The organism is Alteraurantiacibacter aestuarii, assembly GCF_039523595.1.
GTDB classification, from domain to species: Bacteria; Pseudomonadota; Alphaproteobacteria; order Sphingomonadales; family Sphingomonadaceae; genus Alteraurantiacibacter; species Alteraurantiacibacter aestuarii.
In genome coordinates this window covers 1463796-1521466 of the sequence record NZ_BAAAFP010000002.1, presented here as the reverse complement: position 1 = coordinate 1521466, position 57671 = coordinate 1463796, and the positions used below count along the sequence as shown (strand labels likewise).

General features: G+C 62.1%; 52 protein-coding genes (2 of these 52 cut by a window edge). 40 read left to right on the top strand and 12 right to left on the bottom strand.

Features of this window, described 5'->3' with window-relative positions; all coding sequences use genetic code 11:
* The 12 genes from ABDZ98_RS10900 to ABDZ98_RS10845 form a co-directional block, all read left to right on the top strand.
* Nucleotides 1–608, top strand: partial view of an acyl-CoA ligase (AMP-forming), exosortase A system-associated gene (locus ABDZ98_RS10900; RefSeq protein ID WP_343807621.1) — the final stretch only. Its footprint begins 907 nt before the window's first position; 608 of the gene's 1515 nt are visible here — the last part of the coding sequence; the start codon falls outside the window, past its left edge; the stop codon is at nucleotides 606–608.
* A complete protein-coding gene (locus tag ABDZ98_RS10895) occupies nucleotides 605–1831 on the top strand; it encodes a pyridoxal-dependent decarboxylase, exosortase A system-associated (RefSeq protein ID WP_343807618.1) in 1227 nt (408 codons plus the stop codon). Before ABDZ98_RS10900 ends, ABDZ98_RS10895 begins: the two co-directional genes overlap by 4 nt.
* Before the next feature lie 190 nt (nucleotides 1832–2021).
* Nucleotides 2022–2663 (top strand): XrtA/PEP-CTERM system exopolysaccharide export protein, encoded by a 642-nt coding sequence (locus ABDZ98_RS10890; protein ID WP_343807616.1) that lies wholly within the window; start codon nucleotides 2022–2024, stop codon nucleotides 2661–2663.
* A 25-nt stretch (nucleotides 2664–2688) separates the two neighbouring features.
* Nucleotides 2689–4206: an XrtA system polysaccharide chain length determinant gene (locus ABDZ98_RS10885; protein ID WP_343807614.1), complete on the top strand. Its 1518-nt coding sequence runs from the start codon at nucleotides 2689–2691 to the stop codon at nucleotides 4204–4206.
* 11 nt (nucleotides 4207–4217) lie between these two features.
* Nucleotides 4218–5267: a P-loop NTPase family protein gene (locus ABDZ98_RS10880; RefSeq protein ID WP_343807612.1), complete on the top strand. Its 1050-nt coding sequence runs from the start codon at nucleotides 4218–4220 to the stop codon at nucleotides 5265–5267.
* 4 nt (nucleotides 5268–5271) lie between these two features.
* Nucleotides 5272–6936, top strand: coding sequence for a preprotein translocase subunit YajC (locus ABDZ98_RS10875; RefSeq protein ID WP_343807610.1), 1665 nt, complete (start codon nucleotides 5272–5274; stop codon nucleotides 6934–6936).
* Between the two features lie 23 nt (nucleotides 6937–6959).
* A complete protein-coding gene (locus tag ABDZ98_RS10870; RefSeq protein WP_343807607.1) occupies nucleotides 6960–8141 on the top strand; it encodes an XrtA/PEP-CTERM system-associated ATPase in 1182 nt (393 codons plus the stop codon).
* Nucleotides 8142–8154: 13 nt separating this feature from the next.
* Nucleotides 8155–9057: an XrtA system polysaccharide deacetylase gene (locus tag ABDZ98_RS10865; protein ID WP_343807604.1), complete on the top strand. Its 903-nt coding sequence runs from the start codon at nucleotides 8155–8157 to the stop codon at nucleotides 9055–9057.
* Nucleotides 9054–10112 (top strand): FemAB family XrtA/PEP-CTERM system-associated protein, encoded by a 1059-nt coding sequence (locus tag ABDZ98_RS10860; RefSeq protein ID WP_343807601.1) that lies wholly within the window; start codon nucleotides 9054–9056, stop codon nucleotides 10110–10112. Before ABDZ98_RS10865 ends, ABDZ98_RS10860 begins: the two co-directional genes overlap by 4 nt.
* Nucleotides 10109–11338 (top strand): TIGR03087 family PEP-CTERM/XrtA system glycosyltransferase, encoded by a 1230-nt coding sequence (locus ABDZ98_RS10855; RefSeq protein WP_343807598.1) that lies wholly within the window; start codon nucleotides 10109–10111, stop codon nucleotides 11336–11338. The genes ABDZ98_RS10860 and ABDZ98_RS10855 overlap by 4 nt, the downstream gene beginning before the upstream one ends.
* Nucleotides 11328–12884: an exosortase A gene (gene xrtA, locus ABDZ98_RS10850; protein WP_343807595.1), complete on the top strand. Its 1557-nt coding sequence runs from the start codon at nucleotides 11328–11330 to the stop codon at nucleotides 12882–12884. Before ABDZ98_RS10855 ends, xrtA begins: the two co-directional genes overlap by 11 nt.
* Before the next feature lie 10 nt (nucleotides 12885–12894).
* Nucleotides 12895–14793 carry an XrtA/PEP-CTERM system amidotransferase gene (locus ABDZ98_RS10845; protein WP_343807592.1) on the top strand — a complete coding sequence of 633 codons (1899 nt, stop codon included), beginning with the start codon at nucleotides 12895–12897 and terminating at the stop codon, nucleotides 14791–14793.
* A gap of 1 nt (nucleotide 14794) precedes the next feature.
* On the opposite strand, the gene zapE is transcribed toward ABDZ98_RS10845, so the two are convergent.
* The 3 genes from zapE to ABDZ98_RS10830 are packed head-to-tail and all read right to left on the bottom strand — an operon-like array spanning nucleotide 14795 to nucleotide 17662.
* Nucleotides 14795–15913, bottom strand: a complete 1119-nt coding sequence (gene zapE, locus ABDZ98_RS10840) for a cell division protein ZapE (RefSeq protein WP_343807589.1) — start codon at nucleotides 15911–15913, stop codon at nucleotides 14795–14797.
* Between the two features lie 5 nt (nucleotides 15914–15918).
* Nucleotides 15919–16839 (bottom strand): cupin-like domain-containing protein, encoded by a 921-nt coding sequence (locus tag ABDZ98_RS10835; RefSeq protein WP_343807586.1) that lies wholly within the window; start codon nucleotides 16837–16839, stop codon nucleotides 15919–15921.
* A gap of 40 nt (nucleotides 16840–16879) precedes the next feature.
* On the bottom strand, nucleotides 16880–17662 hold the full coding sequence (locus ABDZ98_RS10830) for a succinate dehydrogenase iron-sulfur subunit (RefSeq protein WP_343807583.1): 783 nt from the start codon (nucleotides 17660–17662) through the stop codon (nucleotides 16880–16882).
* Between the two features lie 262 nt (nucleotides 17663–17924).
* Here ABDZ98_RS10830 and ABDZ98_RS10825 point away from each other — a divergent pair, with 262 nt between their 5' ends.
* Nucleotides 17925–18635: an SDR family NAD(P)-dependent oxidoreductase gene (locus ABDZ98_RS10825; protein WP_343807580.1), complete on the top strand. Its 711-nt coding sequence runs from the start codon at nucleotides 17925–17927 to the stop codon at nucleotides 18633–18635.
* Nucleotides 18636–18705: 70 nt separating this feature from the next.
* Here the strand turns inward: ABDZ98_RS10825 and ABDZ98_RS10820 are convergent, their stop codons facing one another.
* A complete protein-coding gene (locus ABDZ98_RS10820) occupies nucleotides 18706–20139 on the bottom strand; it encodes an NAD-dependent succinate-semialdehyde dehydrogenase (RefSeq protein ID WP_343807577.1) in 1434 nt (477 codons plus the stop codon).
* A gap of 306 nt (nucleotides 20140–20445) precedes the next feature.
* Between ABDZ98_RS10820 and ABDZ98_RS10815 the strand changes: the two genes are divergently transcribed.
* The 3 genes from ABDZ98_RS10815 (at nucleotide 20446) to ABDZ98_RS10805 (ending at nucleotide 23754) form a co-directional block, all read left to right on the top strand.
* Nucleotides 20446–21558 (top strand): hypothetical protein, encoded by a 1113-nt coding sequence (locus ABDZ98_RS10815; protein ID WP_343807574.1) that lies wholly within the window; start codon nucleotides 20446–20448, stop codon nucleotides 21556–21558.
* 100 nt (nucleotides 21559–21658) lie between these two features.
* Nucleotides 21659–22414 (top strand): glycosyltransferase family 2 protein, encoded by a 756-nt coding sequence (locus tag ABDZ98_RS10810; RefSeq protein WP_343807571.1) that lies wholly within the window; start codon nucleotides 21659–21661, stop codon nucleotides 22412–22414.
* A 5-nt stretch (nucleotides 22415–22419) separates the two neighbouring features.
* Entirely contained in the window at nucleotides 22420–23754 is a 1335-nt protein-coding gene (locus ABDZ98_RS10805; protein ID WP_343807568.1) for a nucleotide sugar dehydrogenase, read from the top strand.
* 40 nt (nucleotides 23755–23794) lie between these two features.
* Here ABDZ98_RS10805 and ABDZ98_RS10800 read toward each other — a convergent pair whose 3' ends face one another.
* Nucleotides 23795–24643: a nucleotidyltransferase family protein gene (locus ABDZ98_RS10800; protein WP_343807565.1), complete on the bottom strand. Its 849-nt coding sequence runs from the start codon at nucleotides 24641–24643 to the stop codon at nucleotides 23795–23797.
* A gap of 24 nt (nucleotides 24644–24667) precedes the next feature.
* Entirely contained in the window at nucleotides 24668–26104 is a 1437-nt protein-coding gene (locus ABDZ98_RS10795; protein WP_343807562.1) for an MmgE/PrpD family protein, read from the bottom strand.
* 260 nt (nucleotides 26105–26364) lie between these two features.
* Here ABDZ98_RS10795 and ABDZ98_RS10790 point away from each other — a divergent pair, with 260 nt between their 5' ends.
* Complete coding sequence (locus ABDZ98_RS10790; RefSeq protein ID WP_343807559.1) at nucleotides 26365–27000, top strand: class I SAM-dependent methyltransferase; 636 nt, start codon at nucleotides 26365–26367, stop codon at nucleotides 26998–27000.
* Nucleotides 27001–27134: 134 nt separating this feature from the next.
* Here ABDZ98_RS10790 and ABDZ98_RS10785 read toward each other — a convergent pair whose 3' ends face one another.
* A complete protein-coding gene (locus ABDZ98_RS10785; RefSeq protein ID WP_343807556.1) occupies nucleotides 27135–30083 on the bottom strand; it encodes an Rne/Rng family ribonuclease in 2949 nt (982 codons plus the stop codon).
* 470 nt (nucleotides 30084–30553) lie between these two features.
* Between ABDZ98_RS10785 and ABDZ98_RS10780 the strand changes: the two genes are divergently transcribed.
* From ABDZ98_RS10780 to ABDZ98_RS10750, 7 genes are all read left to right on the top strand, one after another.
* On the top strand, nucleotides 30554–31429 hold the full coding sequence (locus tag ABDZ98_RS10780; protein ID WP_343807553.1) for an N-acetylmuramoyl-L-alanine amidase family protein: 876 nt from the start codon (nucleotides 30554–30556) through the stop codon (nucleotides 31427–31429).
* 70 nt (nucleotides 31430–31499) lie between these two features.
* A complete protein-coding gene (locus ABDZ98_RS10775; protein WP_343807550.1) occupies nucleotides 31500–34031 on the top strand; it encodes a penicillin-binding protein 1A in 2532 nt (843 codons plus the stop codon).
* Between the two features lie 87 nt (nucleotides 34032–34118).
* A complete protein-coding gene (locus tag ABDZ98_RS10770) occupies nucleotides 34119–34655 on the top strand; it encodes a peroxiredoxin (RefSeq protein ID WP_343807547.1) in 537 nt (178 codons plus the stop codon).
* A 108-nt stretch (nucleotides 34656–34763) separates the two neighbouring features.
* Nucleotides 34764–35891 carry a peptide chain release factor 2 gene (gene prfB, locus ABDZ98_RS10765; protein WP_343807544.1) on the top strand — a complete coding sequence of 376 codons (1128 nt, stop codon included), beginning with the start codon at nucleotides 34764–34766 and terminating at the stop codon, nucleotides 35889–35891.
* 53 nt (nucleotides 35892–35944) lie between these two features.
* Nucleotides 35945–36685: a methyltransferase domain-containing protein gene (locus ABDZ98_RS10760; RefSeq protein ID WP_343807540.1), complete on the top strand. Its 741-nt coding sequence runs from the start codon at nucleotides 35945–35947 to the stop codon at nucleotides 36683–36685.
* A gap of 28 nt (nucleotides 36686–36713) precedes the next feature.
* Nucleotides 36714–38120: an NAD(P)H-dependent flavin oxidoreductase gene (locus ABDZ98_RS10755; protein WP_343807537.1), complete on the top strand. Its 1407-nt coding sequence runs from the start codon at nucleotides 36714–36716 to the stop codon at nucleotides 38118–38120.
* A gap of 6 nt (nucleotides 38121–38126) precedes the next feature.
* On the top strand, nucleotides 38127–38816 hold the full coding sequence (locus ABDZ98_RS10750; RefSeq protein WP_343807534.1) for a lipase family alpha/beta hydrolase: 690 nt from the start codon (nucleotides 38127–38129) through the stop codon (nucleotides 38814–38816).
* 11 nt (nucleotides 38817–38827) lie between these two features.
* Here ABDZ98_RS10750 and ABDZ98_RS10745 read toward each other — a convergent pair whose 3' ends face one another.
* Together ABDZ98_RS10745 and ABDZ98_RS10740 are read right to left on the bottom strand one after the other, a co-directional pair.
* A complete protein-coding gene (locus tag ABDZ98_RS10745; protein WP_343807532.1) occupies nucleotides 38828–39502 on the bottom strand; it encodes a DUF805 domain-containing protein in 675 nt (224 codons plus the stop codon).
* Nucleotides 39499–40797, bottom strand: coding sequence for an ammonium transporter (locus tag ABDZ98_RS10740; protein ID WP_343807529.1), 1299 nt, complete (start codon nucleotides 40795–40797; stop codon nucleotides 39499–39501). The genes ABDZ98_RS10745 and ABDZ98_RS10740 overlap by 4 nt, the downstream gene beginning before the upstream one ends.
* A gap of 197 nt (nucleotides 40798–40994) precedes the next feature.
* On the opposite strand from ABDZ98_RS10740, the gene ABDZ98_RS10735 reads away from it, so the two are divergent.
* Nucleotides 40995–41420 carry an SH3 domain-containing protein gene (locus tag ABDZ98_RS10735; RefSeq protein WP_343807526.1) on the top strand — a complete coding sequence of 142 codons (426 nt, stop codon included), beginning with the start codon at nucleotides 40995–40997 and terminating at the stop codon, nucleotides 41418–41420.
* A 111-nt stretch (nucleotides 41421–41531) separates the two neighbouring features.
* Here ABDZ98_RS10735 and ABDZ98_RS10730 read toward each other — a convergent pair whose 3' ends face one another.
* From ABDZ98_RS10730 to ABDZ98_RS10720, 3 genes are all read right to left on the bottom strand, one after another.
* The gene (locus ABDZ98_RS10730; protein ID WP_343807523.1) at nucleotides 41532–41921 is read right to left on the bottom strand and encodes a hypothetical protein; all 390 of its coding nucleotides are present in this window, start codon (nucleotides 41919–41921) and stop codon (nucleotides 41532–41534) included.
* Between the two features lie 120 nt (nucleotides 41922–42041).
* Nucleotides 42042–42443 carry a hypothetical protein gene (locus ABDZ98_RS10725; RefSeq protein WP_343807521.1) on the bottom strand — a complete coding sequence of 134 codons (402 nt, stop codon included), beginning with the start codon at nucleotides 42441–42443 and terminating at the stop codon, nucleotides 42042–42044.
* 157 nt (nucleotides 42444–42600) lie between these two features.
* Entirely contained in the window at nucleotides 42601–43797 is a 1197-nt protein-coding gene (locus ABDZ98_RS10720; RefSeq protein WP_343807519.1) for a thiolase family protein, read from the bottom strand.
* A 448-nt stretch (nucleotides 43798–44245) separates the two neighbouring features.
* Between ABDZ98_RS10720 and ABDZ98_RS10715 the strand changes: the two genes are divergently transcribed.
* The 15 genes in view from ABDZ98_RS10715 to ABDZ98_RS10645 are tightly spaced (at most 26 nt apart) and all read left to right on the top strand, a layout consistent with a single transcriptional unit that may run on beyond the window.
* On the top strand, nucleotides 44246–44620 hold the full coding sequence (locus ABDZ98_RS10715) for an NADH-quinone oxidoreductase subunit A (RefSeq protein ID WP_343807517.1): 375 nt from the start codon (nucleotides 44246–44248) through the stop codon (nucleotides 44618–44620).
* The gene (locus ABDZ98_RS10710; RefSeq protein ID WP_425543039.1) at nucleotides 44617–45171 is read left to right on the top strand and encodes a NuoB/complex I 20 kDa subunit family protein; all 555 of its coding nucleotides are present in this window, start codon (nucleotides 44617–44619) and stop codon (nucleotides 45169–45171) included. The genes ABDZ98_RS10715 and ABDZ98_RS10710 overlap by 4 nt, the downstream gene beginning before the upstream one ends.
* A complete protein-coding gene (locus tag ABDZ98_RS10705; RefSeq protein WP_343807511.1) occupies nucleotides 45171–45920 on the top strand; it encodes an NADH-quinone oxidoreductase subunit C in 750 nt (249 codons plus the stop codon). Before ABDZ98_RS10710 ends, ABDZ98_RS10705 begins: the two co-directional genes overlap by 1 nt.
* Entirely contained in the window at nucleotides 45917–47128 is a 1212-nt protein-coding gene (locus ABDZ98_RS10700; protein ID WP_343807508.1) for an NADH-quinone oxidoreductase subunit D, read from the top strand. The genes ABDZ98_RS10705 and ABDZ98_RS10700 overlap by 4 nt, the downstream gene beginning before the upstream one ends.
* 14 nt (nucleotides 47129–47142) lie before the next feature.
* Nucleotides 47143–47469 (top strand): nuclear transport factor 2 family protein, encoded by a 327-nt coding sequence (locus ABDZ98_RS10695; protein WP_343808941.1) that lies wholly within the window; start codon nucleotides 47143–47145, stop codon nucleotides 47467–47469.
* Nucleotides 47469–48137 (top strand): complex I 24 kDa subunit family protein, encoded by a 669-nt coding sequence (locus ABDZ98_RS10690; RefSeq protein ID WP_343807505.1) that lies wholly within the window; start codon nucleotides 47469–47471, stop codon nucleotides 48135–48137. Before ABDZ98_RS10695 ends, ABDZ98_RS10690 begins: the two co-directional genes overlap by 1 nt.
* Entirely contained in the window at nucleotides 48137–49429 is a 1293-nt protein-coding gene (gene nuoF, locus ABDZ98_RS10685) for an NADH-quinone oxidoreductase subunit NuoF (protein ID WP_343807502.1), read from the top strand. Before ABDZ98_RS10690 ends, nuoF begins: the two co-directional genes overlap by 1 nt.
* Complete coding sequence (locus ABDZ98_RS10680; protein WP_343807499.1) at nucleotides 49426–50226, top strand: hypothetical protein; 801 nt, start codon at nucleotides 49426–49428, stop codon at nucleotides 50224–50226. Before nuoF ends, ABDZ98_RS10680 begins: the two co-directional genes overlap by 4 nt.
* The gene (nuoG, locus tag ABDZ98_RS10675) at nucleotides 50226–52265 is read left to right on the top strand and encodes an NADH-quinone oxidoreductase subunit NuoG (protein ID WP_343807497.1); all 2040 of its coding nucleotides are present in this window, start codon (nucleotides 50226–50228) and stop codon (nucleotides 52263–52265) included. Before ABDZ98_RS10680 ends, nuoG begins: the two co-directional genes overlap by 1 nt.
* A complete protein-coding gene (gene nuoH, locus ABDZ98_RS10670; RefSeq protein WP_343807494.1) occupies nucleotides 52262–53308 on the top strand; it encodes an NADH-quinone oxidoreductase subunit NuoH in 1047 nt (348 codons plus the stop codon). The genes nuoG and nuoH overlap by 4 nt, the downstream gene beginning before the upstream one ends.
* Nucleotides 53305–53793, top strand: coding sequence for an NADH-quinone oxidoreductase subunit NuoI (nuoI, locus tag ABDZ98_RS10665; protein WP_343807491.1), 489 nt, complete (start codon nucleotides 53305–53307; stop codon nucleotides 53791–53793). Before nuoH ends, nuoI begins: the two co-directional genes overlap by 4 nt.
* A 26-nt stretch (nucleotides 53794–53819) precedes the next feature.
* Nucleotides 53820–54440: an NADH-quinone oxidoreductase subunit J gene (locus ABDZ98_RS10660; RefSeq protein ID WP_343807488.1), complete on the top strand. Its 621-nt coding sequence runs from the start codon at nucleotides 53820–53822 to the stop codon at nucleotides 54438–54440.
* Nucleotides 54437–54742 carry an NADH-quinone oxidoreductase subunit NuoK gene (nuoK, locus tag ABDZ98_RS10655; protein WP_343807485.1) on the top strand — a complete coding sequence of 102 codons (306 nt, stop codon included), beginning with the start codon at nucleotides 54437–54439 and terminating at the stop codon, nucleotides 54740–54742. The genes ABDZ98_RS10660 and nuoK overlap by 4 nt, the downstream gene beginning before the upstream one ends.
* Nucleotides 54743–54745: 3 nt before the next feature.
* On the top strand, nucleotides 54746–56749 hold the full coding sequence (gene nuoL / locus ABDZ98_RS10650; RefSeq protein WP_343807483.1) for an NADH-quinone oxidoreductase subunit L: 2004 nt from the start codon (nucleotides 54746–54748) through the stop codon (nucleotides 56747–56749).
* On the top strand, nucleotides 56749–57671 hold the 5' portion of the coding sequence (locus ABDZ98_RS10645) for an NADH-quinone oxidoreductase subunit M (protein ID WP_343807480.1). The gene runs 610 nt beyond the window's last position; only the first 923 of its 1533 coding nucleotides appear in the window; its start codon is at nucleotides 56749–56751; its stop codon lies beyond the right edge, outside the window. The genes nuoL and ABDZ98_RS10645 overlap by 1 nt, the downstream gene beginning before the upstream one ends.

Sequence of the window (57671 nt, the reverse complement as noted above, 5' to 3'; positions counted from 1 at the left end):
CAGAGGCGTTCCGCTCGACCTTTCTCGATCCCGATCTGGTCGATACGCATCCCACATCGATGGGGACCGCCATTCCTTTCGCCGAGATTCTGGTGATCGACGATGCGGGCAATCTGTCGGGTCCGGGCGAGGAAGGCGAACTGGTCCATTGCGGACCGCTGGTGGCTGGCGGCTATTGGCAGGATGCGGCACGCACGGCAGAGCGCTTCCGGCCAGCGCCTGCCATGTCGCACTATGGCGGGTTGGCGGTATGGTCCGGGGACAGGGTCCGGCGCGATCAGGACGGATTGCTCTATTTTGTCGGTCGCCGTGATGCGATGATAAAAAGCGCGGGTAATCGCATCAGCCCGCAGGAAGTGGAGGAAGCCGCCGTGGCATCAGGATTTGCCGAAGAAGCCGTGGCGCTGGGCGTGGCTGATGAAAGGCTGGGTCAGGCGATCCACCTGATCGTGCGCGGATCGGGCGATGAGGAGGGCTTGCGCAGCGCATTGAAGAAGGAATTGCCCAATTTCATGCAGCCCGCTGTGATCCGTTGGGTCGATGCCATGCCGCTCAACGCCAATGGCAAGATCGACCGCGCTCTGCTGGCTGCGGAGGCCGCATCGTGAAGCCGGTTGGTCCAATCCCTGCGGATTTCACCGCGATCGGCGGCGAATTGGCGCTTGGCGGGCGCACGGTCAGCGCTCTTGTGGAAGAGGTCGAGGGCACGCCCTTGTTCGTCTATGTCAGTGACGTGATCCTGGCGCGGATGGGCGGGCTGCGAGCGGCCATGCCAGAGCGGCTTAAAATCCATTATGCCATGAAGGCAAATCCATTCCGCCCGGTCATCGCTTTCCTCAACGAACTGGCCGATGGATTTGATGTCGCGTCCGAAGGTGAGTTGCTCAGGGCCATCTCGGTAGGGGTTGATCCATCGAAGATCAGCTTTGCTGGGCCGGGCAAGCGCGATCAGGAACTGGTTCTGGCGCTGTTGCACGGCGTGACCATCAATCTGGAATCTGCCAACGAAGCGCGCCGCGCGCTGGCGCGTGCCGAGACCATGGGCGTCACTCCGCGCCTTGCCATCCGTGTGAATCCGGATTTCGAGATGCGCGGATCGGGCATGAAGATGGGCGGCGGAGCCAAGCCTTTCGGCGTTGACCAGGCGCAGGTTCCCGATCTGGCGCGCGAGGTGATCGCCGCAGGGGCAGAATGGCGCGGGCTGCATATCTACACCGGCAGCCAGGCGCTGGATGCCGATTCCGTGATCGAAACGCAGGCGAATGTGCTGGCACTGGCAGCCCGGATTTCGGATGAGATCGGCGTTCGGTTACCACACCTCAACATGGGCGGCGGTTTCGGCATTCCCTATTTCGACAAGGACCGCCCGCTCGATATCGGCAGGGTGGGCGAGGCGTTGAAGCAACGCTTCGCCGATCTTCCGCCCGCCTTGCAGGATACTGAATTTGCTATTGAACTTGGCCGATATCTGGTTGGCGAGGCCGGGGTCTACCTGACCACCATCGTGGACCGGAAAGTCAGCCACGGCGTCACCTACCTGATTACCGATGGCGGCATGCACCACCAGCTGGCGGCATCGGGCAATTTCGGAACTGTCGTGCGCCGCAACTATCCCGCTGCCATTGCTACGCGCTTCGGGGAAGAGGCCGAGGAAGAGGTCAATATCGTGGGCTGCCTGTGCACCCCGCTGGACCGGCTGTCTGACCAGGCGATGATGCCGCGCGCAGACGTGGGTGATATCGTGGTGATGTTCTGCGCCGGCGCTTACGGCGCCAGTGCCAGCCCGGCCAGTTTCCTGGGCCAGGGTCCGGCGTTCGAGATGCTGGTTTAATACCGCTGCCGGAACGCGTCCCTTTTCGGGACAGCGCCTGCAAAAACCGGCCAAAGCCGCCATTTACGGCGGAAGGCTAACGCAATGTTCACCCTTTTTCGCGAGAACGCTTGGTGGATCCACGGGCGTTGGGCCAGCGAGCTTGTGCATCGCTGCTTTTTCCATGCCTGAAACCGCAAGGACGCAACCGATGCGAACGAAGAGTGTCATCCGTATTCTGGCCGCCATGGTTATGGCATCGCTGGCGCTTGCCGGCTGTGCCACCACCAGCAGCCCGCAGCTGGCCCCGGCCACATTTGTGGCGATGCAGGAAGGTCCGGGCGAGGAATATGTGATCGGCCCGCTTGATGAGCTGACAATCCATGTCTGGCGCAATGACGAGCTTGGTGCCGAAGTGCAGGTGCGCCCCGATGGCCGCATCACCACGCCGCTGGTTTCCGATATGCCCGCCGTGGGCAAGACGCCCACCATGCTGGCAGAAGATATCCGCCTGCAGCTCTCGCAATATATCTCCGACCCGCTGGTGACGGTGATCGTCAACAAGTTTGCCGGCACATTCAGCCAGCAGGTGCGCGTTGTCGGCGCGACCGAGCAGCCCGCATCGCTGCCCTATCGCGCCAACATGACGCTGCTGGACGCGATGATCGCGGTTGGCGGCCTGAGCGAATATGCCAGCGGCAACCGTGCCAAGCTGATCCGTTTCGATCGCACAACCGGCAGCCAGCAGGAATATTCGCTGCGTCTGGCCGATCTGCTGCGGCGCGGGGACAGCGAAGCCAATGTGATGCTGATGCCGGGTGATGTGATCATCATCCCGGAAAGCATGTTCTGAGCGTGATGGGCAGGGGACCGCAAGCTTGAACCTGATACTCGAAGAAGTGCGCGCAGCGCTGTGGTCGGTCTGGAACCGGCGGTGGCTGGCGCTCGGCATCGCCTGGGCCATCTGCCTGCTGGGCTGGCTGGCCGTGGCCATGGTTCCCAATTCATACCAGTCCGAGGCGCGCATTTTCGTGCAGCTGGACGATGTGCTGGCAGAACAGATCGGTATTGGCGGCGCCAGCCGGGAACGCGACATCGAACGGGTTCGCCAGACGCTGATGGGTTCGGTTAATCTGGAAAAAATCGTTCGCTCCACCCGTATCGGGGACGAGGTGACCAATGCCGCGCAGATGGAAAGCGCCGTCGCGCGCCTGTCTGAAGACATTCAGGTGGTCAATGAAGGCCAGAACCTGTTCGAGATTTCCGCAGTCAGCGGTCGCAGTGATTATTCCGATTCCGAAAATGCCCAGCTGGCGCAGGTCGTCGTGCAGCGGATGATCGACATTTTCCGCGAGGAGAACCTTGGCGGATCGCGCGGTGAAATGCGTGAGACGATTGATTTCATCAACGCCCAGCTGGAATCGCGCCAGGCTGAGCTTGAGGAGGCCGAACAGCGCCGCCTCGAGTTCGAAGCGCTGCATCCCGAGCTTGTCGGCGGCGCCGCATCGGTTCTGGCCGAGCTCAATTCCTCGCGTTCCGAACTGCGCGGCGTGGAGGCCGATCTGGCCGCTTCTGAAAGCGCCCTGGCCGCAATCGATTCACAAATGGCGAGCACGCCCCGTTCGCTGCTGACGCCGGGGTCTGGTGGTCCGCAGGCAGCGCTGGCGCAGGCGCAGGCCAACATGGCCGCCATGCGCGCGCGCGGACTGACGGATTCGCATCCCGATGTTGTGGCCTTGAGCCGTGAGATCGCTTCGCTGCGTGAAGCGGCGCAGGCTGATGGCGGCGCCAGCGGAACGGCCAATCCGGCCTATACCTCGCTGGTATCGATCCGTTCGCAGCGCCTCGCCACGGTGCAGGGCCTGCAATCGCGCGCTGCGGGACTGCGCTCTGAAATTGCCGGGATCACCGCCAATCTGGCGCAGGAGCCGGGTGTTTCCGCCGAAGCCCAGCGCATCAGCCGCGATTATGAAGTGCTGCGCCAGCAATATGACGAGTTGCTGCAGGACCGCGAGCAATTGCGCCTGCGCGGTCAGGTAGAGAATGAGCGCAGCGCGGTGCAGTTTGAAATCGTCGATCCGCCCAGCACGCCGCGCACGCCTGCTGCACCCAACCGCCCGCTGCTGCTGCTTGGCGTGCTGATCGTGGGTCTTGGCGCCGGGGCCGGATCGGCATTCGCGCTGGGCAAGCTGGGTTCCACATTCGCGACGGTGAGCCAGATGGAGCGGGCATTCGACCTGCCGGTGATCGGTACGATTTCGCATGCCGTTACCGAGGCCGGCCGCGCAGTCAGCCGCCGCCGGTTGAAATATTTCACCGCCGCTGCGGGCGGTCTTGGGGTGTTGTTCATCGTCTTGCTGGGCGCCGAGTTCGTCCAGCGCGGCATGTTGGCGTGAAGGGAACGGACATGACTGAACATTCCAGAATCCCCGTTCCCGCCAAGGACGCCAGGCAGTCCAAGTCTCTGTTCGAGCGGGCAGAGGGCATGTTTGGTGAGAGCAATTTCAGCGCCGCGCCGGTTCCGCGCAAGCTGGCAGAGCCGGTCAATCGCCCGGTTGCCCGCACGGCTGCTGCGCCTGCGCCTGAAGCCGCTCCTGCAACTGCGCCTGTTGGACCGCCGTCAGATCTGGCGCCACAAGCGCCCCTGGCTGCAGCCCCGGTTGCGTCACCCGCGTCCGTCGCAACAGCGCCCGTTGCAGCTGCGCCGAACCAACTGCCGCGCATCGATTTTTCCGACGCTGTCCATCATGTCGACCGCGACCAGCTGGAATATCACGGCCTGCTCAATCCCGATGGACCGGTGACCACGCTGCTGGAGGAATTCCGCATTGTGAAGCGCAAGCTGCTGCAAACCGCGCGCGCATCGCAGGATCCATTGGCGCGCCGCATTCTGGTGTCCTCTCCGCTGCCCAATGAAGGCAAGACGTTCTGCGCCATCAATCTGGCGCTGGCGATGGCGGCAGAGCGCGACGGGGAAGTGGTGCTTGTCGATGCCGATGTGGCCAAGCCGTCGATCCTCTCCCTGCTGGGCCTGCCCAAGGGGCCGGGCCTGATGGATGCGCTCGCCAATCCCGCTATTGCAGTGGAGGATTGCGTGATCGCCACCGATATCCCCGGCCTGTTCGTGCTGCCTGCCGGCAACCAGACCAATGCCGACAGTGAGTATCTCGCCAGCGCGCGCACCCCGCAGGTGCTGGCACGGCTGACGCAGGGTGCGCCCGAACGTCTGGTGATTTTCGATTCTCCGCCCGCGCTCGCCGCGTCTCCCGCCGCCGATCTTGCCAACCACGTTGGCCAGGCGCTGGTGGTCGTGCGGGCCGACAAGACGGGGCAGAGTGCGCTGGAAGATGCGCTGACGCTGCTGTCCACCTGCCGCGATATCAAGTTGCTGCTCAATGATGCCAGCTTCAGCCCAAGCGGTCGCCGCTTTGGAGACTATTATGGATATGGAGGCTAGGGCGATGAACACAGCCACACTCTCCCGCACAATTGCCTGTGTCGCTGCTGCTGCCGCTATTGGCGCGCTGGGACAGGCCCATGCGCAGGATATTCCCGCGCAGGAAACATCCAGCAGCCAGCGCGCCCCGCGCACATCGGGCGTGCGGATCGATCCCTATATCGAGGCATCGCAGGTGCTGCTGGCGGAACTTTCGCCCGGCGATGACGTGCTGACCTACACCCAGCTCGCCGTGGGTGTGGACACGGGCATTTCGGGCCGCAATTCGAATGCCTCCGCATCTCTGCGCTATGAGCGGCGGATCGGCTATGGCAACACGTCGGATGGCGACACCATCAGCGGTATCGCCCGCGCTTCCATGGCGCTGGTTCCGCGCCATCTGACTATCGAAGCAGGCGGCCTTGCATCGCGCGCACGGGTGGAAGGCAATGGCGCAACATCGCTGGGCGGTTATGGCGGCAATGACGATGCCACCAGCCAGATCTACTCGCTGTATGCCGGACCGTCCGTCCAGACCAACGTGGATGATCTGCTGGTCACCGGCTCCTATCGCATTGGCTATACACGGGTGGAGGCACCCGATGCGCTGGCGCTGGCGCCGGGCGATCAGCCGGTCGACATTTTCGATGACAGTCTTTCGCAGAACGCCGGCGTGCGCGCCGGGTTCGAACCGGGGACCGTGCTGCCTGTTGGCGTGGGCGTGGGCGCGGGCTGGAACCAGCAGGATATCTCCAATCTGGACCAACGTGTGCAGGACCGTTTCGTGCGCGCCGACGTGACCGTGCCGGTCTCCCGCAATGTCGCGCTGGTGGGCGGCGTGGGGTATGAGGATGTGGAGGTTTCCAGCCGCGATGCCGTGCGCGATACTGCCGGTGATCCGGTGATCGGGCCCGATGGCCGCTTCATTACAGACAAGTCCGCGCCGCGCCAGATCGCCTATGAAACCGATGGCCTGATCTGGGATGTGGGTGTGATGTGGCGTCCAAGCCGCCGCACCTCGCTGGAGGCCTATGTCGGTCGCCGCTATGGCTCGTCCACCTATTACGGATCGTTCTCTTACGCGCCCAATTCCGGCACCAGCCTGAACATTGGCGTGTACAATAATCTCACCGGATTTGGCGGGGCGCTGGTCGATAGCCTGGCCGGTCTGCCGACCGAGTTCCAGGCCTTCCGCAATCCCATTACCGGCGATCTGGCTGGATGTGTGGACGCGCTGGAAGGTGGCAATTGCGCACTTGGCCGCCTTGGCTCCCTGCGCAGTTCGGTGTTCCGCAGCCGCGGTGTCACCGCCAGCCTTGCGCGCAGTGCCGGGCGCATGTCCTACGGTGTGGCGGGCGGCTATGACCGGCGTAGCTATATCGCCGCTGCCGGCACCGCCCTGTCTGCCGCCAATGGCGTGCTTGATGAAAACATCTGGCTGGCTGCTTATGCCGGTCGCCAGCTCGATCGCAATTCCAGCCTCAATGCCAACGCCTTCGTCAATTGGTTCGATAGCGGATTCGATAGCACTGGCAACGGCATGGGTTACAGCGCATCGCTCGCCTATAATCGCGACCTGCTCAGCGGCCTCAGTGCGACTGCTGCCGTGGGTCTCGATGGAGTGACCCGCGATGAACTGGAAGACCTGACCACTGCATCGGCCCTTGTCGGCCTTCGTTATTCCTTCTGAGCGGTTCCGGGGAGAACTGAACCATGTTTGATGAATTCTACGGCCTTACGGGTAAGCCCTTCCAGCTCACGCCCGATCCGGAGTTCTATTTCCGCAGTCTGACGCACCGCAAGGCGCTGTCCTATCTGGGATATGGGCTGGCACAGGGTGAGGGCTTCATTGTCATCACCGGTGAGATCGGGTCGGGCAAGTCCACCCTGGTCGCGCATATGATGGCCAGCATCGATCCCGCGCAGGTCACCGTGGCGCAGGTCGTCACCAGCAAGCTGGACGGCGAAGAGCTGGTCCACGTGGTGGCACGCGCCTTTGGCATGGATATCGAAGGTCATGACAAGGCCAGCGCGCTCGGCGCTATCGAGAGCTTCCTGCATGGCGAAGCGCGCGAGGGCCGTCGCTGCCTGCTGGTCGTGGACGAATCGCAAAACCTCAGCGTGCAGGCGCTGGAAGAACTGCGCATGCTTTCCAACTTCCAGCTGGGCAATCACCCGCTGTTGCAGACGCTGCTGCTGGGCCAGCCGGAATTTCGCGGCACATTGCAGAACCATCCGCAGCTGGAGCAGCTGCGCCAGCGCGTGATCGCCGCGCATCACCTTGAGGCGATGCAGGCTGACGAGATCGAGCCCTATCTGGTCCACCGCCTGCAGAAGGTGGGCTGGGACGGCCAGCCCAGTTTCAGCGCGGAGGTCTTTGGCCTGCTGCATGAGGCCAGCGGCGGCATTCCGCGCAAGGTCAACATGATCGTCAACCGCCTGCTGCTGCTGGGCGCTGTGGAGGAACGCTGGGATATCGATGCAGACATGCTGCACGAAGTGATCGCCGAGATGGAGCATGAGCGTGTTGCTCCCGAAGCGGCGAAAACTGCTGTGCCCCAGGCAGAAGCGCCAGAGGCATCTGCCGCACCCGAAGCATCTGCCACAGTGCCGAACGCGACCCCCGTGCATCCAATGCTCGATCCGCAGCTGGTTGAAGACCTGCTGGCAGACCGCGACGCACAGATTGCCGAATTGCAGCAGGCCGTGGTGGAACTCGCCAACCAGCAGGATGAAGCGACTTCGGCGGCTCTCAGCCCCGAAATCATCGCCTTGCAGGAACAGGTTGCCAGACTGGAAGCCAAGACCTTCGAACAGGAACGCACGATCCGCCAGACGCTGACCATGCTGATCGAGTGGATCGAAGGCGAAATGGACGAAAGCAAGGCTGCCTGAGGGACCATGCCCGGTGAACGCGATAACCCTGCAACCTGAGGCCACCGCGGCTGATCGTGTCGTCAACGGCCTGTCGGTCGATGTTGAGGACTGGTTCCAGGTCGGCGCGTTCGAGAATGTGATCGAGCGTGATGACTGGGCCAGCCTTGATGACCGCGTGGACCGCAATGTCCGCCAAATCCTCGACCTGTTCGCGGAAGCGGATGTCAGCGCGACCTTCTTCACCCTGGGCTGGGTGGCCAAGCGCCACGGCGCATTGCTGCAGGAAATCGCCGCGCGCGGGCATGAAGTGGCCAGCCACGGATGGGATCATCGCCGCGTTTTCACCATGGACCGCGAGGAATTCGGCGCGGACATAGCACGCGCCCGCAAGCAGATAGAGGATGCCGCCGGGGTCCGTGTTTCGGGCTACCGCGCGCCCAGTTTCTCCATCGACCAGCGCACGCCATGGGCCTTCATGGAACTGGCCGAGCAGGGATATGCCTATTCCTCCAGCGTCGCGCCGGTGGCGCATGATCATTATGGCTGGGCCGCCGCGCCGCGCTTCGCCTTCAATCCCTTGCCGGGTCAGGAGCTGGTGGAGATTCCCGTCACCACCGCGATGTTCGCCGGAAAGCGGCTTGCGGCAGGCGGCGGCGGGTTCTTCCGCGTGCTGCCCTATGGCTTCAGCCGCTGGGCCATTCGTCAGGTCAACCACACCGAAGATCGTCCGGCAGTGTTCTATTTCCATCCGTGGGAAATCGATCCGGGCCAGCCGCGCGTGGCCGGTGCGCCGATCAAATCGCGCCTGCGCCACTACACCAATCTGGAGAAGATGGCGCCAAAGCTGCGCCAGCTGGTCCATGAATTCGCCTGGGGCCGAATGGATGAGCTCGCCGAGCGGGAAAAGGCCCGGTTGGAGGCGACGCAGGCATGAACGCGCCCTTTGCCCCCTCGCGCGAACAGATCCGCCGCGCAGACCTGCGCCAGAGCGATGAAGTCGTGCGGATCGAAGCGTTCGTGGCAAACATGGGCGGCTCTGCCTTCCACCGCCCGGCGTGGCTGCGCGCGGTTCAGGCAGGCACCGGCAATATTGCGCGCGGCCTGATCGCGGAAAAGCACGGTGAGATCACAGGCTGGCTGCCCCTGAGCGAAGTCCATTCGCCAATATTCGGCCGCCTGCTGGCATCGAGCGGCTTTGCTGTCGAGGGCGGCGCGCTGGCAAGGGACGAGGCAACGGCGATCAATCTGTGCCGCGCGGCGCAGGAATACGCCCTGCGGCTCAGCTGCTCCACGGTGGAGCTGCGCGGCGGGATTGCGCCACTGGACTGGACCATCCGCACAGACAGCCACTGCGGCTTTGTCACCCCGCTTGCCGCTGATGATGAGGCGCAATTGCTGGCCATTCCGCGCAAGCAACGCGCCGAAGTGCGCAAGGGGCTGGCGGGCGCGATGCAGGTTCGCATTGGCCGGTCCGATCAGGACCGCGCGGATCATTATGCCATCTATGCCACCAGCGTGCGCAACCTGGGCACGCCGGTGTTCCCGCGCAGCCTGTTCGACAGCGTGCTGGACGCGCTGGACAGCGATATATTGACCGTGCTGCACGATGGCGTGCCGGTGGCGAGCGTGCTCTCGCTCTATCATAACGGCGCGGTTCTGCCTTATTGGGGCGGCGGCACGTGGGCGGCGCGGTCCCTGCGCGCCAATGATGTGATGTATTTCGAACTGATGAGGCACGCGCGCGGGCGGGGCTGCACCCATTTCGATTTCGGGCGCAGCAAGACCGGCAGCGGAGCCTATTCCTTCAAGAAGAACTGGGGCTTTGAGCCAGAGCCGCTGTCATACGCCAGCTGGACAGCGCCGGGCGTTGCCAGGCGCGATGCCGACCCCACCAGTGAGGCACTGGCGGCGCGGATAGCCGCGTGGCGCAAGCTGCCGCTTCCTGTCGCCAATCGCCTGGGTCCGCTGATCGCGCGGGGGCTGGGGTGAGCGGCGAAATCCTGTTTCTGGCCCACCGCTTGCCATTTCCGCCCGATCGCGGTGACCGCATCCGCTCGCACCATATCCTCAAGGCGCTGGCAAAGATCGCTCCGGTCCATGTCGGCTGTTTTGTCGATGGCGAGGCCGATCTGGCGCATGCGGGCAAGTTATCGCGGCTTGCTGCCAGCTATTGCATCGCCCGCCGGGCCAAGCCGCTGTGGCTATCGGGGGCAGAGGCGCTGCTGCGGCAGGAGCCTGTCAGCCTGACCGCCTTTGGCAGCGGGGAGCTGGCCGACTGGACCGAGAACCTGCTCTCCAGCGGGCGCATCTCCGCGATCTATGTATTCTCCGGGCAGATGGGCCAGTTCGTGCCGCATGACTGGGCAGGCAGGCTGGTGGCCGATCTGGTCGATGTCGATTCGGCCAAGTTCGAGGCCTATGCCCGGCAGGCGCGCTTTCCCAAAAACTGGATCAACGCGCGTGAGGGGCGGCTGCTTGCGCGCTTTGAAGCGCAGCTGGCAGCGCGCGCCGATCATACCTTGCTGGTCAGCGAGGCAGAGGCGCAATTGCTCCGCTCGCGCGCAGGCGATGCCGGTAACATCCGCGCACTGGGCAATGGCATCGATGCTGCATTTTTCGCTCCGCAAGCCGCATCATCGGCAGCGGCGATAAATGGCGAAGGCCCGCATTTCGTCTTCACCGGACAGATGGATTACCAGCCCAATATCGCCGCCGTGCAGCGCATGGCGCGCGCCATTATGCCGGGTATTCGCCGCGTTCACCCCGCCGCACAGTTCCACATCGTCGGCCGCGCGCCCACTGCCGCCGTGCGCGATCTGGACGGGCAGAACGGCGTGCGCGTGCATGGCGAAGTGCCCGATGTGCGGCCCTTTCTGGCTGCGGCAGACGTAGTGGTCGCTCCGCTCACCATCGCCCGCGGAGTGCAGAACAAGGTGCTGGAGGCGATGGCGATGGCGCGCCCGGTGCTGCTCAGCCCGCAAGCTGCCACCGGGATCGACGCGCAGGATCAGCGCGACTTCGTGATTGCTGCCGATGATGATGAATTTATCGCCAAGGCGCTTGACCTTGTGGCGGATCGCCAGCTGGCGGCACGGATCGGTCTGGCCGCGCGCGAATTCGTGATCGCGCATCAGGGCTGGTCGGCGATGCTGGCTGACCTTCCCGGGTTGATGGGTCTGGACGGCGGGGCGGGGGATCATCGCGATGTTGCCTGATCTTGCCTTGCGCACTCCTGCCGCGCTGAGCCTGCGCCTGCCGCGCGCATGGCACCGACCATTGCTGCATCTGGCGCTGGCGTTCGCGATAAACCTGCTGCTGTTCGCGCATGTGTGGGCGGATATGGTGCTCCAGTACTGGGATGCCTCTACCTACAACCACATATTGTTCGTGCCGCTGATCCTTGGCTGGCTGGTCAGGTTGCGTGCGCCGGAGCTGGCGAAACTGACACCCACCGGCTTCTGGCCTGCGCTGGTGCCGCTGGCGGGCGGTCTGTTTGTGTGGCTGCTGGGCGATATCTCCGGCCTGGCGCTGGCGACGCATTTGGGCGTGGTGGTGACTTTGCAGATGAGCGTGCTGGCGTTCCTGGGGCCGCGCGTTGCTGCCGCCCTGCTGTTTCCGCTCGCCTATATGCTTTTCCTTGTGCCCTTTGGCGATGAGCTGGTTCCCGCCTTGCAGATGATCACCGCCGATCTCACCATCGCGCTGACCCATGCCAGCGGCATTCCCGCCACGATAGACGGCGTGTTCATCGATACGCCTGCCGGATTGTTCGAGGTGGCAGAAGCTTGTTCGGGGGTGAAATTCCTGATCGCCATGATCGCGCTGGGCACTCTGGCGGCGCATGTCTGCTTCACCAGCTGGCGGCGGCGTATCCTGTTCATGACCGTGGCGATTGCCCTGCCGATCCTGGCCAATGGCGTGCGCGCCTGGGGCACGATCTTCATCGCGCAGTCGCAAGGCGTGGAATTCGCGCAGGGCTTCGATCACATCTTTTATGGCTGGGTGTTCTTCGCGCTGGTCATGGCGCTGTTGCTGGCGCTGAGCTGGCGCTTTTTCGATCGCGCGGCGGATGACCGCTTTATCGATGCGCAGGCGATTGAGGCATCCCCCATGCTCGGCGCATTGCAACGTCTCACCATCACCCCGCCGCGCGCATTGCTGCTGATCACGGTGATGAGCCTTGGCGCAATCGCTTGGTCCGCTCAGGCGCGGCAGGTTGCAGCGCCGTTGCCGCAGCAGATCGCTCTGCCCGAAGTCGCCGGTTGGACCCGCGCACCGCTGGAGCCGCAGCTGTGGTGGGAACCGCGCGCCGCAGGGGCCGATCACCGCCTGCTGGGATCGTACCGCAATGCTGCCGGTGCTCAGGTGGAAGTGTTTTTCGCGCTCTATGCATCGCAGGAAGAGGGCAGTGAGGCCGGTGCCTTTGGCGAAGGCGCCCTGATGCCGGACACTGGCTGGCGCTGGCAATCGCCGGGGCCGGACTTCGGCTCTGGCATGAGTGACCGCTTGCAGGCGGGCGGCGGAATCCAGCGACTGGCGCTGACGCATTATCGGCACCGTGATCTGCTGGGCGGAAGCGTGGCGTGGCTGAAACTGTCCAATATCCGCGACCGGCTTACCCTCAGCCCCGCGCCCACCGCCATGCTGATCCTGTCAGCCGGCGAAGGGCAGGGGGTTCCGGCGGAGCAGGCGATGCGCGATTTCCTGGCCGCCACGCAGCCTTTGGGCGAGTGGATGGACCAGATCGCGCAAAAGCCGTAACGAGCCCGATATGTGCGGGATTGCCGGTATTTTTCATTGCGGAACCATCAAGCCGGTCGACCCTGCGCGGGTGGAGCGGATGTGCGATGTGCTGGCGCACCGCGGGCCTGACGGATCGGGCGTGTGGACCGCTCCCGGTGTCGGTCTGGGCCATCGCCGCCTGTCGATCATCGATATCGCTGGATCGCCGCAGCCGATGGAATCGGCAGACGAGCGCGCGGTGATCAGCTTCAATGGCGAGATCTACAATTTCAGGGAGCTGCGAAAGGAGCTGGAGGGGCTGGGCGCCAGCTTCCGCACCGATGGCGACACCGAAGTTATCCTCGCTGCCTATGAGCGCTGGGGCACCGATTGCCTGTCCCGCCTGCATGGCATGTTCGCCTTTGCCATCTATGACCGGGCGGACCGCTCCCTGTTTCTCGCGCGTGACCGGTTCGGGGTGAAGCCGCTGTTCATGGCACGGCTTAGCGATGGCAGCATGGCCTTCGCCTCCGAACTGAAGGGCCTGCTGGCCCATCCGCTGCTGCGCCGCGATGTCGATCCTCATGCGGTGGAGGATTACATGGCCTGGGGCTATGTGCCCGATCACCGCAGCATGCTGCGCGGCGTGGAGAAACTGCCGGCCGGCCATTTCCGCCTGCTCAAACACGATGCAGAACCTGCCGCCCCGCAGCAATATTGGGACATTTCCTTTGCCGAGCGGCGCAAGGGCAAGCTCAAGGACCTTGAGGCGGAACTGCTGCACCATATGCGGGAGGCAGTGACGTCGCGGATGGTGGCCGATGTGCCGCTGGGCGCGTTCCTTTCAGGCGGGGTCGACAGCTCCAGCGTGGTGGCGCTGATGGCAGAGGCGAGCCGCGATCCGGTGCGCACCTGTTCCATCGGCTTTGACGTCGCTGCGGTGGACGAAAGTTCCTACGCCGCAAAAGTCGCCGCGATGTTCGGCACCGATCACGCCAGCCGCATCGTCAGCGCCGATCAGTTTGATGCGATAGACACTATCGCGGGCATGTTTGACGAACCCTTCGCCGATGCCTCTGCCCTGCCGACATGGCGCGTGTGCCAGCTGGCGCGTGAAAGCGTGACCGTGGCGCTATCGGGCGATGGCGCGGATGAGGCGATGGCGGGCTATCGGCGGCAGGTGTTCCACCATCATGAGGAGCGCTTGCGCGGGATATTGCCTGCATCCCTTCGCTCCAAGGTGATCGGTCCGCTGGGCCGGGCATGGCCCAAGGCCGACTGGGCACCGCGGCCCCTGCGCGCCAGATCGACCCTGCTCTCGCTCGCCGGATCGGGTGCCAGCGGCTATGCCAGCGCGGTTGGCGCGGTGCCGATGGATCAGCGCTTTGCCCTGTATGGAGATGCGCTGGGCAGCCAGCTGGATGGCTATGTGGCTGAACACGCCTTCATTGACATGATGGAGCGCGCCCCGGCGCGAACAGGGCTGGACCGCGCGCAATATGCCGATCTGAAGTTCTGGCTGCCCGGAGACATCCTGACCAAGGTTGACCGCACCAGCATGGCGGTGAGCCTTGAGGCGCGCGAGCCGCTGCTCGATCATCGTCTGGTGGAATTTGCCGCCACTCTGCCCGACAGTGTGCGGGTGAAGGGCGCGCAGGGCAAATATCTGCTCAAGAAGACGATGGAGCGATATCTTCCCGGCGATATACTTTACCGTCCCAAGCAGGGCTTTGTGACGCCGATTGCGCAGTGGCTGCGCGGTCCGCTCCAGACCCAGACACGCGCGATTGCCAGCAGCAGCGCGCTGGCGCGCACGGGCTGGTTCGACAAGGCCCAGCTGACCCGCATGGCAGAGGCGCACATCGCCGGAAAGTCCGACAATTCGCGGCTCTTGTGGCAATTGCTGATGCTGGACAAATCGCTGGCACGGCTCGGTATCGTCGCCTGAATCAGCCTGGTTCGCCGTGGCCCAGCGCCAGATACTCGTCGCTCTGCATTTCCTTCAGGCGGCTGACCGTGCGTTCAAATTCAAATGCCCCGTCGCCTGCCGGATAGAGGTTTTCAGGCTCTGCCGCAGCAGTGGCGAACAACTTCACCCGGTTTTCATACAAGGCGTCGATCAGCGTCACGAAGCGCGCCGCCTCATTGCGCATGTCTGGCCCCATGATCGGAATGCCGACGATGATGACGGTGTGATAGGCGCGGGCAATCGCCAGATAATCTGACGCGCCGCGCGCTTCCGCGCACAGCCGTTTGAAGCTGAACACCGCCACGCCTTTCAGGCTCTTGGGCACGAACAGCTTGCGGTTGCCGCCCAGGTCCAGTTCGCCGGTCGGCACGTTCGCTGCATCTTCGGGTTTGAAATCGGTCAGGCGGAAGAAGGCTTCCCGCACCTGCGCGGTGGCTTGCGGCCCGATGGGAGTATGCCAGGTGGCCATGTCTCCAATCCGGTCCAGCCGGTAATCGGTGGGGCCGTTCAGCTCGACAATTTCCAGTCTGCTGGAGATCAGATCGATGAACGGCAGGAAATGCTCCCGGTTCAGCCCGTCCTTGTACAGATCATGGGGAGGGCGGTTGCTGGTGGTCACGACCGTCACCCCCTGGTCCACGATCAGCGCGCGGAACAGGCGCGACATGATCATGGCATCGGCGGAATTGTTGACCACCATCTCGTCAAAGGCGAGGCAGCGGATCTCGGCCGCCAGTGCGGCGGCCACGGGCGGGATAGGGTCGCCGAGTTCCTTCTTGCGCTCCTCACGAATGCGCTGGTGCACTTCGATCATGAAGGCGTGAAAATGGACGCGGCGCTTTGCGGTGATTTCCAGCGTTTCATGGAACAGGTCCATCAGCATGGACTTCCCGCGCCCCACACCGCCCCACAGATAGGCGCCGCGCACCGGCTCAGACTTCTTGATCAGGCGCTTGAGGAAGCCGTTGTGATTGTTGCCATTCTTCTCAAGCTGGTCTTGCACGCCCGCCAGCACTTCGGCAGCAGCGCGTTGTTGCGGATCGCGGCGCAATTCGCCCGATGCGATAAGGGCCTGGTATCGTTCAAGCATGGCACTCACGAGAGCTACTCAGGCAGGCTTTCGACGGGCTCGCTATGCAAATGTTTCCTGATCTTGCCGAGCAATTGCGCCGCATCCTCAGTATCACCGAGGTCGTTAAACACCGATCGGATGTGGGACGCGAAATTGAAGCGGTTGAAGAAATTGTGGCTCAGGGTAATCGAATGATCGTGGCTGTGTGTATAATGCCACCAATCGGGCGGTATGATAAGCATTTCTCCCGGTTGTAGGATTGCTTCATGCCCTGTTCGGTCGCCTATTTCCGACATGGCGCTTAAATCCGGGCCGACGGGATCAAATTTTGCAGCTTCGCTATTTGTAAAATCCTCAGGAGGAAACAGGATGACTTTCTTGTTGCCCTGAAACTGCACAAGACAACCGATGGTGTGGCTGTGATCATAGTGCAAGGGGGTTATCGTGTGCTTCTTGCTGATATAGATTGAATGGAAATCGAAGCCGGAAATAGACTGAAGGAAATCATAGACATCGCGGGGCAACCGTGCCGCAATATTGGGCATGGTTGCCGGGAATGGTGAGACGTCGTCGAGCAGCTCGCGGTGCTTTTTCAGGGGATGCCAGCGAAAGCTCCACACGAGCCTTTCTTCATAATCAGGTGCCTGGGCCACGGGTGTTCCACCCAGTCCAATCCAGAAGCCCGGAAGGTCGGCAAGGGGAGCATCCAGATGATCTATGAATTCACCCAATTTTGTCGCCTTGCCGGATGAAGTCTGGTCAAAGTGCAAGGTCGCAATGCCAAATTCATCACCATATTGACTGGCAAAGAAATCGAGGTTCCATTTGCCCAATGCGGGCCAGTCGGCAATCGCATCGGGGAAGATGCAGGGATAGGCGGGGCCGGCTTCGAAATAGTCTTCGACCAGTTCCTTATTACCCGAAGACATCCGTTTGATGGGCACTGCCTTCATGGCAAGAACGTTCCTCCATTGCGCAGACCAGAAAGGCCGCTCAGATCTGGCGTTCCGCCATCATCTTCTTGGTTTCGGCAATGGCCTTTGCCGGGCTGAGGCCCTTGGGGCAGACATTGGCGCAGTTCATGATGGTGTGGCAGCGATAGAGGCGGAAGGGATCTTCCAGCTCGTCCAGTCGCTCACCGGTCATTTCGTCACGGCTGTCGGCCAGCCAGCGATAGGCCTGCAACAGGATCGCCGGACCCAGGAACTTGTCCGAATTCCACCAGTATGATGGGCAGGAGGTGGAGCAGCAGGCGCACAGGATGCACTCATACAGACCGTCCAGCTTTTCCCGCTGTTCGGGCGATTGCAGGCGTTCCTTGCCGCTTGGCGTGGTGGAAACCGTCTGAAGCCACGGCCGGATGGAGGCATATTGCGCGTAGAAATGGGTGAAGTCGGGGACCAGATCCTTGACCACTTCCATATGCGGCAGCGGGGTGATGCGAATTTCGCCCTTCAGATCCTCAATCGCGGTGGTGCAGGCGAGGCCGTTCTTGCCGTTGAGGTTCATCGCGCAGGAGCCGCAGATGCCTTCGCGGCAGGAGCGGCGGAAGGTCAGCGTGGGATCAATCTCGCTCTTGATCTTGATGATCGCGTCCAGAACCATCGGGCCGCATTCGTCCAGGTCGATCTCGAACGTGTCATATCGCGGATTTTCGCCGCTTTCCGGGTCCCAGCGATAGATCTTGAACTTCTTCACCCGGCCTGCGCCCGTCGCTGTGTAGGCGCGGGACTGGCCATTGATCTTGCTGTTCTTCGGGAGCGTGAATGTCGCCATGTTCAGATCCGCTTTCCTTGCTTCCCGACCTATCTAGACGCTTGGCGGTTCAGGGCAAGCCGGACCTTGGTCCGTAAACAGGAAAAAATGGCGGATTTGCCGGAATTTCGGCGGAGCGACAGACGCGGCGCACAGGCATGGCCATCATCGCCGGGCGGTTGCGGCGCAGCTTGGCTGCACGGCTCTTAGGCCATATGTTCACCAGCCCACAATTGCGTATAAAGGAGCAAGAAAACCAAAATCGGGTGAGTGCGGGGGTAAGGTGCAAAAGGCGGCCATTTTCGGGGCGAGTGGCGGAATCGGCGCAGCGTTGTGCCGTGCGCTGGCCGACAAGGGCGTGCAGGTGCTGGCCGGATCACGCGGCGGAGATACGCCGACGCATGTGAGCATCACGCCCTTCCGTTTCGACCTGGAGGATGAAAGCACCATCGCCGCCGCCGTGCAGGCTATGGCAGACGACCCGCCAGACCTGGTGGTCGTGGCCACAGGTGTGCTGACGCTGGCCGACGGCACCGGGCCGGAGCGCAGCCTCAAGGCCCTCGACCCCGCCACCATGCAGAAGGTGATGCTGCTCAACACCATCGGGCCAGCGCTGATCGCCAAGCATGTGCTGCCCCTTTTTCCGCGCGACCGGAAATGCGTGTTCGCTGCCCTGTCCGCCAAGGTCGGTTCAATCAGCGATAACAGGGTGGGGGGCTGGCATTCCTACCGGGCGAGCAAGGTCGCGCTCAACATGCTGATCCGCAATTTCGCCATAGAGATGGAGCGTACGCATCCGCAGGCGGTAATCGTCGGCCTGCATCCGGGCACGGTGGATACGCGGCTGTCGCAGCCGTTCCAGTCCAGCCTGCCCGCCGGTCAGCTGACCATGCGGCGCGATGCGGCGCGCAATCTGATGCGCATTCTCGAAGGACTGCAACCGCAGGACAGCGGCACGCTGGTGGGCTGGGATGGCGAGGTCATCGCCCCGTAACTGAACAGGCCGTAACGGGGCAGGGCGTAACGGGGCAGGCCGTAACAGGGCAGGGTGGCCCCGTTCCCGATCAGCCCGAAAGCCCGCCGATCAGCGCGTATTTCAGCTCGAAATACTCGTCCAGCCCGTGGCGAGAACCTTCACGGCCCAGGCCCGATTCCTTGATCCCGCCGAACGGAGCAACCTCTGTTCCCAGCAGGCCTTCGTTGATCGCCACCATGCCGAATTCCAGTGCCTCGCGCACGCGCCAGGCGCGGCCAAGATCGCGCGTGTAGAAATAGGAGGCGAGGCCGTAGCGCGTGTCATTGGCGATGCGGATTGCCTCCGCCTCGTCATCGAAAGCCATCACGCAGGCGACCGGGCCGAAGATTTCCTGAGAGGCGATGTCCATGTCCTGCGTCACCCCGGTCAGCACGGTGGGGGTGAAGAATTGCGCGCCGGCATTATGCCTGCTGCCGCCACAGGCCAGCGTGGCCCCCTGCTTGATGGCGCTGGCGGTCAGTTCATCCACCTTGCGCAGCGCCTTGTCGGTAATCAGCGGGCCGATTTCCATGCCCGGCTCCACCCCGTTGCCAACCTTGAGGTCGCGCACGCGGCGCACCAGTCCATCGACGAATTCATCGTGCACGGATTTCTGCACCAGCAGGCGGTTGGCGCCGATGCAGGTCTGCCCGGCGTTGCGAAACTTGGCGATCATCGCGCCGTCCAGCGCGGCATCCATGTCGGCATCGTCAAACACGATGAAGGGCGCATTGCCGCCCAGTTCCATGCTGGCGCCCTTGATCGTGCTGGCCGCCTGTTCCAGCAGCTTCTTGCCCACGGCGGTGGAGCCAGTGAAGCTTATCTTGCGAACCAGCGGATGGGTGCAGAAAACCTGCCCGATGGCGCGTGCATCTTCGCTGGGGACGATGCGGAACACGTCCTTGGGAATGCCCGCTTCCACCGCCAGCGCTTCGAGCGCGAGGGCGGACAGCGGCGTGCTTTCGGATGGCTTGATCACGATCGAGCAGCCCGCCGCCAGCGCCGGTGCGGCCTTGCGGGTGATCATCGCCAGCGGGAAGTTCCACGGGGTGATCGCGGCGCAGGTGCCGATCGGCTCCTTGGTCACCATGATCGCCTTGCCCTCGGCAAAACCGGGGATGGTTTCGCCATAGGCACGGCGCGCTTCTTCGGAGAACCATTCGGCGAAGCTGGCGGCGTAATTCACCTCTCCGCTCGCCTCTGCCAGCGGCTTGCCGCATTCCGCGGTGCACAGCGCGGCCAGTTCATGGTGATGCTGCTGGATCATATTGTACCAGTCGCGCAGACGGTCTGAGCGGACCTTGGCAGTGAGGGCGGCCCAACCCTTGCGGGCAGCCTCCGCACGCTGGATGATCGCGTCCACTTCATCGGAAGAATAAGTCTGTACACGGGCGATCATCTCTCCCGTAGCGGGGTTGAGCACTTCCATTCCGCCGCTGGGGACAAGCGCGGGCTGGATCATGGTCCAGATGGTGTTCGACATGGTTGTTTCCTGCATCAAGATATCGGCATGGCGGGAGATCGGTCAGCCCCATGTAGGGATGCAACCGGGTCAATGCCACGTGCGCGCGTCCTGTGCCCGAAAGGGGGCAGGCTTGCCAAGGTGTTTCGCCATCGGGCGAGAGTCAGGAGTTCGGCAGGAGTGCGGCAGGAGTGCGGGCGGGACGTCTCGCCAGACAAGGTGCCGGGCGCGCAGGCCAATGACTGGTTGACAATGCGCCCTGCGCCTACCTAGGAGGCGCCGATTCCACCGGTACGCGCACATGCGATCTCGTGTGACGGAGACGAGTTGAAGGCGCTCTACGCCCTGCCAGACCACGAGGTGGTCAACAGCCTGATCCCAGACATCGGGAAGACCTGCCTTTCTAATGACGAGGCGGTGGCGCGCATCCGTGCGACTCCCGGAATGGTGCCCGTTGCCATCGATCCCCAAAGCGAGAGCGGCGGCACTGGCCGTGTGCTGTGGGCCGACCTTGGCGATCACCCGTTCCGCGAATGGCAGTTCATGTACACAGTGCAGTCGCTGGCGCAGGGCGGGCTGATCGGTGAGGCATTCACCACCGATTTCTCCATTCTGCATGATGACCGGATACTGGCCGATCCCATCGCACCCAGCGGGCTGCTGTTTCACATCTCGCGCTGCGGATCGACGCTGACGGCCAAGGCGCTGGCCCGGTCCCCGCGCCACGTGGTGATCAACCAGGGCGGCCCGTTGCAGCGCGGCTTCTGGGCCACGATCACCCGCGACTTTACGCAGGAAGCGGAACCGAGTGCGGAGAATCTGCACGCGTTCCGCAATCTGGTGCTGGCCATGACCCGCCGCCGCCGCCCCGAACAGACGCATGCCTTCATCAAGTTCATATCGTGGAACACGCTGTATATGGACTTTGTCATGCAGGCCTTCCCGCAAGTGCCGGCGATGTTCCTCTATCGCAATCCGGTGGAGGTGATCGCCTCTGTCCTGCGCGAAACATCCGCAGTCTTGTGGGCCAAGGGCAGGCGTCAGGCCGGTTTCCTGACCGGGCTGGACTGGCAAAGCACGGCGGCGATGGACGATGTCAGCTATCTGTCACGCTGTTTCGCGCGCTATCTGGAACTGGCCGAACAGGCGCCGGGGGATGTGACCCACGTCAATTACACCAACATCAATCCTGATAACTTCCCCGCCATGATCCGCCAGGGCCTGCGGTTCGATGCCGGGGAGGAGGAATTTGCGCTGATGCTGGAGCAGTTCCGGTTCCATTCGAAGGACGATTCGGACAAGCAGCAATTCCGCGCCGACAGTGAGGAAAAGCGTGAGTCCATGGCGGATGCCGACAAGCAATTGATCCAGCGAGAATGCGCCGAACTGATAGACCGGCTCGACCGATCGCCCGCCAACCTTTTTGCGCGAAGCGAATAACAGGTGTAACGGCCCCATCGATGCCTATCTGAACCTTGCCTATTTCTGCTTGCCGCTGTGTCAGCGGTGACTACTGTAGCACCACCTAATGGAGACCCACTTGTCCAACCCCGCCCCCAACAAGCTGCTCAGCGTTGTCATTCCCAATTACAACTACGGCAAGTTCGTGGGCGAAGCGATCGCAAGCGTGGCGGCGCAGACCTATTCCCCGATCGAACTGATCGTGGTGGACGATGCTAGCACCGATAATTCGGTTGAGGAAATCACCAAGGCGCTGGATGCAGCCACCGGTCTTGCGGCCAGCCAGTGCATTGTGCTGGAGGAAAATGCCGGCAAGCTGGGCGCGCTCAACCGTGCGCTGCCGCATGTGAAGGGCCATTACTTCATCATCCTGGATTCCGACGATATCCTTACGCCCGGCTATGCCGAGCGGACGATTGCCGAACTGGAAAAGGCCCGCGCGGAAGATTCCTCCATCGGTTTCCTCTACACCGATTGCATGCTGATCTCCCCCACGGGTGAGGATCTGGATCGCGGCAAGTCGACGGGCTGGGACCCGGCGCTGCTGGATCGCTATTCCTTCGTGCCTGAGCCGGCAACTTGTCTGGCAGCGATGGTGCTGGAAGCTGGCCCTTATGATGAGGCGATCCGCAAGGGCACCAAGCATCACAAGTGGAAGCGCATCGTCGCCAATGGCTGGAATGGCCGCCACCTGCCAGAGCCGCTGTTCTGCTATCGCATGCATGACAACAACATCTCCGGCATCGGTCGGCGCGTGATCGACGAAGTTGAGCGCGGCGAGGGCGGGGAACGCATCCTGTCCGGTTACTGGCCCCTGCAAACAACACAGCGATAGGCACAATGTCCCATCCCCTGAGCAAGCCGGGCGAATTTGCAACGCATTCGCCGCAAGCCTTTCCCCTCCAGATGGAGGACGTGCGCATTGGCGTGGTGGGCCTTGGCTATGTCGGCCTGCCCGTTGCCGTGGCCTTCGCGCAGGAATTCCCCACTTTCGGCATCGATATCAAGGCGCAGCGGGTTGAAAACCTGCGTGCCGGCCATGACGAGACGCTGGAGGCGACAGCGGAAGAACTGGCGGCCGCAACCAACCTCAGCTTCACCGGCGTGTGGGACGATCTGCAGGCCTGCAACGTCTTCATCGTCACCGTGCCGACGCCGCTCGATGGGCATAATCACCCTGATCTGGGCCCGCTTGAAGGGGCCACGCGCGCTATCGGCAAGCTGCTGAAGCGCGGCGATATCGTGATTTACGAATCCACCGTCTATCCCGGCTGCACCGATGAATTCTGCGTACCCATTCTGGAGCATCTTTCGGGCCTGCAATACAACCGCGATTTCTTCTGCGGTTACAGCCCCGAGCGGATCAATCCGGGCGACAAGGAGCGCAAGCTCTCTGATATCCGCAAGATCACGTCCGGCTCCACCGTGGAAGCAGCGGACTTCGTCGATGCGCTATATGGCAAGATCATCACCGCCGGCACGCACCGCGCCAGCTCCATCCGCGTGGCGGAAGCGGCCAAGGTGATGGAAAACACCCAGCGCGACCTCAATATCGCGCTCGCCAACGAACTGGCGATGATCTGCAACAGCCTGGGCATCGATACGCTGGAAGTGCTGCAGGCAGCGGGCACCAAGTGGAACTTCATGCCCGTGCGCCCCGGCCTGGTGGGCGGACACTGCATTGGCGTCGATCCCTATTATCTCACCCACAAGGCGGAGGAGATCGGCCACCATCCCGAAGTGATCCTCGCCGGACGGCGCATCAATGACCGGGTGGGCAAGTATGTGGTCAACCAATTCGTGCGCCTGATGGGCCGCAAGGGCCTGCTGACGGGCGATCTGCGGGTGCTGGTGCTGGGCTTCGCCTTCAAGGAAAATTGCCCCGATCACCGCAACACCAAGGTCGAAAGCATCGTGCGCCACCTGCAGGAATTCGACATCGCCGTGGACGTTTACGATCCGTGGGTCGATGCCGATGAATGCACACGCGAATACGGCATTCGCCCGGTCAAGGTGCTGGAAACAGGCAAGTATGACGGCATGATTCTGGCCGTTGCCCATGATGAGATTGCGGCAATGGGCGCGGAAGGCATTCGCGCATTCGGCAAGCCGGGTGCGGCGCTGTATGACGTCAAGTCTGTCCTGCCCAAAGATGATGTCGATCAGCGGCTGTAAGGCCTGCTGACCGCACTCAGTCCCGGTATCAGTCTGATTTTCAGTCGATCAGTTGCGCGTTCTCGCGCCGCTTGATCAGCGTGGCTTCGGTAATGTCGAAGCTGTGCTTGTGGTCCACATCGATGGGGCCGAACGGATACTCCAGCATCACCGGCGCGATGGACACGCCCAGCTTGCGGCCGATGGCGTTCACCAGCCCGCGCATGTCCGACAGCTTCAGCTTGTAGATGATGAAGGGCCACAGGCCGAACGCCTTGAGGATGCGCATGTGGCGCTTGCCGAACTGCCCGCCGCCTTCGAATATCTTCACGGCGGTCAGCGCCTTTGCACGCCGCAGGCCATACAGGTTGCACGATGAAAAGCCGCCGTCCTTCATCTGGTGGAAGGCGAGGCCCGAATTGGGATAGTCGCGCAGCACCACGTCGTCGCTGGTGAAGGCAACCGCGGCATCCTCATCACCTTCCCAGAAGGCCTGCATGAAATCGCGGATCAATTCCGGCGTGTGCAGGGCGTTATCGCCGGTGGTGATGATCAGCGGCAGCGGATCGGGGATTTCCTCGGCTGCGGCCAGCACGCTGTCTGCCAGATTGCCGCGCGCAGCCACGGGGACCACGCGGCCTTCATCGGCCCATGCCTGCATCACCGGCGTGGCGCGCAGGATGGAGGCATCGTCCACCGATACGTGGACCGTGCCGAAACAGCCGCTGTCGATCAGTGCTTCCAGCACGCGCTCCAGCATGACCTGCCCGTCGAGCTCGACCAGGCATTTGTGTGATTTGTTCTGCAACCGCGCGACCGGATCATCCACGCCCCTCCGGCTTGCGGCCATGACCAGCACGGCTGCGTGCGGGTGGGACCCGTCTGCAGGAATGGATGAAGTGGAGTTCATGAAATATCTCGCAGTTGATCTGTGTCAGGCCGCACCGGCAGAGGTGAATTCGGCAGCAGTGAATTCGGCAGCAGTGAATTCGGCATTGTGCATCAGTTCGCCCATATCGGGCAGGCTTGGCAGCTTCTCAAGCGACTGACGCAGGCTGTCGATGTCTTCAGGGGGGATAACACCCGCACAGCAGGCTTCGAACTTGGCCCAATATTGCTCATCGGTGAAGGGCGCGCTTTTGCTGCCTTGCGGCATGGCGATGGTTTTCTCCAGCACCCGGCCATCGCGCATGGTCAGGCGCACCTGGGTGGGGAATTCGCCTTCCAGCTTGTCCACCGGATGGCGGTGGATGATCGGGAACAGCGATCGCACATCATCGCGCATGATCGCCTCCGGCGTGAAATCGGCCAGCGTGCAATCCCCGCGCGCCAGCACGCAGCCGACTGCATATTCGGCCGAGAACTTGGCCTCCAGCGGCTCACGCGGATCGGTGTACATCACATTGTTGAAGTGGACGCGCGGCATGTGCAGATCCACGCTGGTGACATCATCGGCGGAAAAGCCATGCTCTGCCCGCAGGTCCAGCACACCATCCATCGCGCGGTGAATGGCGCCGCAGGTGGGGAAGCGCTTCACGCGGAACTTGTGTTCGGTAATCAGCAGCGGCTCGCCCACGCTCTCCAGCTCGTAACGCAGGTTCTGCCCGTGTTCGATATGGGTGATGGTGTCGCGCAATTCTTCGTAATCGGGGCCGACCATCAGCCGGTTCATGCCGGTGCGGCCATCGAGCGTTTCAGTCCCTGCGGTAACACCAGCACGCGCCATGCTGGCTGCCATGATCCCGCCCTTGGCCGCAAGCCCTGCGTGCACCGGCTTCATCTCCGTGCCGAACTGCGACATGAACCCTGCCGACATGCTGGTGGCGATGGACAGCGCCCGCGCGCATTGCTGCGCATCCAGCTTCATCAGCCGCGCACAGGCGGCGGTGGCTCCCATCACGCCAACCGTGGCGGTGGCATGCCAGCCGCGATTGCGGTGCGTGGGATTGAGGCCCTGGCCGATGCGGCCCAATATCTGCAGGCCCACGATATAGGCATCGATACAGGCCGCGCCCGAAAGCTTCTCCTGCTGCGCCAGCGCCATCAGGGCAGGGCACAATACCGCGCTGGGATGCGCCTTGGGCGGATCGAAATTATCATCGAAATCGAGCACATGGGCAATCGTGCCATTGACCATTGCGGCCCAGGGCGCGGCCAGGCGGGTGCTCTGGCCAAATACGGTGCAGGGGCCAGCACCCCAGGGGGCGACGGTTTCGAAGATCTTGCGGCTGACAGGCTCCACCGCGCCGGGCACCATGACGGCAACCGTGTCGATGAATTCGCGGTGCGCCCATTCGCGCGCATCGCTGGGCCAGTTATCCGGGCTATCGGCAATCCAGCTGCCAAAAACCTCGAGCGGATTAGTCTTCACAAGCTTCCGTCTTCTGCGACCCTGAATGGAGTCCAGCGCGAATGGGTCCATGTCGCGTGGATCAATTCCCCTGCCAATACGGGCAAATTCCGTCCCGGATCGGGCGGTGGCCTTGGCTGGCCGAGTGCGCTCTAAACCTGCCGGTCGCACGGCGCAAGCTTGGGACGAAATGGGACGATTCAAGCGGGTGTTGCGTTTGCCATTTCCAAATCCGACTGCCGCGCTAAACTCCCGTCAAAGAACAAAGAAGGGGAAGCAGAATGGGGTTTCGCAATTGGTATGAGGAGACGATTCTGCCCAGGATCGTGACATCGGCGTGCGGGCAGGAAAACGTATCCGAACTGCGCAAGCAGGTGGTGCCGCTGGCACAGGGCAATGTGTTCGAAATCGGCTGTGGCGGCGGACTGAACCAGCCGTTTTATGACAAGACCAAAGTCACCGGATTTGCCGGAATTGATCCCAACCACGCCCTGCTGGAAGGCGCCCGTGGCCGTGCGGCAGCCAATGGCTGGGAGGCGGAAGTGAAATACGGCAAGGCGGAGAACATCCCCTTTGCCGACGGCAGCTTTGACACGGTGGTGTGCACATACACGCTGTGTTCGGTGGACGATCAGGCGCAGGCTCTGTCCGAAATGCGCCGGATCCTGAAGCCGGGTGGGCGGCTGCTGTTTCTGGAACATGGCCGCGCGCCCGATCCCGGCCTGCAGAAGTGGCAGAACCGGATTGAGCCGGTGTGGAAGCGGGTGATGGGCAATTGCCACCTGACGCGCGAAGTGGGCGGGGCGCTGCGCCGGGCTGGCTTTGAGGTTGAGCCGATCGGCCAGGAATATTTCGAAGGCATGCCCAAATTCGCCGGATGGATGGAATGGGGTTCCGCGCGCCGCGCCGGAGCCTGATCGATTGCCGCACAGGGCGGTTTATCCCTGATTACAAACAATAATGGCCGGTAAGCGGAGCGTTGCTGCTCCTGCTTACCGGCCATTTATTTGTTGTGCCTGTTACGGCAAGCCAATCAGCCTGCTGTCAGCGATCAGGCGCCGAAAGTCCTCTGCCACCATCCGCGGCGAGGCTCGCCATTCTCGTCGAGCTCGGATTCGTCGTTGGGCGCCGGGCTCTGCTTTTCTGCAACTGGTGCAGCCGCAGGTGCCGATGCCTTTGCCGGTGCGGACGCAGGCTTGGCAGCCTCCTCCGCCAGAGGCGCTTCGCTCACGGCTTCCTTTGCTGCAGGCGCATCGGCCTTCTTGCGGCGCGGTGCGCGCTTGGCCTTGGCAGGTGCTTCCTCAGCGGGAGCAGCCGCTTCAGCAGGCGCTTCCTCTGAAGTTTTCGCCGGTTCGGCCTTCTTGCGGCGCGGTGCGCGCTTGGCTTTGGGCTTGGCTTCAGCTTCAGGCTCGGCAGTGTCTGCCGCAGCGGTTTCTGCCGGAGTTTCTGCCGGAGCTTCCGCCACAGCTTCCTCTGCCGTTGCTTCTGCTTCTGGCTCCACCTTCTTGCGGCGAGACCGGCGCTTGGGCTTGATCTCTTCGGCTGCTGTGGTTTCTTCCGCGGCATCTGGAGCGGCTTCTGCTTCAGGCTGTGGCTCTACGGCCTGTGCAGCTTCCGCATCGTCGGACTCGCTGGTTTCGCCGGACTCGCCGGGCTCATTGTCCTGCTCACCGTCCTGGCCGCCCGCTTCGTTCCGGCGACGACCGCGTCCCCGGCCACCACGACGGCGACGCTTGCGGGGACGGTCTTCGCCATCTTCGCCGCTTTCCCGGTCGCCATCCCTGTCACTGGACGAACCACGCGATTCGCCGTCATCGTCGGAGGAATTGTCGTCGTCGTCGCGGTCGCTGTCCCGGTCATTGTCCCGGTCACCTTCGCCGTCATTGTCGCCATTTTCGTCCTGGCCACGGCTGCGATTGCGTCCGCGTCCACCACGGCGGCGGCGACGGCGTTTCTTGCGGCCATCGGCATCTTCGTCCGAATCCGAATCCGATTCAGAAGAATCATTCGATTCCTCCTCATCATCCTCATCCTCGTCGTCGATATCCAGATCGTCCTCTTCGAACACGAGCGGTGCGAACTTGGGCGCTTCGGTCGGGCGCGGGCCGGATGAGTTGACGCGCATCTTGGCGCCTTCGTCCTCGCCCTCGGGCACGACTTCGACATTCACGCCATAGCGCATCTCGATTTCGGCCAGGTCGCCGCGCTTGGCGTTGAGCAGATAGATCGCCGCCTCGGTGGAGGCGAACAGGGTGATCGTGGTGCCTTTGCCCTTGGCGGCCTCATCCTCGATCAGGCGCAGGGCGGAAAGCCCGGCGGAGGATGCGGTGCGCACAAGGCCGGTGCCATCGCAATGCGGGCAGGAGCGGGTGGTGGCTTCAAGCACGCCGGTGCGCAGGCGCTGGCGGCTCATTTCCATCAGGCCAAAGCCCGAAATGCGGCCCACCTGAATGCGCGCACGGTCGTTCTTGAGCGAATCCTTCATGCAGCGTTCGACTTTGCGGACATTGGAATTGTGTTCCATGTCGATGAAGTCGATCACCACCAGGCCGGCCATGTCACGCAGGCGCAACTGGCGGGCGATTTCGCGGGCGGCTTCCAGATTGGTTGCCGTGGCCGTCTGCTCGATCCCGTGTTCCTTGGTGGAACGGCCCGAGTTGATGTCGATCGAGACCAGCGCTTCGGTGGGGTTTATCACCAGATAGCCGCCCGATTTGAGCTGCACCACCGGATCGTACATGGCCGAAAGCTGGTCTTCCGCACCGTAACGCTGGAACAGCGGAACCGGATCGGAATAGGCCTTCACCCGCCGCGCATGGCTGGGCATCAGCAGCTTCATGAAGCTCTTGGCGAGCTTGTAGCCTTCCTCGCCTTCAACCACGACTTCTTCGATCTCGCGGTTGTAGATGTCACGGATGGCGCGCTTGATCAGGTCCGAATCCGAATGGATAAGCGCGGGCGCGCTGGACTTGAGCGTGTTCTCGCGAATCTCGTCCCACAGGCGGGCAAGGTAATCGAAATCGCGCTTGATCTCGGTCTTGTTGCGCTGGAGGCCGGCGGTGCGAACGATCAGGCCCATGCTCTTTGGCAGGCTGAGTTCGCCGACGATCTGCTTCAGTCGCTTGCGATCCGAACCGTTTGAAATCTTGCGCGAAATGCCGCCGCCGTGGCTGGAGTTGGGCATCAGCACGCAATAGCGGCCAGCTAGCGAAAGATAGCTGGTGAGGGCAGCGCCCTTGTTCCCGCGCTCTTCCTTTACGACCTGCACGAGCAGCACCTGACGGCGCTGGATAACGTCCTGGATCTTGTAGCGACGACGCAGGGCCTGACGCTTGGCGCGCAGTTCGTCCATTTCCTTGGCGCGGCTGTTGCCACCACCACGGCGACCCTGGCCCTGGCCCTGGCGGCGACCGCGCGGACGGCGGCCATTCTGCGAACGCCGGCCCCCATCGTTGGAGCCGCTTTCCTCGTCCTCGTCGGAATCGGCGTTGCCGTCTTCATCCTCAGTCGAGTCATCTTCGCCGGAGTCATCTTCGTCTTCGTCGCTTTCGACCTGGCCATCCTCGATGGTGGCCACATCATCCTTTTCGGATGTGTCGATCTCTTCGACGCCGGCGTCATCATCGTCCTCGTCGCGATCGCTGGCGTAATCGCCGGCATAATCGTCGTCGTCATCCTCGTCGTCGGCGCGCAGGGCGGCCTCTTCCTCGGCATGCGCCAGCTCTTCAGCCAGCAGGGCGTCACGGTCTTCAGCCGGGATCTGGTAATAGTCGGGATGAATTTCGCTGAAGGCGAGGAACCCGTGCCGGTTGCCGCCGAAATCGACGAATGCAGCCTGCAGGCTGGGTTCTACCCTGGTTACCTTGGCGAGATAGATATTGCCCTTGATCTGCTTGTGTTCGGCAGATTCGAAATCGAATTCCTCAATTCGGTTTCCCTTGAGCACCGCCACCCGTGTTTCTTCCGGGTGGCGCGCATCGATAAGCATGCGCGTTGCCATTGAATATTCTCCAGGCATGTGATCCTCGGCGGGTTTTCAACTCCGCCAGAGCATGCCGATATGTGTGATTTCCGTGAGGCGCGGGCTGTGTGCCTGGCGCATTCGGGAAGGGATATTTGGCGCGGCCGCCTGTTGTTTGGCGGGTGGCGCTGCGGAATGTGTCTGCCTCAAGGCGAAGGCGCAGGGTTAAGTTCTGCGCGAGAGCGTGGGTCGCCATCATGCAACCTTGCGGTTGCTGGCTGACCTTATAGCTCTTGCTTCTCATTGCGGCATCAACCTGTAATCATTGGCCGGAACCACGCAAATTGTGGCTACCGGTTCGGCCCGGACACACAAAGGTCCGGATCCAGATTTGGCTAGCATTTGGGGAAAGCCTCGGCAACCTTATTGCGCGTTTGGGTAAAAATCCCTTGGGTTAAGGCCTGTTTTTGAGAGAAGCACCGCAAGATGGCAGGGCAGAGCATATAGAAATGGTGTGGTACCGGGTGCAGATTGCGCTGGTTTTCCTGATGCCTGCGATCCTGCTGGCGGGGCTTTATGTGTTCGGCCGCGCAATCCCCGTCCCCTATCTGGGCCGCGATTACGTCATCCGCTTTGAACTGCCAGAGCCGGGAACCACCGTGGGCCTGCCCGAGATTCAGGGGCCGCAGGACGCCTCGCGCCCGCTGGTTGTGATCGATGCCGGCCACGGCGGCCACGATCCGGGTGCCAGCGGACTGGGCATTCTTGAAAAGACGCTGGTGCTGGGTCTTGCGCGCGATCTGCGCGATCAGTTGCTGACCGAAGGCGGCATCAGGGTGGCGCTGACGAGGGACGATGATCGCTTTCTGGCGCTGGCGGAGCGGGTGGAGATATCGCGCGCGCTGGGGGCCGACCTGTTTATCTCCATCCATGCCGATTCAGCCGGGGACCGTGAGCAGGTCAGCGGTGCCAGCATCTACACATTGTCCGAAGACGCCTCTTCCGAAGCCGCCGCACGCTTCGCCGCGCGTGAGAATGATGCCGATCAGGTCAATGGCGTGGTCCTGTCCGGCCGCAACGAGAATGTGAATGCGATCCTGGTGGAGCTTTCGCAGCGCCGCACTTCGGACGATTCCGCGCAATTTGCCGATCTGATCATCCGCGAAGGGGAAGGGCAACTGCCCTTTCACACGCAGCCCCGCCGCTCTGCCGCGCTGGGCGTGCTGCGCGCACCCGATGTGCCCTCCGTCCTGTTCGAGGCAGGCTTCATCACCAATCCGCAGGAAGCACAGCGGTTGACCTCGGTCGATGGCAAGCGCCAGTTCGCCCTGACGATGGCGCGCGCCATCCGCATTTTCTTCGCCCGCAGCAGCGTGGCTGTGTGACGGCCACCAGATCGGCCGGATTGGCCATTATTCATTCTGGCGCCAGCCTCGATCTGCATGCTAGAGGGCCATGACCATGTCTGATACCGATCAAACAGGCGCGCAGGCGCTGCGTTACAGCATTCGCCGCGAAGCAGGCGGAATTGCGCAATGGGCGCGTGAAAGCTGGCAGACCAAGCCGTGGTTCCGCCGCGCAAGGTGGGCGCTGGGCGCGCTGTTCGTGGTCTGGCTGCTGGCCTGGCTGCTGATCGCCCGCAATCTTCCCGATGCAGAGACGCTGCTGGATTACCAGCCGAACCTGCCCTCCGTGGTGCGCGGCGTGGATGGGGAAATCGTCCACCGTTATGAGCGTGAACGGCGGGTGGAGCTGCAATTCAAGGATCTGCCGACACAGCTGATCAACGCCTATACCTCGGCGGAAGACAAGACTTTCTGGAGCCACAACGGCATCGATGCGACCGGCTTTGTCGGCGCGGTGATCGATTATGTCAGCAAGATCGGGTCGGGCGAGCGGGCCGTGGGCGGCTCCACCATTACCCAGCAGGTGGCCAAGAACATCCTGATAGGAGACGAATATTCGGTCAGCCGAAAATTGCAGGAAATGGTGCTGGCCACCCGCATCGAAGGCGTGCTCTCCAAAGAGGAGATCATCACCCTCTATCTCAACGAAATTCCCCTCGGTCGCCGCAGCTTTGGCGTGCAGGCGGCCAGTCTGGCCTATTTTGACAAGGATGTGGACGATCTGGAACTGCAGGAAATGGCCTATCTCGCCATCCTGCCCAAGGCGCCCGAGACCTACAGCCGGGAACGCAATTACGATGAAGCGCGCACGCGCCGCAACATCGTGCTCGATCAGATGGAAGACAATGGCCACATTACCGTGGCCGAGCGCGATGCCGCCAAGGCCAAGCCGCTGGGGATCGTGCAGGGCCGGCGTGAAAGCCGCTCTGCCGATGCCGGCTATTTCCTCGAGGAAGTGCGCCGCGAACTGATCGCCCTGTATGGGGAAGACAGCGAGGACGGGCCGAACAGCGTCTATGCCGGCGGCCTGTGGATTCGCACCTCGCTCGATACCGAATTGCAGACGGCGGCGCAGAATGCCCTGCGCGCCGGGCTGATGCGGTTCCAGAACGGGCAGGGATGGAGCGGCCCGATCGCCACCATCAATCCCGATAATGGCGATCTGACCGCGCAGCTGGCCAGCTCCTACATCTCGATCAATTACCAGAACTGGCGCGTGGGCGTGGTCACGCAGCGCAGCGGCGCGGCCGCCACCGTGGGCTTCACCAATGGCGATGAGGCCCCGCTGAGCGGATTGCCCGATGCGCTCAAGGTTGGCGATGTGATCACAGTTGCCGCGCAGGGCAATGGCTACCGCGTCACCTCCGTGCCGACCATATCGGGCGGTTTTCTGGCTGAAGACCCCGGTTCCGGCAGGGTGCTGGCGATGCAGGGCGGGTTCGATTCGCGCCTGGGCGATTTCAACCGCGCCACGCAGGCCGAACGGCAGGCCGGATCGACCATCAAGCCATTCGTCTATGCCGCGGCGCTGGACAATGGAATGACCCCGGCGACGATGGTGCCGGACAGCCAGTATTGCTATTATCAGGGCGCCAATCTGGGCGAGAAGTGCTTCACCAACTTTGGCGGTAGCCGCGGTGGTGGCGAACATCCGATGCGCTTCGGGCTGGAGCAGTCGCGCAATCTGATGACCGTGCATATCGCGATGGATACGGGCATGGATAACGTGGTCGACCTGATCCAGCGCGTGGGCATCAGCGAAGGGCGTTACGAGCCCTATCCGGCCAATGCGCTGGGTGCGGGCACCACCAGCGTGGGCCGCATGGCCAATGCCTATTCCACACTGGTCAATCAGGGACGGCAAAGCCCGCAAAGCGTGGTCGATTTTGTGCAGGATCGCACCGGCAAGGTGATCTGGCGCAGCGATGAGCGCGAATGTACCGGCTGCAATATGGAAGAATGGGATGGCTCGCCCATGCCGCGCCTGCGCCCACGGGGCCGCCAGGTGATGGATGCGCGCACTGCCTTTCAGATCACCAACATGCTGACCGGCACCGTCCAGCGCGGCACTGCCACAAGGCTGCGTGATCTGGATATTCCGCTGTTCGGCAAGACCGGCACCAGCTCCGGCCCCAACGATGCATGGTTTGCAGGCGGATCGCCGGAAATCGTGGTGGCGCTGTATGTCGGCTATGACCAGCCGCGCAGCATGGGTGGCTGGGTTCAGGGCGGCAACACCGCTGTCCCCATCTTCAAGCAGTTCGTTCAGGAAACGCCCGGTCACTGGAGCGGTCGCCCGTTCCTGGCGCCCGAAGGCGTGCGCATGGTGCGGATTGACCGGCGCAGCGGACGGCGGGTGTTCGATGCATGGCCTAGCGACGATCCCCAGTCGGCAGTGATCTGGGAAGCGTTCAAGCCCGATACCGAACCACGCCGCAGCCAGCGGCAGGACGAGATTGACCAGATGCGCGAGATGATTCTGGCACAATTGCGCCGCCGGGAAAGTGGCGGCGGTCCGGCAGCGCCGCGCAACACCAACAGCCCGGAAAATTTCGTGGAAGAACAGGGCGGCTTCTACTGATCGGATAGTGGTGATCGGATCAGGGCGAATGCAGGATCGATGCTTCGTGCTGGACTTGCGCTTTGACCCGGTTCACAATCTGTCCCCATGAACAGGCTGATCCTCCCGATTGCTTCCGCCCTTGCGCTGGCCCTGGCCGGCCTTGCCGTTCCCGCAATGGCGGCATTGCCCGATGGTGCGCGCGCACCGGCCATCCGCACCACCGGGGCTCTGGCCGGGCAGACTTTCTCCTTCGATCTGGCGCGGGCGCTGGAAGACGGGCCGGTCGTGCTCTATTTTTTCCCGCGCGCCTTCACGCAGGGCTGCACGCTGGAAGCCAACGCCTTTGCCGAGGCGATGGATGATTTCCGCGCCGCCGGGGCGCAGGTGATCGGCCTTTCGGCAGACGACATCCCCACCTTGCAGCGCTTCTCGCGTGAGGAATGCCGCGATGCCTTCCCCGTGGGACGCGCCAGTCCGGCGATCATTTCCGCTTATGACGTGGCCTTCGGCAATGGCACGGCTTCCAATCGCACATCCTATGTCATCGCGCAGGACGGGCGGATCGTGATGGTCCATTCGGACCTCGACTGGCGCGAACATGTCAGCCGCACGCTGGCCGCCGTTCGCGCGCTCGACAACTGACCACCCTGCAGCGCAGGACCTGAATGCCGGCGACAGCCGGTGCATCCCACTTTCGCATTTTTACAGCTTGCGCTAGGCGGCGCAGCTGACTGATTTGGAGAACAGACAATGCGTGCCGAAGGGCAGGCCAATATTGACCGGATCGAAGCGGCTCTTGCGCTGGTGCGCAGGTCGCTGGACTGGGATCGTGCGCTACGCCGCCTCGATGAACTCAACGCACGCGTTGAGGACCCGACCCTGTGGGACGATCCCAAGAAGGCCGAGGAAGTCATGCGCGAACGCCGCCGCCTGGAAAGCGCGATCGGCACGGTGAACGAGATCTCGTCGGAAATGTCCGACGCGGTCGAATTTATCGAGCTGGGCGAGATGGAAGGCGACGATGCCGTTATCAGCGATGGTCTGGCAACGCTTGCCGTGCTGGCCGAGCGGGCAGACCGGGACAAGGTTCAGGCGCTGCTTTCGGGCGAGGCCGATGGCAATGACACCTTCCTGGAAGTCCACGCCGGCGCTGGCGGCACGGAAAGCCAGGACTGGGCCGAAATGCTGTTTCGCATGTATGCGCGCTGGGCCGAAAAGCGCGGCTTCAAGGTGGAAACGGTCGAATATCAGGCGGGCGAACAGGCCGGTATCAAATCCGCCACCCTGCTGATCAAGGGCGAGAACGCCTATGGCTATGCCAAGACCGAGAGCGGCGTACACCGTCTGGTCCGCATCAGCCCCTATGATTCCGCCGCGCGGCGCCACACCTCGTTCAGCTCGGTTTGGGTCTATCCGGTGATCGACGACAACATCGATATCGAGATCAACGAAGGCGATCTGCGGATCGACACCTACCGCGCATCGGGATCGGGCGGGCAGCACGTCAACACCACCGACAGCGCCGTGCGCATCACCCACCTGCCCACCGGGATCGTGGTCGCCAGCCAGAACGACCGCAGCCAGCACAAGAACCGCGCCACCGCGATGGGCATGCTCAAGGCCCGCCTGTATGAGCGCGAGATGGCCGAGCGCGAAGCCGTGGCAGCGGGCGAATATCAGGAAAAGTCGGAGATCGGGTGGGGTCGCCAAATCCGCTCTTACGTGTTGCAGCCCTACCAGATGGTCAAGGACCTGCGCACCGGCACCACATCCACATCACCCGATGATGTGCTCGATGGTGACCTGGATGAATTTATCGCCGCCGCGCTGGCCCAGCGGGTTACGGGCGAGGCAGTGGACGTGGAGGATGTGGAATAGGTTCGCAGGACTTTGCGGCTTTGCCGTTAATGCCTAACTATACCAACGGATCCATGAAACGACTCCTCGCCTTTGTCCTTTGCGCCAGCACGCTTGGCCTTGCTGCCTGTGAACAGGTGCAGGACGATCGCCCTGCGACATCGCGGGATTTCCCGCGGGCCTATCGCCCTGTTTCGGACACTGGCAGCAATGCATTTTCGACCGAGCAGATCCGCGATGACCGGCGTGAAGCGGTCACCGTGATGGACAAGGCCAATATCAGCCGCGGCATGACCGTGGCCGATATCGGCGCGGGCGAGGGTTATTACACCGTGCGCCTGTCTGCTCGCGTGGGCGAAAGCGGGCGCGTGCTGGCGCAGGATATCGATGAGGACGCGCTGCGCCGTCTGGGCAACCGGGTGGAGCGTGAGAGGCTGGACAATGTCTCCATCAAGCTGGGCGCAGAAGACGATCCGCGGCTGCCCGCCAACAGCTTCGACCGCATCTTCATGGTTCACATGTACCATGAGATTGCCGAGCCTTATGCCTTCCTGTGGCGCATGCGCCCGGCCTTGCGCGAAGGCGGACAGGTGATAGTGGTGGACGTGGACAGGCCGTCCTCCCAGCACGGGATTGAGCCGCAGCTGCTTTTCTGTGAATTTGAGAAGGTGGGCTTTCGCCTCGTCGATTTTGACCTTAAGCCGGAAATCGCCGGCTATTATGCGCAATTCGAAGCTGTGGGCGAACGGCCAGAGCCACATGAAATAGAGCCGTGCGCACAGCCCGGCAGTGAAGGAAACGCCCTTTCCGGATAGGTTTTCGGAAAGGCGATTGAGGTATTTGATGGAATTCAAGGGACTGAAGCCGATTATGTACGGTGGCCGCGAAGTGTGGCCGCTGATCGAAGGCGGCAAGGGCGTTTCAGCCACCAACCACGCCAGCTCCGGCGCATGGGCGGCTGCGGGCGGCATCGGCACGGTCAGCGCGGTCAACGCCGATAGCTATGACGAGAATGGCAATGTCATTCCGCAGACCTATGAGGCGGCAACGCGCAAGGAGCGCCACCGCCAGCTGATCCAGTACGGCATCGATGGCGCGGTCACGCAGATCAGGAAAGCGCATGAGATTTCCGGCGGCAAGGGCGCGATCAACGTCAATGTGCTGTGGGAAATGGGCGGCGCTCAGGAAATCCTCGAAGGCCTGCTGGAACAGACCAAGGGCATGGTCACCGGCGTCACCTGCGGCGCGGGCATGCCTTACAAGCTCTCCGAAATCGCCGAGCGGCACAATGTCTACTACCTGCCGATCATCAGCTCCGGCCGCGCCTTTCGCGCGCTGTGGAAGCGCGCCTATCACAAGGTGCCGCACCTGCTGGGCGGGGTGGTGTATGAAGATCCCTGGCTGGCGGGCGGGCACAATGGCCTGTCCAACGCCGAAGATCCGCTCAAGCCGGAAGATCCATACCCCCGGGTCAAGGCCGTGCGCGATGTGATGCGCGATGCCGGTATACCCGATGAGGTGCCGATCATCATGGCCGGCGGCGTGTGGTTCCTGCGCGAATGGAACAACTGGATCGACAATCCTGAACTGGGCAGCATCGCCTTCCAGTTCGGCACCCGGCCCCTGCTCACCCATGAAAGCCCGATCCCGCAGCAGTGGAAGGATGCCCTGCGTGAGATCGAACCGGGCGATGTGCTGCTGCACAAGTTCAGCCCCACCGGCTTCTATTCTTCCGCCGTGCGCAACAAGTTCCTGCGCAGCCTGGAAGCGCGCAGCGAACGGCAGATCCCCTACAGCCGCGTGCAGGCCGGTGAGCACACCGTGCAGCTGGACGTGGGCGTGAAGGGCAAGAACTTCTGGGTCACGCCAAAGGACCGCGATCGCGCCCGCCAGTGGGCCGCACAGGGCCATGACCAGGCGCTGAAAACCCCCGATGACACGGTGGTTTTCGTCGATACGCAGGAGCGCGCGATGATCCGCGAGGATCAGGCCGCCTGCATGGGCTGCCTGTCGCATTGCGCCTTCTCGTCATGGAAGGACCATGATGATTTCACCACCGGCCGCCTGGCCGATCCGCGCAGTTTCTGCATCCAGAAGGCGTTGCAGAATATCGCCCATGGTGAACCGATCGAGGACAATCTGATGTTCGCCGGGCACGCCGCCTATCGCTTCAAGCAGGACCCGTTCTATTCCAATAATTTCACCCCCACGGTGAAGGAACTGGTCGATCGCATCCTGACCGGCGACTGATAGAGCTTGGCCGCAGGCTCACCCCCGCCGCTGTTCAATGCCCTGCGCGAAGGGCTGGCCATGCAGGGGCTGGCTGCCAGCGCGCTGCGCCCGCCGATCAGGGTCAGGAATGCCGGTCATGGGGAGCCGGTGATCGTCATTCCCGGCATGATGTCGGGGGATAATTCCACCTCCTTCCTGCGCCGTTCGCTGCAGGCGTCGGGCTTTGATGCGCGGCCCTCGGGCCTGATCTTCAACACCGGAGCCACGCCGCAGCGGCTGAACGATCTGCAACGCCGGATCGAGGCGCTGCATGCCGAGCGCGGCCAGCCTGTGGCGCTGGTGGGGTGGAGCCTTGGCGGGCTGTTCGCGCGTGTCCTGGGCCAGCGCTGTGCCGGGGACATCTCCTGCATCATCACACTGGGCAGTCCGTTCTCCGGCGATCCACATGCCAACCATGCGTGGCGGCTGTATGAACTGCTCAACGGCCACAAGGTCACCCAATCGCCGTTTCCCGAAGACTTCCGCATCAAGCCGCCGGTCAGGACCATTGCCATCTGGTCCCCCAATGACGGCGTGGTCGCGCCCGAAAGCGCGCGCGGCCTGCCCGATCAGTCTGACGAACAGGTGCAGGTCGATGCCACCCACATGGAAATGGCCACCGCCCCGCAATGCGTGACGCGCATCATCCAGTTGCTGGGGGAGGGGGCAGGGTAAGGGGCTGGGCTTTACTCACGCGGATCGGGGCCAAACTGGTTTTCGCCATCGTCAGGTGATCCTAACAGCAGTACGAGGTAAAGCAGGACAATTGCAGTCATTATCGCCGATAACTGCCAGAAATCACCGAATAGAGAATAGTTATCGAATGGCCCGTTCAACCAATCGGCCAGACTTTCCCAGATTGATAACAGGCATAGGCCCAGAACTGGCAACGCCAACCAGCCGCTTTCGCCGCGATCATGTAATCGCCTTGCAGCCAGGGCCGGCATGGGGATCAGGATCGCGCAGATCGCCAGAAGATTAGACGGAAACTCATCATCAATCAGCCCAAAGATGAGCAATGGGATGAGGACAAGAGCCAGAATGGCTTGCGGATAGAAAAGGACTACCAGCAGTTCGGTGCGGCGCGAACGACCTCTGGGTAAAAAAGCGAGACGGTAGGAACGGGCAAGCAGTATGAGGTCTTTTACTGGACCTGGACGATACCGGGATGGTGCCGCCACTTCAGATTGAATAAGGTTCTCACTCTGCATTGCTTGTTCGTAGCATGATTCCGGCATTTCTACATACCGGCCATTGATGCCGCCCGTAGTTGTCCGATTTTGACTTCGATTGACTGGGCAGATTACCAGTGCTGTTTCCGAGAAAATGGCACCTTCGCAGCCGGAACATTTCCTGCTCAATCCATCTCCCACGCGCGTTCGCCGTGGCTGGAAATGTCGAGGCCCTGGACCTCGTCATCCTCCGAAACGCGCATTGGCACGAACAGGTTCAGGCCAAGCGCAATCAGCACCGTGGCAATGGCCGAGAAGATCGCCACGCCGACAACTGCCATTGTCTGCACGCTGATCATGGATACCATGGTCATGCCCTCGGCATAGCCGACGCCGCCAAGGCTGGTGCCCATGAACAGGCCGAGCAGGATGGAGCCGAGCATGCCGCCCACGCCGTGCACCGCGAACACGTCCAGTGAATCGTCGATATGCAGCTTCATCTTCACCAGCTGGATGGCGAAATAGCACACGATCGCTCCCGATGCGCCGATCAGGATTGATGCGCCGGGCGATACGAAACCGGCAGCAGGCGTGATCGTGGCAAGGCCGGCAATGGCGCCGGTGGCAAAGCCCACGGTGGTCGGTTTACCGAAGCTGATCCGCTCTATCAAAATCCACACCAGCGCTGCGACGCAGGCAGCGACATGGGTGTTGATGATGGCGTTGGAAGCATCCGCAGTGGCGGTGAGGGCAGAGCCGCCGTTGAAGCCGAACCAGCCGACCCACAGCAGCACTGCGCCCAGCATGGTGATGCCCGGCGCATGCGGCAGCAGCGCGCTGGAGGGGAAGCCCTGCCGCTTGCCCAGCAGCAGCGCGATGACCAGTGCAGAAACACCGGCGGTTGTGTGAACCACCAGCCCGCCGGCAAAATCCAGCACGCCCATTTCAGACAGCCAGCCGCCGCCCCAGATCCAGTGGGCCACCGGTGCATAGACCACCAGGCCCCAGATCGCGCAGAACAGCACCACCCATGAAAAGCGCGCCCTGTCCACCCATGCGCCCACCATCAGCGCGGGCGTGATCGCGGCAAAGGTCATCTGGAACAGTGCAAAGGTGCTTTCCGGGATGGTCAGCCCGTCGGCCACGGGTGCAAGGTTGTACAACATCCACGCGCGTCCATCGCCCAGCAGGCCGCCGAAGGAGGAATTGCCGAACGCGAAAGTATACCCCACCACGACCCACAGCACCGATGCCACGGCGGCGATCGCGCCCACCTGCATGAATACCGAGAGGAAGTTCTTGGAGCGAACCAGTCCGCCGTAGAACAGGCCCAGACCCGGCAGCGTCATCAGCAGCACCAGCGCGGCGGAGATCAGAATCCAGGCCGTGTCGCCAGAGTTTTCCACCACTTCAACGCTGTCCTGCGCGCGGGCGAGTGCTGGCATGGCGACGAGCGCCGCGAAGCATGCGAATCTGCGAAACATTATTTCCCCCTACAGACCCGCTCTGGCGGCGGGATTTCAATCGGGCTGAGTGTTAGGACAGGATTGTGCATTGGGGCAAGTCATTCACCTGCAGCGCTTGATGCGAATCCACCGGGCAGGCTATCAGGAACGTGATGTATCGCTTCCGCCTTGCCATGATTGCCGCAGCCGCTGCCGCAACCACTGCCCTTTGCAGCTTGCCGACCGCTGCCAGCGCGCAAGCGGGCGACGTTCCCTATTGGGCCAGCCTCGATGACGACGTGGTCTATATGCGGGTGGGGCCGAGCGAGCGCTACAAGATCGACTGGGTCTACCAGCGTGACGGCCTGCCGGTAAAAGTGGTGCGGTTGATGCAGGGCTGGCGCCTTGTGCAGGACCCTGATGGCGATCAGGGCTGGATTCTGGGCACGTTGCTGTCACGTCAACGCCACGCAATCGTTATCGGCGAAGAGGCAACTGCCATGCGGGCGGAGCCGTCAGTGGATGCCGAAATCCGCTGGAATGTGGAGCCAGGGGTGGTCGGCGCGCTGGGTGATTGCAGCGATGGCTGGTGTGAGCTTGATGTGGACGGGCGCGAAGGCTGGGTGCTGGAAGATCGCCTGTGGGGCGCGGGCGAGCCTTAGGGTTTGAAGCCCCGCACCGGGAAAGCCTGCAACGGGAAAGCCTGCACCGGGCAAGAAAAAAGGAGACGGCCCGCAGACCACCCCCTTTTTCGAAACATGAGTTAATCTGGCTTAGCTGACGACCTTCTGGATCGTCGATTCCTCGCCTTCGGCATTGGTGATCACAACGCTGCCGTCTTCCGCAACTTCGCCCATCGAATAGCAGCTGGTGGCTTCCGGCTCTTCGCCTTCGGCCACGTCCGGCGTGAAGCAGACCTGGCCATCGCTGTCGGCCCACAGACCGGTCTCGGTCACTTCGCCAGCTTCGGTGTCGGCATAGGTTCCGTCTTCGTTGAGAACGGAGCTCCACACCGAACCGTCGTCCATCGTGCCGGTGTAAGTGCCGGCGTACGGGCTGACTTCAGCCACGGCCACTTCTTCGACGGGTGCTTCATCAACATCAGCATCGCCGCCACAGGCGGCCAAAGTCATGATGCCCGCAATCGCAATCAGCTTTTTCATAGATCGTCCCCTTAGAATTTGCCCCAAGGCAAGTATCATACGAAAGCAAATGTGCAAGTTGCCAATTTCCGAAGGTTCTGAAACGCAAGGCGAGCGTTCCGCCGATTGTGCAGGTGCGAACTATTCTGCCGCAGGCTTCACGGTCATCACTTCGCCACCTTCTGCGGTGACTTGCATGCTGCCGTCTTCTTCAATCGGGCTGCCCACGAAACACTGATGGCCGTCCACGCCTTCGGTTACAAAACAGTTCTCTCCTGCCTGCGCGAAGATCGTGCCGCCTGCAGCATCTCCATTGGCGAACACGGTGGACCAGGTCATGCCGGGGTGAATGGTCAGATTGTCAATCGTGCCATCCGCATGGACGACATCGTAAGCACCGGGCGCAACGGCTTCAAAACCGGCTGCATCTGCCGGGTCGGTGGCGGCCTGTTCCTCAACAGCGGCGGTATCCTGATCGTCCGTTGCATCCTGCGAGCATGCCGAGAGCGCGATGATGGCGGCGAAGGCGAGTGCTTTTTTCATGAAATTTTCTCCTCTTTCCCTGTTTCCAACAAACGAGTGTCAGATTTGCTCCGACAACGCCATCAACAGGCAAAAGAAACACCCGGACCGGTGGTGACCGGGCCGGGTGTCGGTATTCTGCAAGCTGAGGCTGGTTCGAAGGGTCCAGCCAGTCAGATCAGGCCAGTTCGACAGCGATTGCCGTACCTTCGCCGCCGCCGATGCACAGCGATGCAACGCCGCGCTTCAGGCCCTTGGCCTTGAGGGCGGCGATCAGGGTGACGATGATGCGCGTGCCGCTGGCACCGATCGGGTGGCCCAGCGCGGTCGCGCCGCCATTCACGTTGATCTTCGCATGATCGATGCCGATGTCCTTCATGGCGAACATGGCGACGCAGGCAAACGCCTCGTTCACTTCCCACAGGTCCACATCGCCAACGCTCCAGCCGGCCTTGTCCAGCACCTTCCTGATCGCGCCGACGGGTGCGGTGGTGAAGTCCTTTGGCTCCTGCGCATGGGCGGCCATGGCAACAATGGTTGCCACCGGCGTCAGGCCCTTGGCGCTGGCGGTGCTGGCACGGGCGAGGGTGACGGCGGCGGCACCATCGGAGATTGAGCTGGAGGTGGCCGCGGTGATCGTGCCTTCCTTTGAGAAGGCTGCGCGCAGTTGCGGGATCTTGTCCGGGCGGCCCTTGCCGGGCTGCTCATCGGTATCGACAACCACATCGCCCTTACGGCCGGAAATAGTGACCGGGACAATCTCATCCGCGAATGCGCCGCTTTCGATCGCGGCATTGGCACGGGCGAGCGATTCAATCGCGTAGCCATCCATGTCCTCGCGCGTCAGCTTGTAATCGTCGGCGGTGCACTGGGCAAAGCTGCCCATCGATGTGCCGGCGGCATAGGCATCTTCAAGACCATCGAGCGCCATGTGATCATAGGCCACATCATGGCCGAAACGCGCGCCGGAGCGGTGCTTCTTGAGCAGGTAGGGCGCGTTGGTCATGCTTTCCATGCCGCCCGCAACCGCCAGGTCAATCGCGCCCGATGCCAGCGCTTCGGCGGCCATGATCACGGTCTGCATACCGCTGCCGCAAACCTTGTTGACGGTGGTGGCTTCGGCGGACTTGGGCAGGCCAGCCTTCAGCGCGGCCTGGCGGGCAGGCGCCTGGCCAAGCCCGGCGGGCAGCACGCAGCCCATGTAAACCCGCTCAACATCTTCACCGGCAATTCCGGCACGTTCGACAGCGCCCTTCACGGCGGTTGCACCAAGATCGGTCGCCTCTGCATCGGCGAGGACGCCCTGCATGCCGCCCATCGGGGTGCGGGCATAGGAAAGGATGACGATCGGATCGGACTCGTTGAAAATTGCCATGATGCTATTGCCTCGGGAATTGCGAGAGGGAAGGAGGAAGTGTGGGCTATCTAGTAACAACTGCGGTCTGGCGCAAGATTGTGCATTGCAGCATAACGCACGCGGATCGGGACCAGTGCTGCCAGGGCCAATCGCTCCTTTCCGGCGATGGTGTTGTCGGGACTGATTCCACTGATACTGAACCCACCAACCCGGCGTGGACGGAACCGCTTGGCGGTAGCGTATCACAGGGAGTATTGCTCTATGTCGCGACCGGTCAATGGGACCGTTTCGCACAAGGAGGCAGAGTCAATGAAGGGCAGGAGCCGGTGCCAACCGAAATACGCAGCCTGCCGTCCGGCCCCTGAATGCTGTTGGAAAATGCCGGATTTCCGCCCGTAATGGCCTTGCAGTATGCCATCCCATTCCTTAGAGGCCCAGCCAGCCCCTCAAGCAAATCGAGTCCGCCTTGGTCGATCTGACACAATATTTGCCGATCCTGCTTTTCCTCGGAATTGCCGTGGGCCTTTCGGCCCTGTTCGTGTTCCTGCCAATGGGTGTGTCCCGCCTCACCGGCGCGCACAATCCCGATGCGGAGAAGCTGAGCGAATATGAATGCGGCTTCCCCGCTTTCGAGGAACCGCGCGATCGCTTTGACGTGCGCTTCTATCTGGTGGCGATCCTGTTCATTATCTTCGACCTTGAAGCGGCGTTTCTGTTTCCCTGGGCGGTGAGCCTGGACATGACCGGATGGCCGGGCTGGATCACCATGATGATCTTTCTGGCGGAGCTGATCGTGGGCCTTGTCTATGCCTGGAAAAAGGGAGCTTTGGATTGGGAATGAACATACCGGCCCCCGCTCTTTACCCCACGGCCCGGCCTGGCGAGATTCGCCAGCCGGATGCCGATTACTTCAAGGCCATGCAGACAGAGGTGAATGACAAGGGTTTCCTCGTCACGTCCACCGAAGACCTGTTCCAGTGGGCCCGCACGGGTTCGCTGTGGTGGATGACCTTTGGCCTGGCCTGCTGCGCGGTGGAGATGATCCACGTCAACATGCCGCGTTATGACATGGAACGCTTCGGCGTCGCCCCGCGCGCCAGCCCGCGCCAGAGCGACGTGATGATCGTGGCCGGCACGCTGTGCAACAAGATGGCTCCGGCGCTGCGCAAGGTCTATGACCAGATGTCCGATCCGAAGTACGTGATCAGCATGGGCAGCTGCGCCAATGGCGGCGGCTATTACCATTATTCCTATTCCGTGGTGCGCGGCTGTGACCGCATCGTGCCGGTGGACATCTATATCCCCGGCTGCCCGCCCACTGCCGAAGCGCTGCTGTATGGCGTGATGCAATTGCAGCGCAAGATCCGCCGCGAAGGGACGATTGAACGCTGATGGCTGTCCTCCATTCCGCTCCGCGTATCGCGTCCAACGATGGTGTGACGCAGGCGCTTTCCGCCGCACTTGGCGACATGCTCGTGTCCGCCAAGGAAGAGCATGGCGAAATCGTGCTGAGCGTTAAGCGCGAAAGCATCGAGGATGCCCTGCGCCTGTTGCGGGACGCGCATGATTACCAGCAGCTGATGGAAATGGCCGGGGTCGATTACCCGGCGCGGGCGATGCGCTTTGAAGTCGTCTACATGCTGCTCAGCCTGACCAAGAACCACCGCGTGATGGTGAAGGTGTCGACCGATGAGGCGACCCCTGTTCCCACCGTCACCACCTTGTGGCCCAATGCCGGTTGGCTCGAGCGCGAGGTTTTTGACCTTTACGGCGTGCTGTTCGATGGCAACACCGACCTGCGCCGCATCCTGACCGACTATGGCTTTGAAGGGCATCCTTTCCGCAAGGACTTCCCGCTCAGCGGCTATCAGGAACTGCGCTATTCCGAGGAAGAGAAGCGCGTCGTTTATGAGCCAGTGGAACTGGCGCAGGACTTCCGCAGCTTTGAATTCATGAGCCCGTGGGAAGGGGCGGAATATATCCTCCCCGGTGACGAGAAGGCCGCTGTGCCGCCCGTTGCCGAACCCAAGACTACCGAGAAGCCGTCCGATACGGGCGCTGGCGCCAAGACGGACAAGAAGGCCGCCAGGAAGACCGAGGCCAATCCTCCCGCGATGGACAAGAAGGAGGGCGGCAAATGAGCATGCAGCTCGAAGAATCGCTGACCACCAACGGCGATACCATCACCAATTACACGATCAATTTCGGCCCGCAGCATCCCGCCGCGCACGGTGTTTTGCGCATGGTGATGGAGCTGGATGGCGAGATTATCGAGCGTATCGATCCGCATGTCGGCCTGCTTCACCGCGGCACCGAAAAGCTGATCGAGCACAAGACCTATCTGCAGGCGCTGCCCTATTTCGACCGGCTCGATTACTGCTCGCCGCTGTGCATGGAGCATTCCTATGTGCTGGCGATCGAGAAGCTGCTCAACATCGAAGTGCCGGAGCGCGCGCAATATCTGCGGGTGCTGTTTGCCGAGCTGACGCGCATCTGCAACCACATGCTCAACATCGGCAGCCACGTGATGGATGTGGGCGCGATGACGCCCAACCTGTGGGTGTTCGAGCTGCGCGAAGACTGCATGAACTTCTTTGAACGGGCCTCTGGCGCGCGCATGCATTCGGCCTGGTTCCGTCCCGGCGGTGTGCATCAGGACGTGCCGCTGAAGCTGCTGACCGACATTGGTGACTGGCTGGACAACCGCCTGCCCGAACTGTTCGGCGATGCGATGAGCCTGGTGATCGACAACCGCATCTTCAAACAGCGCAATGTCGATATCGCACTGGTGAGCAAGGAAGACGCGATTGCATGGGGTTTTTCCGGCCCGATGATCCGCGCCGCCGGCCTGCCGTGGGACCTGCGCAAGAGCCAGCCCTACGATGTCTATGACCGCATGGACTTTGAAATTCCGGTGGGCACCAATTCCGATTGCTATGACCGGTTCATGGTTCGGGTGGAGGAAGTCTACCAGAGCGCGCGCATCATCAAGCAGTGCATTGCGCAGATGCCCGAAGGCCCGATTGCTTCTGACGATCGCAAGGTTGTTCCGCCCAAGCGCGGCGAGATGAAGCAGAGCATGGAAGCGCTGATCCACCACTTCAAGCTCTATACCGAGGGCTTCCACGTCCCCGCTGGTGAAGTGTACGTGGCGACCGAAAGCCCCAAGGGCGAATTCGGCGTTTATCTGGTCAGCGACGGCAGCAACAAGCCATACCGCTGCAAGATCCGTCCGACCGCCTTCAGTCACCTTCAGGCGATGGACTTCATGTGCAAGGGTCACATGCTGCCCGACGCGACCGCCATCCTGGGCGCGATTGACGTGGTGTTCGGGGAGTGTGACCGGTGAGCAAGCCTGGTGACATGCTGGCCATCGCCCAGCAGATGATCGCGCATTACAACGCGCAGGACGCTGACGCCTATGTCGCGCTGATGACCGCCGACGCCTGCGAAGCGGGTTATCGCGGCGATGTGGTGCGCGCAGGCCAGCAGGGCACGCGTGACGGCCTGACAAAGATGTTCGCCGAATTCCCCGAGAACCGCGCAGAAGTGCTGTGGGAGCGGGAATTGGGAAATCATGTCGTGTTTCACGAGCGCGTGTGGCGCTCCGCCGCCGCCGAACCGTTCGACGTGGTGGCGATCTATTCTTTCGAGGGCGACAAGTGCTCTCGCGTGGAGTTTGTTCGCTAATGGCCGCTCGCAGCATCGCCCCCGATACGCCCGAATTGCGCGCGCGCTGGGGCAGTTTCAACTGGACCGATGAAAACGCTGAGAAGGCGAAGAAGTTCGTCGCCTCCTATCCTGAAGGCCGCCAGCGCTCTGCGGTGATGCCGCTGCTCGATCTGGCGCAGCGTCAGGTTGGGGCAGAGACCAATACGCAAGGCTGGCTGCCGATTCCGGTGATGGAATATATCGCCGACTATCTGGATATGCCGGTGATCCGCGTGCTCGAAGTCGCGACATTCTACACCATGTACAACCTCGTGCCGGTTGGCCGCTTCCACGTGCAGGTATGCGGCACTACGCCGTGCATGCTGCGCGGGAGCGATGACATCATGGCCGCCTGCAAGAAGCGCGGAATGAGCAAGGGCCACACTACCGAGGATGGCCTGTGGACGCTGACCGAGGTCGAATGCATGGGCAATTGCGCCACCGCGCCGATGGTCCAGATCAATGACGACAATTACGAGGACCTGACGACCGAACGGCTCGATGCGGTGCTCGATGCGCTGGCTGCCGGGCAGACGCCCAAGGCCGGAACGCAGGAGCCGGGCCGCCACACGTCCGAACCTGCCGGTGCGCTCAGCTCGCTCAAGGAAATGGTCAGCGAAAACCATGATTACCGGGGGGATTGGTGATGCTTGCTGACAAGGACCGCATCTTCACCAATCTCTATGGCTTCCAGGACTGGGGCCTGAAAGCGGCTGAGAAGCGCGGCGACTGGGATGATACCAAGGCGCTGATGGCGCGTGGCCAGGACGAGATTATCGAGGAAATCAAGGCTTCCGGCCTGCGCGGGCGCGGCGGGGCCGGTTTCCCCACCGGCATGAAGTGGTCCTTCATGCCCAAGGAAAGCAAGGATGGCCGTCCGTCCTTTCTGGTGATCAACGCCGACGAGTCCGAGCCGGGCTCGTGCAAGGACCGGGAGATTATCCGCCACGATCCGCACAAGCTGATCGAAGGTGCGCTGGTGGCCGGTTTCGCCATGCGTGCACGTGCCGCCTACATCTATATTCGCGGCGAATATATCCGCGAAGCGCAGACGCTGCAGGCCGCGATTGACGAAGCCTATGCCTCCGGCCTGATCGGCAAGAATGCCAGCCAGTCCGGCTATGACTTCGACGTGTTCATGCACCGCGGCGCGGGCGCCTATATCTGCGGTGAAGAAACCGCGATGATCGAAAGCCTTGAAGGCAAGAAGGGCCAGCCGCGCCTGAAGCCGCCTTTCCCGGCAGGCGCAGGTCTTTATGGTTGCCCGACCACGGTCAACAATGTCGAGAGTATCGCGGTGGTGCCCACCATCCTGCGGCGCGGCGCCAGCTGGTTCTCCAGCTTCGGGCGTGAAGGCAACAAGGGCACCAAGCTGTTCCAGATCAGCGGGCATGTGAACAAGCCCTGCGTGGTCGAGGAAGCGATGAGCATCACCTTCGAGGAGCTGATCGAGAAGCATTGCGGCGGCATTCGCGGCGGGTGGGACAATCTGCTGGCGGTGATCCCCGGCGGCTCGTCAGTGCCGCTGGTCCCGGCAGAACAGATCCGCCATGCTCTGATGGACTTTGACGGGCTGAAGGAACTGGGTTCCGGCCTTGGCACCGCGGGCGTCATCGTGATGGACAAGTCCACCGATATCGTGCGCGCGATCAGCCGCCTGTCCTATTTCTACAAGCATGAAAGCTGCGGCCAGTGCACGCCCTGCCGCGAAGGCACGGGCTGGATGTGGCGCGTGATGACGCGGCTTGAAACCGGCAATGCCGATCTGGAAGAGATCGACATGCTGTATCAGGTCACCAAGCAGGTAGAAGGTCACACCATCTGCGCGCTGGGCGATGCCGCCGCATGGCCTATCCAGGGTCTGCTCAAGCATTTCCGTCCCGAGATTGAGCGCCGGATTGCCGAGCATGGCGCAGCGATGCAGGAGGCTGCGGAATGAGGGCAGTCTTCGCAATCTTCGCCGCCGCCGCAATGGCTTGCGCTACGTTCGTCCTGTCCGCTCCCGCAGCGGCGCAGAGCAATAATGACGATTACACGCCGCTCAATTCGCGCATCAAGCGGGACCGGGCCTTCCCGCTGATCCCGCCCGCCAGCTGGACAGCCGGGCGCAACAGCGAGGTCAATCGCCGCCGTGGCCGCGATATGGAAGAGCAGTTCAGCCGCTGCGTCTTCACCCGCTCCAGGGAAGATTCCTACGAACTGTTGAACAAGACCGATTTCGGTTTCGTCAACTGGGACCAGATCGGCATGAACGCCCGTGACGGGGCCGAGAATTTCAACTTCCAGTACTGCCTTTCGCGCGTCGCCCGCACCCAGCAGAGCGGCGTCTACATGACATGGAATGCGGAATCGCTGCGCCGCTGGCTGATCCGCGCTTCCTATTTTGACCGTCACGACGATGGCCCGGACTGGATCGTGCCCGGCAATGTGGTGACAGAGCGGACCTATCCGCTTTCCGAACGCTATTTGCAGGTGCGCACGGCGATGGCGCTGGCGGACTGCATCGTGGGCAATGATCCGTACACGGCCGACCTCTATTACCGCACTGTTCCGGCCTCTGATGATGAGCTGGCAGTGTTGCAGACGCTGGTCCCCGCGATCGGCCCGTGCATCCCCGAAGGCCAGGAATTCGAGCTTGAGCCGTTCGCCATGCGCGTGTGGCTGGGCGAAGCCCTGTGGCATGCCTCCACCAATAATGGCCCGGCACCGGCCGAACCCTCGCAGGATACGCAGTAATGCCCAAAGTCACCGTAGACGGCATCGAAATCGAAGTTCCCGCTGGCGCCACCGTGCTGCAGGCGTGTGAGCTGGCGGGCAAGGAAATCCCGCGTTTCTGCTATCACGAGCGCCTCAGCATCGCGGGCAACTGCCGCATGTGCCTGGTGGAAGTGAAGCCAGGACCGCCCAAGCCGCAGGCCAGCTGCGCGCTGCCCGCCACCGAAGGGCAGGAAATCCGCACCGACAGCCAGATGGTCAAGACCGCGCGCGAAGGCGTGATGGAATTCCTGCTGATCAACCACCCGCTCGATTGCCCGATCTGCGATCAGGGCGGTGAGTGCGACCTGCAGGACCAGTCGGTTGCCTATGGCCGCGGCGCCTCGCGCTATCACGAGAACAAGCGCGCGGTGACAGAGAAATACATGGGCCCGCTGATCAAGACGATCATGACCCGCTGCATCCATTGCACCCGCTGCGTCCGCTTCAGCGAAGAAGTGGCGGGCGTGGACGAGATCGGCGCGCTCTATCGCGGCGAGGACATGCAGATCACCACCTATCTGGAACATGCGGCCAAGCACGAGCTTTCGGCCAATGTGATCGATCTGTGCCCGGTCGGCGCGCTCACCAGCGGGCCCTATGCCTATGAGGCGCGCCCGTGGGAGCTGAAGAAGACGCTGGGCATCGACGTGTCCGATGCGATGGGCAGCAACATCCGTATCGACAGCCGGGGCAGGGAAGTGCTCCGCGCCCTCCCGCGCATCAATGACGATGTGAATGAGGAATGGATTTCGGACAAGGCGCGCTACCAGGTCGATGGCCTGATGCGCCGCCGTCTGGACAAGGTGTGGATCAGGAAGCCCAAGGGATCTCAGGGCAAACTGGTCGAGGCAGATTGGGACGAGGCGTTCAAGAAGATCGCCGCCGCCAGGCCGGGCAAGGACATCGCCGCCATCGCCGGGGACCTGCTCGATTGCGAGACCATGTTTGCCGCCAAGGCGCTGCTCAGGGCGAGCGGTTCCAGCCTGATCGAAAGCCGCCAGACGGGCATGGCCTATGACGTATCCAGCCTGGCTGCGGTCAATTTCAACACCGGCTTTGCTGCCATCGAGAACGCCGATGCGGTGCTGATCGTGGGAAGCCATGTGCGCTGGGAAGCGCCGCTGGTGAATGTGCGCCTGCGCAAGGCCGTGAAGCGCGGGGCCAAGGTGTTTGTGGTCGGTCCGGAATGGGAAACGACCTACCCCGCCGAATTCCTGGGCGAAGATATCTCCGTCCTCGGCAATCTGCCCGGTCACGTGACCGATGCGCTGAAGAACGCCAAGCGGCCTGCCGTCATCATCGGTGGCGGCGGTCTGGTGGCCGGTGGACATGCTGCGGCGCTGAAAATCGCGCATGATTTCAACATGGTGCGTGATCTTGAGGATGGCAGCAGCTGGAACGGCTTCAACGTGCTGCATTTCTCCGCTGCTCGCATGGGCGCGCTGATGCTGGGCTTCGGGCAGAAGGGCGGCATCAGGGATATCGTCGCAGCCAAGCCCAAGGTGGTGCTGGCGCTGGGCGCGGACGAGGTGGACTTCACGCAGTTCCCCGATGCGCTGAAGGTCTATATCGGCCATCACGGTGACAAGGGCGCACACGCGGCAGACATCATCCTGCCCGCCGCCGCCTATACCGAAAAGCCCGGAATCTATGTGAACACCGAGGGCCGCGTACAGATGGCGGACAAGGCCATCTTCGCACCCGGTGATGCACGCGAGGACTGGAGCATATTGCGCGCTCTGGCCGATGCGCTGAAGGTGAACGTTGGCTTTGACAGCTTCCACGCCCTTCGCGCGGCGATGACGGCGGAAGTGCCGGCACTGGCCAATGAAGGCGAAATTGCCGATTACGGCGCGCTGCCCGCTTCGGTGGCGGGTGATGCCAGCCCATCGGGCGCGATCGCCTATCCGATCAAGGATTTCTACCTCACCAACCCGATTGCCCGCGCCAGCGTGGTGATGCAGCGCTGTTCGAATGAACTGCTGCACGGCGGTGAACTGGCGGAGGCTGCGGAATGACCGAATTCTTCCAGAACCTCGGCATGACCTATGAATGGGCGTGGTTTGTCGCGACCATTGCCGGCATCCTGCTGATTGCCCTGCCGCTGATGCTGGGCGTGGCGATGATCATCTATATGGACCGCAAGGTCTGGGCGGCGATCAATCTGCGGCGCGGACCCAATGTGGTCGGCCCGTTCGGCCTGCTGCAAAGCTTTGCCGATGGTCTGAAGGTGTTCCTGCAGGAAACCATCGTTCCCAGCGCCTCCAACAAGGTGCTGTTCCTGCTCGCGCCGATCCTGACATTCACCGTGGCATTGCTGAGCTGGGCGGTGATCCCGTTCAGCGCGGAAATGGTGCTGGCCAATATCAATGTCGGCCTGCTGTATATTTTCGCGGTCAGTTCGCTGGGTGTGTACGGCGTGGTGATTTCGGGCTGGGCGTCGAATTCCAAATATCCGTTCTTCTCCGCCATGCGCGCCTCTGCGCAGATGATTTCCTATGAAGTCTCCATCGGCTTCATCATCGTGTGCGTGGTGCTGTGGGCGGGCACGTTCAATCTGAATGACATCATTCTGGCGCAAAAGGGCCACGGCCTGGGCATCGTGAACGCCTTTGTCTTCAATCCGCTGCTGTTCCCGGTGTGGGTGATGTTCTTCATCTCCGGCCTGGCAGAAACCAGCCGCGTGCCCTTCGATCTGACCGAGGCGGAGAGTGAGCTGGTCGCCGGTTACCAGACCGAATATTCATCGATGAGTTTCGCGCTGTTCTGGCTGGGTGAATATGCCAACATCCTGCTGATGTGTGCATTGAACGCCATCCTGTTCTTCGGTGGCTGGCTGCCGCCGATCGACTGGGCGCCGCTGTATTATGTTCCCGGCATCGTGTGGCTGCTGCTGAAGATCCTGTTCTTCTTCTTCATGTTCAGCTGGGTGATGGCGACCGTACCGCGCTACCGTTATGACCAGCTGATGCGCCTTGGCTGGAAGATATTCCTGCCGCTGAGCCTGTTCTTCGTTTTCATCGTATCGGGCTATCTGATGGCCTCGGGACATTTCTCATGAGTACCGTCGCGCACCTGATCAAGAGCTTCACCCTGTGGGAATTCCTCAAGGCGCACATGCTGACCTTGAAGTACTTCTTCAAGCCGAAGGTGACGATCAACTATCCGTTCGAGAAGAACCCGCTGTCGCCGCGATTCCGCGGTGAGCATGCGCTGCGCCGCTATCCCAATGGCGAGGAGCGCTGCATCGCCTGCAAGTTGTGCGAGGCTGTGTGTCCGGCGCAGGCGATCACCATTGAGAGCGAACCGCGCGATGACGGCAGCCGCCGCACCACGCGCTATGACATCGACATGACCAAGTGCATCTATTGCGGATTTTGCCAGGAGGCATGCCCGGTGGATGCAGTGGTCGAGGGGCCGAACTTCGAATATGCGACCGAAACGCGCGAGGAACTGCTCTATGACAAGGCAAAACTGCTGGCGAACGGGGACAAGTGGGAGCGGGCGATTGCCGCGAACCTTGAAGCCGATGCGCCCTATCGTTAAGCGCGCGGGCAATTGAACGGGACCTCATGATTCACACCCTAGCCTTCTATCTGTTTGCGGCCATGGTAATCGCCTCGGGCGCGCTCGTGGTGCTGTCACGCAACCCGGTCCATTCGGTGCTTTGGCTGATCCTGGCCTTTTTCAACGCTGCCGGCCTGATGATCCTTGTGGGGGCGGAGCTGATCGCCATGCTGCTGGTGATTGTCTACGTCGGCGCAGTCGCGGTGCTGTTCCTGTTCGTGGTGATGATGCTCAACATCGATTTTGCCGAGCTGCGCGCCGGTTTCGTCAAGAATGCGCCGCTGGGTGTGGCCGTTGCGGTCATCCTGCTGGCAGAGCTGGTGCTGGGCATCGGCGCTTACCGTGTCGGTGCCATGCCGCTGGGCACGCCCGATGGTGCTGCCGCGCCCCTGCTGGGTGAAAGCAATATCGAGAATATCGGTGCGCTGCTTTACAGCCGCTATCTGTTCCTGTTCGAAACGGCAGGCATCATCCTGCTGGTGGCCATGATCGGCGCCATCGTGCTGACCCACCGTGAAAGCCGTGCCGCACGCGGACATCAGAACATTTCCAAACAGAACTCGCGCCGACCAGAGGACGCGACCGTCAACGCCAGCCCCGAAGTGGGCAAGGGGATCGAACTGTGATCGGTATCGAACACTATCTCGTCGTCAGCTCTATCCTGTTCGTGCTCGGCGTTCTGGGGATTTTCCTCAATCGCAAGAATGTGATCGTGATCCTGATGGCGATCGAGCTGATCCTGCTGTCGGTAAACATCAATATGGTGGCTTTCAGCGCCTTTCTGGGTGATCTCACCGGTCAGATCTTCGCCATGTTCGTGCTCACCGTGGCCGCCGCAGAAGCGGCCATCGGCTTGGCGATCCTGGTCATCTACTTCCGTCGCCGGGGCACTATCGCCGTCGATGATGTCAACCGGATGAAGGGATAGACCTTGAACCCGATCCTCATCATCGTCTTCGCGCCGTTGCTGGCAGCGATCGTCGCGGGCCTTGGCAATCGCGCCATCGGCAATGTCCCGGCCAAGCTGGTGACGACTGCGGGCCTGTTTATCGCCTGCGGTTTCAGCTGGCCGATCTTCATCGGCTTCATCAACGGCAGTGAGACCGTGCAGGTCGTGCCCGTGCTCGAATGGGTGCGCTCCGGCACGATGACCTTCGACTGGGCGCTGCGCGTCGATACGCTGACGGCGGTGATGCTGGTGGTGATCACCACCGTCTCCGCGCTCGTCCACCTGTATAGCTGGGGCTATATGGACGAGGACCCGGATCAGCCGCGCTTTTTCGCCTATCTGTCGCTGTTCACCTTCGCCATGCTGATGCTGGTGACGGCCGATAATCTGGTGCAGATGTTCTTTGGCTGGGAAGGCGTGGGCCTGGCGTCCTATCTGCTGATCGGTTTCTGGTTCAAGAAACCGTCCGCCAGTGCCGCCGCGATCAAGGCCTTTGTGGTCAACCGCGTGGGTGACCTTGGCTTCATGCTGGGTATTTTTGGCACTTTCCTGGTGTTCCAGACCACGTCGATCCCTGAAATCCTCGCGGCTTCTCCCGCCATGCAGGGTGTATCGCACATCACCTTCATGGGCATGCGCATGGATACGATGACGATCCTGTGCCTGCTGCTGTTCATTGGCGCGATGGGCAAGTCCGCGCAGCTGGGCCTGCACACGTGGCTGCCCGATGCGATGGAAGGGCCAACGCCCGTTTCCGCGCTGATCCACGCTGCCACCATGGTGACCGCAGGCGTGTTCATGGTGTGCCGCCTGTCGCCGATGTTTGAAGCCGCTCCGGTGGCGCTGGGCGTCGTGACATTCGTGGGCGCGGCGACCTGCCTGTTCGCCGCAACGGTCGGCACCACCCAGTGGGATATCAAGCGGGTGATCGCCTATTCCACCTGCTCACAGCTGGGCTACATGTTCTTTGCTGCGGGCGTGGGCGCTTATGGCGCGGCGATGTTCCACCTGTTTACGCACGCCTTCTTCAAGGCGCTGCTGTTCCTTGGTGCGGGCAGCGTGATCCACGCCATGCATCATGAGCAGGACATGCGCTATTACGGCGGCCTGCGTAAGGCTATCCCGTTCACGTTCTGGGGCATGATGGCCGGCACTCTGGCGATCACCGGCGTGGGTATTTACTGGTTGCATGCAGGCTTTGCCGGCTTCCATTCCAAGGACGCGATCCTCGAGGCGGCCTTCGCATCGGGCACCGAAATGGGCAATGCGGCCTTCTGGATCGGTGCTTTTGCCGCCCTGCTGACCAGCTTCTACAGCTGGCGCCTGATGTTCCTCACCTTCTGGGGCAAACCGCGCTGGATTGAGAGCGAGCATATCCAGCATTCGGTCCACAAGACGCCAGAGCAGGCGGGTGAGGACACCACCGGCGGCTATCATCCGCATGAGAGCCCCTATTCGATGCTCGTCCCGCTGGCCGTTCTGTCGCTGGGCGCGGTCTTCGCCGGTTTCGTATTCTACGGTGCATTCCTCGATTCAGCGGCGTTCTGGAACGGATCGATCGCCTATGACGAACACTTCATGCACTCGCTGCATGACGAGGCCGTGGTGCCGTTGTGGGTGAAACTCTCGGCCACAATCGCCATGCTGATTGGCCTGCTGGTCGCCTGGTACGCCTATATCCGCAAGCCGACCGTGCCTGCGGCTGTGGCTGAGCAGCTGGGTCCGGTTTACCGCTTCCTGTTCAACAAGTGGTATTTTGACGAGTTGTACAACTTCATTTTCGTGAAGCCTGCCTTCTGGCTGGGCCGCCTGTTCTGGAAGGTCTGGGACGAGGGCATCATTGACCGGTTCGGTCCCAATGGCGCGGCGCTCGTGGTGTCGGAAGGCTCGCTTCTGGCGAAGAAGGTGCAGTCCGGCTATCTGTATAGCTATGCGCTGATCATGCTCATCGGCCTTGTCGCCGCGATTACCTGGGTGATGTTCTGATGGGCGGTTTCCCGATCCTTTCCGTCATGCTGCTGGTGCCTTTGCTGGGTGCGGCCGCATGCCTGCTCGTGGCTGCAAATCAGGCGCGCCTGATCGCGCTGGGTGCCACGCTGGTTAATCTGGCGCTGGGTATCATGCTGTGGGCCAATTTCGATATTGGCGGCGCGCAGTGGCAGTTCACCGAAAGCGCGGATCTGTTCGCGGGCTTCCAGTGGGCGCTGGGCATTGATGGCATCGCGCTGATGCTGATCATGCTCTCGGTGTTCCTGATGCCGGTGTGCATCGGTGCCAGCTGGACTTCGATCACCAAGCGCGTGGGCGAATACATGGCCGCCTTCCTGTTCATGGAAGTGCTGATGATCGGCACGTTCGCGGCGCAGGACCTGTTCCTGTTCTACATCTTCTTCGAAGCCGGCCTGATCCCGATGTACCTGATCATCGGCATCTGGGGCGGCGATAACCGCATCTACGCCAGCTATAAGTTCTTCCTTTATACGCTGCTCGGCTCGGTACTGATGTTCATCGCCATGCTGTGGATGGCGAAAGAGGCTGGCACATCGTCGATCCCGGCGCTGATGCAGTATGATTTCCCCGCTGGCGCACAAACGTGGCTGTGGCTGGCCTTCTTCGCCAGTTTCGCGGTGAAGATGCCGATGTGGCCGGTGCACACCTGGCTTCCCGATGCCCACGTGCAGGCACCCACGGCAGGCTCCGTCATCCTGGCTGGCGTGCTGCTCAAGCTGGGCGGATATGGCTTCATCCGCTTCAGCCTGCCGATGTTCCCGGAAGCATCCGCGCAGTTCGCCTGGCTGATCTTCGCGCTGTCGATGGTGGCGGTGGTCGTCACCAGCCTGATCGCTCTGGTCCAGCATGATATGAAAAAGCTGATCGCCTATAGCTCGGTCGCGCATATGGCGATCGT

Bases quoted from the DNA above. Each gene is read 5' to 3' on its own strand.
- ABDZ98_RS10835 (WP_343807586.1), bottom strand. From the start codon at position 16,839: ATGAAGGCAGTGCCCATCAAACGGATGTCTTCGGGTAATAAGGAACTG.
- ABDZ98_RS10800 (WP_343807565.1), bottom strand. From the start codon at position 24,643: ATGAACTCCACTTCATCCATTCCTGCAGACGGGTCCCACCCGCACGCA.
- ABDZ98_RS10730 (WP_343807523.1), bottom strand. From the start codon at position 41,921: ATGAAAAAGCTGATTGCGATTGCGGGCATCATGACTTTGGCCGCCTGT.
- ABDZ98_RS10700 (WP_343807508.1), top strand. From the start codon at position 45,917: ATGAGCATGCAGCTCGAAGAATCGCTGACCACCAACGGCGATACCATC.
- ABDZ98_RS10870 (WP_343807607.1), top strand. From the start codon at position 6,960: ATGTTTGATGAATTCTACGGCCTTACGGGTAAGCCCTTCCAGCTCACG.
- ABDZ98_RS10660 (WP_343807488.1), top strand. From the start codon at position 53,820: ATGATTCACACCCTAGCCTTCTATCTGTTTGCGGCCATGGTAATCGCC.
- ABDZ98_RS10740 (WP_343807529.1), bottom strand. From the start codon at position 40,797: ATGTTTCGCAGATTCGCATGCTTCGCGGCGCTCGTCGCCATGCCAGCA.
- xrtA (WP_343807595.1), top strand. From the start codon at position 11,328: ATGTTGCCTGATCTTGCCTTGCGCACTCCTGCCGCGCTGAGCCTGCGC.
- ABDZ98_RS10790 (WP_343807559.1), top strand. From the start codon at position 26,365: ATGGGGTTTCGCAATTGGTATGAGGAGACGATTCTGCCCAGGATCGTG.
- ABDZ98_RS10860 (WP_343807601.1), top strand. From the start codon at position 9,054: ATGAACGCGCCCTTTGCCCCCTCGCGCGAACAGATCCGCCGCGCAGAC.
- nuoF (WP_343807502.1), top strand. From the start codon at position 48,137: ATGCTTGCTGACAAGGACCGCATCTTCACCAATCTCTATGGCTTCCAG.
- ABDZ98_RS10705 (WP_343807511.1), top strand. From the start codon at position 45,171: ATGGCTGTCCTCCATTCCGCTCCGCGTATCGCGTCCAACGATGGTGTG.
- ABDZ98_RS10760 (WP_343807540.1), top strand. From the start codon at position 35,945: ATGAAACGACTCCTCGCCTTTGTCCTTTGCGCCAGCACGCTTGGCCTT.
- ABDZ98_RS10845 (WP_343807592.1), top strand. From the start codon at position 12,895: ATGTGCGGGATTGCCGGTATTTTTCATTGCGGAACCATCAAGCCGGTC.
- ABDZ98_RS10890 (WP_343807616.1), top strand. From the start codon at position 2,022: ATGCGAACGAAGAGTGTCATCCGTATTCTGGCCGCCATGGTTATGGCA.
- ABDZ98_RS10830 (WP_343807583.1), bottom strand. From the start codon at position 17,662: ATGGCGACATTCACGCTCCCGAAGAACAGCAAGATCAATGGCCAGTCC.
- ABDZ98_RS10725 (WP_343807521.1), bottom strand. From the start codon at position 42,443: ATGAAAAAAGCACTCGCCTTCGCCGCCATCATCGCGCTCTCGGCATGC.
- ABDZ98_RS10875 (WP_343807610.1), top strand. From the start codon at position 5,272: ATGAACACAGCCACACTCTCCCGCACAATTGCCTGTGTCGCTGCTGCT.
- nuoH (WP_343807494.1), top strand. From the start codon at position 52,262: ATGACCGAATTCTTCCAGAACCTCGGCATGACCTATGAATGGGCGTGG.
- ABDZ98_RS10755 (WP_343807537.1), top strand. From the start codon at position 36,714: ATGGAATTCAAGGGACTGAAGCCGATTATGTACGGTGGCCGCGAAGTG.
- ABDZ98_RS10780 (WP_343807553.1), top strand. From the start codon at position 30,554: ATGGTGTGGTACCGGGTGCAGATTGCGCTGGTTTTCCTGATGCCTGCG.
- ABDZ98_RS10690 (WP_343807505.1), top strand. From the start codon at position 47,469: ATGGCCGCTCGCAGCATCGCCCCCGATACGCCCGAATTGCGCGCGCGC.
- ABDZ98_RS10770 (WP_343807547.1), top strand. From the start codon at position 34,119: ATGAACAGGCTGATCCTCCCGATTGCTTCCGCCCTTGCGCTGGCCCTG.
- nuoG (WP_343807497.1), top strand. From the start codon at position 50,226: ATGCCCAAAGTCACCGTAGACGGCATCGAAATCGAAGTTCCCGCTGGC.
- ABDZ98_RS10785 (WP_343807556.1), bottom strand. From the start codon at position 30,083: ATGGCAACGCGCATGCTTATCGATGCGCGCCACCCGGAAGAAACACGG.
- ABDZ98_RS10880 (WP_343807612.1), top strand. From the start codon at position 4,218: ATGACTGAACATTCCAGAATCCCCGTTCCCGCCAAGGACGCCAGGCAG.
- ABDZ98_RS10710 (WP_425543039.1), top strand. From the start codon at position 44,617: ATGAACATACCGGCCCCCGCTCTTTACCCCACGGCCCGGCCTGGCGAG.
- ABDZ98_RS10695 (WP_343808941.1), top strand. From the start codon at position 47,143: ATGCTGGCCATCGCCCAGCAGATGATCGCGCATTACAACGCGCAGGAC.
- ABDZ98_RS10805 (WP_343807568.1), top strand. From the start codon at position 22,420: ATGTCCCATCCCCTGAGCAAGCCGGGCGAATTTGCAACGCATTCGCCG.
- ABDZ98_RS10680 (WP_343807499.1), top strand. From the start codon at position 49,426: ATGAGGGCAGTCTTCGCAATCTTCGCCGCCGCCGCAATGGCTTGCGCT.
- ABDZ98_RS10720 (WP_343807519.1), bottom strand. From the start codon at position 43,797: ATGGCAATTTTCAACGAGTCCGATCCGATCGTCATCCTTTCCTATGCC.
- nuoI (WP_343807491.1), top strand. From the start codon at position 53,305: ATGAGTACCGTCGCGCACCTGATCAAGAGCTTCACCCTGTGGGAATTC.
- ABDZ98_RS10820 (WP_343807577.1), bottom strand. From the start codon at position 20,139: ATGTCGAACACCATCTGGACCATGATCCAGCCCGCGCTTGTCCCCAGC.
- ABDZ98_RS10775 (WP_343807550.1), top strand. From the start codon at position 31,500: ATGACCATGTCTGATACCGATCAAACAGGCGCGCAGGCGCTGCGTTAC.
- prfB (WP_343807544.1), top strand. From the start codon at position 34,764: ATGCGTGCCGAAGGGCAGGCCAATATTGACCGGATCGAAGCGGCTCTT.